Genomic DNA, 55,254 nt, shown 5'->3' on the forward strand with positions numbered 1-55,254 from the left:
CGAACCAGACGGTGGTGTACGGCTGGCACCGGGTGAGCGACATCATCGGTGCGTGTGCGGTCGCCCTGTTCTGGCTCGGTCTCGTCCGGGCGGTCGGGCCGGCCGTCGACCGGGGCACGCGGGGGGACCGTGACGGGCATCGCGGCCCGCGCCGGGTCGTCACGGTCGTGCTGCTGCTCGCGGTCGCCGCGACGGTCCTCGTCGGGGTGGTCGCCCTGCTCGTGGGGACGACCGGTGGCGACCACGGGGCGATGCTCCTCGCCGGGCGCATGGCCTCGTCGGCGGGTGTCCTCGCCGTCATCACCGCGGTGTGGCTGGCGGACGGGATGCACACCGTGCCGCGCACGACCCGTCCGGACGGGCCGGCCGTCCGCGTCTGACGCGACCGGTGCCTCCTGGCCGTCGCCGCCCGCGCCTGGCGGGGATGCCCGCCCGCGCCTGGCGGGAACGCCCGCCCGCGCCTGGCGGGAATGCCGTGACGTGCGCTACGTTGTACCCGTCAGTTCGATGCAAACGCATAGAACGGTACGGAAGCCAGCACACGACGGAGGCGGCGCATCATGCAGTTCGGGATCTTCACGGTCAGTGACGTCACGACCGACCCCACCACGGGAACCACGCCGGACGACACCCAGCGCGTCCGGGACATCCTGACCATCGCGCAGCACGCGGACCAGGCCGGTCTCGACGTCTTCGCGACCGGCGAGCACCACAACCCGCCGTTCGTCGCGTCGAGCCCCACGACGATGCTCGGCTACCTCGCCGGCGTCACGAAGGACATCACCCTCTCGACGTCGACCACGCTCGTGACGACGAACGACCCGGTGCGGATCGCCGAGGAGTACGCGATGCTCCAGGTCATCTCCGACGGCCGCATGGACCTCATGATGGGCCGCGGCAACACCGGCCCCGTCTACCCCTGGTTCGGCAAGGACATCCGGCAGGGCCTCAACCTGGCGGTCGAGAACTACGCGCTCATCCGCCAGCTCTGGGAGAACGAGGTCGTCGACTGGCAGGGGCAGTTCCGCACACCGCTGCAGGGCTTCACCTCGACGCCGCGTCCGCTCGACGGCGTGGCGCCCTTCGTCTGGCACGGGTCGATCCGCACCCCGGAGATCGCCGAGCAGGCCGCCTACTACGGCGACGGTTTCTTCCACAACAACATCTTCTGGCCCATCCAGCACACCGAGCAGATGGTCGGGCTGTACCGCCAGCGCTACGAGCACCACGGTCACGGGCGCGCGGACCAGGCGATCGTCGGCCTCGGCGGGCAGTTCTTCGCCCGGAAGAACTCGCAGGACGCCTGGGACGAGTTCCGTCCCTACTTCGACAACGCCCCGGTGTACGGCCACGGCCCCTCGATGGAGGACTTCACCGCGCAGACGCCGCTCACCGTCGGCTCGCCGCAGCAGGTCATCGATCGGTACGCGACCATGAAGGACCACGTCGGGCACTACCAGCGCCAGCTCTTCCTGATCGACCACGCGGGCCTGCCGCTCAAGACGGTGCTCGAGCAGATCGACATCCTGGCCGAGGACATCGTCCCGGAGCTCCGCCGCATCAACGAGGCCGACCGCCCCGAGCACGTGCCGGCGAACCCGCCGACGCACCTCGAGCGGGTGGCGGCCGCCCAGGCGGCCGGAACCGCCGGTGCCGATCACGTCGCAGCGCTCGACGAGTGGACCGGCGCCTCGGTCTGATCGGTCCGGGGACGACCTGACGGCCGGGAGGCCCGGTGTCAGCTGGCACCGGGCCTCCCGTCCGTCGTGTGCTCGCGCGGACGGCGCCACGGCCCTGCCGCGGCTCAGCGGGTGGTGTCCGCCGCCCGCTCCGGCCGCGCCGTCCGCCGAGCCGAGCCGCGCGGCGGGGCCGGACGCGCGGGCACGAGCTTGAGGCCCACGACGCAGCCGACGATGCCCGCGATGAAGACCACGCGCAGGACGGTGACCGGTTCGGCGCCGGTCGCCATGCCCCACAGGACGGTGAGGGCCGCGCCGGTGCCGGTCCACACCGCGTATGCGGTGCTGATCGGGATGTGCCGGAGCACGTACCCGAAGGCACCCAGGCTCAGGACGATCGTGACCGCGAAGACGAGCGTCGGGCCGAGCCGGGTGAACCCGTCGCTCTCGCCGAGGGCGGTGGCCCAGACGGTCTCGAACGCGGCGCTGACGAACAGGACGACCCAGGCCATCAGCTCACGACCTTGAGTCCGACGACGCACGCGACCAGGCCGAGGACGAGCGCGATCCGGGCGACGGACGCGGCCTCCTGCCGACGGGCGATCGCGACGAGGACGGTCAGCGACGCCCCGATGCCGACCCAGACGGCGTAGGCGGTGCCGACCGGGATCTCCTTCATGGCGAACGCGAGCCCGACCATGCTCAGGGCCATGCCGGCGACGAAGACGATCGTCGGCACCACCCGCTTGAACCCGTTCGACGCGCCGAGCGCGGTGGCCCAGACGGCCTCGAGCACGCCCGACAGCACCAGGACGACCCACGCCATGTGCTCCTCCGATCCGAAGTCGTACGAGTGTGCGACTTCACGACCCCCAGTTCTAGCACGAAGTCGTACGACTGTGCGAACATTGCCGGATGGCGCGCAGCATCGACCTCGGGGAACGCCGTCGGACCGTCTCCGAGGCCGCCCACCGGGTCCTGGCCCGTGACGGCCTGGGCGCACTGTCCGTCCGGAACGTCGCCGCCGAGGCCGGACTGCCGCCGAGCACCGTCCGGTACGCGTTCCCGACCCAGGCGAGCGTCCGCGAGCACGCCATCGCGTTGGTCTTCGACCGCACGCGCGAGCGCATCGCCGCCATCCCTGACGACCTGCCGGTCCGGGACCGCGTGCGCGCCGTGCTCGTCGAACTGCTGCCGCTCGACGCCGAGCGGGTGGTCGAACTCGACGTCTACCTGGCGCTCGGGAACGCCGCGCTCACCGACCGGGAGCTCCGGCCGACGCTCGACCGCGTCGTCGCCGAGATGCGGGAGTGGTGCGAGCGCGTCCTCACGATGCTCGGCGTGCCCGAGGAGGACCGCGAGTACGAGGCGCAGCGGCTGCACGCCCTCATCGACGGCCTCGCGATGCACGTCGCCCGGCTCGAGCCCGGCGCGGCGGGGGACCGGGCGATCACCGTCCTCGACCGGCACGTGGACGGACTCACGACGACACGCTGACCGCACTGCCGCACTGCCGCACTGCCGCACTGCCGCGCCGCCGCGCCGCCGCGCCGGGGTCGGCCGCTGTGGATGAGAGGTCGCCGCCGTCGGGCAGGGCACGGGCCTGCCGGTCGGGGTCCTCGGCGCCCGGTACGCCTATCCTGTCCGGGTGACGAGCACCCGCGCCCGCCCCGTCACGACGCGCTCCCGCAGCCTCACCGGTCCCGGTCTGGTGCTCGCCGCCGTCGTGGCGCTCCTCGCCGTCCGCATCGTCTCCCCGGCGGTCGGCACCGCGGGGCTGCCGGACGTGCTGCAGGACTTCCTGACGCTCGCGATCAGCGTCGTCGTCGAGTCCCTGCCGTTCGTCGTGCTCGGCATCGTCCTGTCGATCGTCGTCGAGGTGTGGGTCCCGCACGGCGTCCTCGAGCGGATCCTGCCGACCCGGCCGATCCCGCGCCGAGCCGTGATCTCCCTGATCGGCATGCTCTTCCCGGTGTGTGAGTGCGGCAACGTCCCGCTCGCGCGCGGCCTCATGCTCCGCGGGTTCACCCCGGCCGAGGCGGTCACGTTCCTCGTCGCGGCGCCCATCCTCAACCCGCTCGTCATCATCAGCACCGCGCAGGCGTTCGGGTGGTCCGGGTGGATCCTCCCCGCCCGGATCGTCGGCGGCTTCGTCGTCGCGAACCTCGTCGGCTGGATCGTCGCCGCACACCGCCGACCCGCCGACCTGCTCCTCCCCGCGTTCGAGGCCCGGTGCCGCGCGGCCGTCGGTGCCCCACCGGTGCGCGACAAGTGGCGGGAGAGCGCGTCGCACTTCGGTGGCGAGACCGCGACGATGATGCCGGCCCTGTTCGTCGGTGCGGGCCTGGCGGCGGCGATCCAGGTCGCGGTGCCGCGGAGCACCCTCGTCGCGGTGGGGGCGAACCCGGTGCTGTCGGTGCTGGCGATGATCCTCCTCGCGATGACGGTGTCGCTGTGCTCCAACGTGGACGCCTTCTTCGCGCTGTCCTTCGCGTCGACGTTCCTGCCGGGGTCGATCACCGCGTTCCTCATCATCGGGCCGATCATCGACGTCAAGATGATCGCCCTTCTCCGCACGACGTTCCGGGCACGCTTCCTGGTGCTGCTCGCCGTCGTCTGTGTCCTGTTCGCCGCGACCGTCGGGTTGGTGATGAATGTCCTCGTCTGAGCGCACCGTGCTGCGCCGCACCCTGCTCGGTCTCGGGTCGGTGCTGGCCGTGGCCGTCGGCACCCTGTGGCTCGGCATCGCCGACCACCTCGACCTGTACATCAACCCCCGCTACGCCACCTTCACCCTCGTGCTCGCCGCCGTCGCCGTGCCCGCGTCGATCGCGGGGCTCGTCGTGGTCGCCCGCCACGGCGCCCACGCGCACGACGGTGACCCGGAACCGCGGCCGGCCGAGGGCGGGCGCCTGCTGCACGTGGTGCTCGGGTCCGTCACGGCGCTCGTCACGATCGGCACCGTCGTGGCGATGCTCGTCCTGCCGCCGACCACCCTCTCCGCCCGGACCGCCCAGCAGCGGAGCGTCGGGTCGGCCTCGCTGTCCGACGCGACGGGTGCCGGTGCGCCGGTGACGCTCCTGGGCAGCGAGTCCGTCGACACGTCCGAGTACGGCGTGAAGGACTGGGCGGCGCTCATCCGGCAGACGACCGACACGACCGCGCTCGTCGGCCGCAAGCTCACCCTGACCGGGTTCGTCGTCCCGGGGTCCGACGGGTCGTTCACGCTCACACGCTTCGTGGTCAGCTGCTGCGCCGTCGACGCCCAGCCGGTCGGCATCGGCGTGACGACCGACGACGCCTCCCCGCAGGAGGGCGAGTGGGTCCGGGTCGAGGGTGCCCTCGCCGCGAACCCGGACACCGCCTCGGACGCCCGCCTCGTCATCCGCGCGGCCCGGGTCAGCCCGGTCGAGCAGCCCTCGGACCCGTATGAGTACTGAGTCCCGTCCGCGTCGCCCGGTCGCGCACCGCTTCCGTCGCCGCTTCGTCGCCACGGTCCTGGTGCTCGCCGTCGTCGCCGCGCTCGCCGCCGTGGTGGGGACGCAGCAGGGGCCCCGGCTGCGGTCGGTGTCCTACGACGCCGGCGACCTCGTCACCCGACCGGCGCAGCGGGTCATCCTCACCGCGAACCAGGCCGTGCAGCAGGTGCCCGCGTCCGCCGTGCGCGTCCGCCCCGCGGCACCGTTCTCGGTCACGTCGAGCGGCAACACCGTCGCCGTCGAGTTCGCCGGACCGCTCGCCTACGACCGCGAGTACACGCTCACCGTCCGCGGGGTGCGGGCACCCGGACAGGCTGCGACGTCGGAACTGGGCACGACGATCCGCACCGGGACCACGGACGTCCTGGCCGTGGTGCCGGGGACGGACGGCGGTCCGGACAGCATCGTCCGCCGGGGCCTCGGCGCCGCGGGCTCGCGGACCGTGTACCGCGCGCAGGGCATCACGGAGTACGCCGTCCTGGCCCGCTCCCTCGTCGTGCTCCGGGACGACCGGGACGGCGGGTCCGCCATCGACATCGTGCCGCTCGCGGGCGGGGTGCAGGACGACGCCGTGCCCGTCGAGCGCCTGTCGATGCCGAGTTCCCGCGGCTCCGCGAAGGCCCTGCACGCGGCCGACGACGGCTCCTCGTTCGGGTTCGTGTACGCCGACACGTCCTCCGGGCGCTCCGAGGACGTCGGCCTGTACGTCGTCGACCTCACCGGCACGCACCAGCCCGAACCCGTCGCCGCCGACGGCACCCCGACGGCCTGGGCGACCCCGATCTCCGTGGCACAGTGGGCGTACGTGCCCCGGACCGCGAGCGCCCTCGTCCGGACCGGCGCCGACGACCTCGTGCTCGTCGACATGAGCGGTCGGAACGACGCCGTCCGGCTGGGGTCGGCGACCTACCTGCACGGCTTCGTCGGCTCCGGCACGACCGCCGTGGTCGAGACCGGCAACGGGATCGTCCAGCTCGACCTGACCGACGGCGAGCGGACGGACCTGCCGGCACCGGCGGCCAGCACCGACTCGGCGTACCTCGGGCGGATCGCCCCGATCGCGGAGGACGTCTACCTGCGGGTGGTGGGCTCGGTCCGCGAGGACGGGACCCTGGCCGCGCGCATCCTGCGGGTGGACGGGGCACGGGCCTCCCGGCTCGCGGTGACCGTGCCCGACGACGCGAGCATCACCGCGGTCTGCCCGTCGCCGAACGGACAGTTCGTCGCCGTCGCGACGCAGTCGTCCGACGGTGCGCTCGTCAGCGTGGTCGATGCCACCTCGGGCGCGCTCGAGGCCTCGCTGGCCGGGACCGCGATCGACTGGTGCAGCGCGCTGCCGACGGGCGACGAGGTCGGCTGAGGCACCGGCACCGGCACCGGTGCCGGCACCGGCACCGGCACCGGCACCGGCACCGGTCGACCGGTCAGTGCCGCAGCGTCTGCCGCGGGTACTCGCCGAACCGGTTCAGGTACTCGCCGGAGAACCGCCCCATGTGGCTGAACCCCCACCGCGAGGCGATCTCCGCGACCGAGGCCGACCCCGGCTCCGCTGCCAGCAGGTCCGCCCGGACGTGCCGCAGGCGGACCTCACGCAGGTAGTTCATCGGGGTGCGGTCGAGCGTCCGCTGGAACGACTCCTGCAGTGCCCGGACGCTCAGGTCGGCGGCGCGGGCGATGTCCGACACGCTGAGGGGCTCGCCGGCGTGCTCGTGCAGGAACTCCACCGCGGCGCGGAGTCGGGCGTTGCGGCGCTCGCCGTACCCGTCCGGCTGCGTCTCGCCCTGGAACCGGTACAGCCCGAACAGGGACCGAGCGACGTCGCGCTGCGCCTCGTGCCACGCGAGCGACGAGGGGCCGTCGACCCGGAGCGAGCGGACGGCGGCGGCGACGGAGCCGCGCCAGACCTCGATGGCCGCGGCCGTCGGTGGCGTCCGGCGGTCGAACGCGAGGGTGCCGTCGACCAGGAACTGCTCGGCGGCCACGTCGAGCACGAGGTCCCGGCGCAGGTGGACGAGGCGCTGGTCCCAGTCCTCGTACTCCATCTCGAAGCGCTGCTCGACCGGGAAGAGGGTCGGGACGCCCGGCTGCATGCGGACCTCGTCCCGGCCGACGTCCACCCGGGCGCGACCGGCGTCGATCCACTGCACGACGACCTCGCCCTCGACGGCGACGTCGCCGCGGAGGTGGCCGTGCATCTGGGAGCGACGGATGCTCATCCGGTCGTCACCGACGCCGACGTACTTGTACCAGTAGTCACGGTCGATCGGCGAGGAGTACCAGGCGCGCCCGGCGTACATGCCGGCGAGGTCCTGGATCGCGCCACCCGTGTCGGTCCCCGACACCGCGACGATGGCGGCGGCGGGTGCCGGGGTCTCCGGAGTCGTCATGCTCTCACCTTCTCCCGGAGCGGCGTCCGGATGCGAGTCGCCCGGCGCGGTGTGCCCCGGTGGACGGCGTTCCGTGGACCTTCGGGGGCGGGTACGGAGGTTCCGGTCAGGATCGCGACGAGGTCGGAGTCGGACGGGAGGCCCGTCACCAGCAGGTGGCGGGCCTCCCGTCCGGTGCGTCCCGGCCGGCGACCGCCCGACGGGAGGGGAGGCGTCGTCAGGCGAGCGTGGCGGCGTCGATGACGAAGCGGTAGCGGACGTCCGAGTTCAGGACGCGCTCGTAGGCCTCGTTCACCTGGTCGGCGCTGATGAGCTCGGTCTCCGGCAGGATGCCGTGCTCGGCGCAGAAGTCGAGCATCTCCTGGGTCTCGCGGATGCCGCCGATGGACGAGCCCGCCCAGCTGCGGCGGCCCGGGAGCAGCGCGAACGCCGGGACCTCGAGGGGCTCGGACGGCGCCCCGACGTTGACCATCGTGCCGTCGACCCTGAGCAGGCTCAGGTGTGCGGCCATGTCGATCTTCGCCGAGACGGTGTTGATGATGAGGTCGAACGAGCCGCGCAGCTCCTCGAACGTCTCCGGGGCCTTCGTCGCGTAGTGGGCCTTCGCGCCGAACTTCAGCGAGTCCTCCTTCTTGGAGGTCGTCTGCGACAGGACGGTGACCTCGGCACCCAGGGCGGCGGCGATCTTGACGCCCATGTGGCCGAGTCCGCCGAGGCCGACGATCGCGACCTGCATGCCGGGTCCGGCGTTCCAGTGGTGCAGCGGCGAGTACAGCGTGATGCCGGCGCAGAGCAGCGGCGCGACCCGCTCGATGTCGAGCGACTCGGGGACGCGGAGGACGAAGTCCTGGTCGACGACGACGGCCTGCGAGTAGCCGCCCTGCGTGATGGTGCCGTCGGCGCGGTCGACCGAGGCGTAGGTGCCGGTGTTGCCCTGCAGGCAGTACTGCTCCTGGCCGGCGAGGCACTGCTCGCACTCGCGGCAGGAGTTCACCATGCAGCCGACGCCGACGAGGTCGCCGACGCGGTACTTCGTGACGTCGGAGCCGACCTCGGAGACGTGGCCGACGATCTCGTGACCGACGACCTGCGGGTACTCGATGCCGCCCCACTCGCCGCGGACGGTGTGGATGTCGGAGTGGCAGATGCCGGCGTAGTCGATGTCGATCATGACGTCGCCGGGCAGGAGGTCGCGGCGCTCGATGGTGGTCTTGACGAGCGGTTCGGTCGCGGACGGTGCCGCGTACGCGTTGACGGTGCGCAAGGGTCTCCTCGTGGGGTGGGGATGACGGGCCGGGTGCGGCCCACCGTCGATCCTGCCCCCGTCGCCCGACCTGAGACAGGTACGGACGGAGCACCCCTCGCGGTCCGGGCGGTCAGCGGGCCGTGCTGCTGGAGGCCCGGACGACCAACCGCACCGGCTGCACGTGGTGCCGCGGGGGCCCGTCGTCGCCGGCGATGCGTGCCAGGAGCTCCTCGGCCCCGACCCGGCCCATGGCGTCCGGATCGGAGGCGATGACCGTGATGCCGAGGACGTCCGCGAGGTCGAAGTCGTCGAAGCCGACCAGGGCGGGCCGGTCCGTACGGTCGACGAGTGCGCGGAGTGCCCCGGTCGTGATCCGGTTGTTCGTGGTGACGATCGCGGTCGGCGGCTCCGGGGCGTCGACCAGGTCGCGCACGGCACGCGAGGCCTCGTCGAGGTCGTGCGAGTCACTGCGCACCCACCGTTGCCAGTCCGGCACGCCGGCCGCGCGCATGGCGTCGCCGAAGGCGTGCACGCGCTCGCGGTGGGTCGACAGCCGGCTGAGGTCGCCGACCAGGCCGATGCGGCGGTGTCCGCGTTCGAGCAGGTGCTCGACCGCGGTCCGGATGCCCCCGGCGTTGTCGAGGACGACCGAGTCGGCGTCGACGTCCGCCGGTGCGCGGTCGAGGAACACCACGGGCGTGCCGAGGGCCCGCTCGCGGGCGATCAGGGAGTGGTCGTCGTCGGCGGACACGACGAGCAGGCCGCTGACACGGCGTTCGACGAGCTGCGCCACGAGGGTGCGCTCCCGGTCGGCGTCCTCGTCGTTCGAGGTGGACAGCAGGCTCAGCCCCGGTGCGCGGAGTGCGCGCTCGGCGCCCCGCGCGATGCGTGAGTAGAAGGGGTTCGCGACGTCGCCGGTGACGAGCCCGATCGTGGCGGACCGTCCGCCGGCGCGGAACTCGCGCGCGAGCGTGTTCGGGCGGAACCCGAGCTCGGCGGCGACGGTCAGGACCCGTGCCGCGGTGTCGGCGGCGACGTACCGCTCGCCGTTCACCACGCGCGAGACCGTCTTCATGCTGACACCGGAGCGCTCGGCGACGGCGCGCAGCGTGGGTCGCTCGGTGCTCACGAGGTCATCGTACGGTCGTCCGGATCGACGGTGATCCCTTGACACGACTCACACCAGACCGTTAGAAACATCGGGTGTGACAACGCTGTCATGGTCGACGCGGCGTCACTCCTCCCCAATCTCGGAAGGTGACGATGTCGTCATTCGGTTCCCGGCGCAGCCGGACCATGCACCAGATCAGCGGTCGGCGCGGCGGGTTCGGGACCCGTGCCACGGCCGTCGTGCTCGGGGCGGCGCTCGCCGCATCGGGTGCGCTCCTCGGGGCCGTGCCGGCGCAGGCCGCGTCCGGACCCTTCACCACCTCCTTCGAGGCGGGGGACACGGCGCCCCTCGCGAACACCCCGCTGACGCCGTCGACGACCGTCACCGGGTCGACGCTGCCGCCCGGGAGCCTCCTCGGTCACGTCACGGGCGTCACCGCCGACGCCGAGAACCCGCCGAACGAGGTCGCCGCCAGCCTGGCGGACGGGAACGCCGGCTCGAAGTGGCTCGCCTTCCGGAACACCGGCGTCGTCACCTACCGGCTCGACCAGCCCGAGACGCTGCGGGCGTACTCGCTCACGAGCGCCAACGACGCCCCCGGCCGTGACCCGTCGGCGTGGACGCTCGAGGGCTCCACCGACGGCACCACGTGGACCACGGTGGACACGCAGACCGCGCAGACCTTCAGCGGCCGTGGGAAGACGAACACGTACACCGCGGCGACGCCCGGCTCGTACGACCGGTACCGCCTCCGCATCACGAAGAACAGCGGCGACGGGATCACCCAGCTCGCCGACTGGAGCATCTCCGACGGCTCGACCACCCCGCCCCCGCCCAGCCCGATGGTCACCCGGGTCGGCAACGGACCGGTGTCCGGACTGAACATCCGCTCGACCGTCGGGTTCAGCGGGACCAAGGCGCTCCGCTACGCCGGCGCCCACGTCGCCGCCGGTCCGGCGAGCGCGACGAACGTCCTCTACGACGACGTCGCGATGCCGATCACCGCGGACAGCGAGCTCAGCTACAAGCTCTTCCCCGAGCTGAACGGGGACACCGCCTACCCGGCGACCTACGCCGCGGTCGACCTGCAGCTCACCGACGGCTCGCTCGTGTCCGCGGACCCGCAGGTCACCGATGAGAACGGCAACCGCGTCTCGGCGGAGGCCCTCGGTGCCGGCAAGGTCTTCTTCGTCGACCAGTGGAACTCCATCCGGATCCCGCTCGGCGCACTCGCCGGCAAGAGCGTCGACAAGGTGCTGTTCACGTACGACGACGACGCCGCGGGCACCAGCGCGTCGACGAAGTTCCAGGGCTGGGTGGACGACATCCGCATCGACCCGGCGGCCGAGCGCATCGACGGCTCGAGCCTGACGGACTACGTCGACACCCGCCGCGGCACGAACTCCTCCGGCGGCTTCTCGCGGGGCAACAACATCCCCGCCGCGGCCGTCCCGAACGGCTTCAACTTCTGGACGCCGATGACGGACGCGTCGAGCCAGTCGTGGGAGTACTCGTGGCAGTCCGACAACGACGCCGACAACCTGCCGCGCCTCCAGGGCATCGGCATCTCCCACGAGCCGAGCCCGTGGATGGGTGACCGCAACCAGCTCGCGATCATGCCGTCGACCTCGGGCACGACGCCGAACGCCTCCCTCGATTCCCGTGGACTCGCGTTCGACCACGCCGACGAGGTCGCCCGACCGGACCTGTACTCCGTGAAGACCACGTCCGGGACGGTGGCCGAGGTCACCCCGAGCGACCACGGCGCCGTGCTCCGGTTCGCCTTCCCGGCGAGCAGCGGCAGCGTCGTCCTCGACAACGTCGGCTCGGACGAGCGCACCTCGATCACGATGGGCGACGAGGGCACCGTGACCGGGTGGACCGAGGGCGGCTCCGGCCTGTCCGTCGGCGCCACGCGGATGTTCTTCGCCGGTCGGTTCGACACGGACCCGTCCGGCACCGGCACCGCCGCGGGCGACCGCAGCAGCGCCCGCTACGCCTCGTTCTCCGGGCTGACCGGCGACCACGTCGTCGAGCTCCGCCTCGCCACCTCGTTCATCTCCCTCGACCAGGCGCGGCACAACGCCGACCTCGAGCTCTCCGGCAAGTCGTTCGAGCAGGTCCAGCAGGCCGCCGCCGCCCAGTGGAACGAGCGGCTCGGTGTCGTCACCGTGCCGCAGTCCGCCGCGAGCGACACGCAGCTCCAGGCGCTCTACGGCTCGCTCTACCGGATGAACCTCTACCCGAACTCGCAGCACGAGAACACCGGCACCGCCGGGGCACCCGTCTGGGAGCACGCCAGCCCGAACGTCGCCCCGAAGGGTGCGGCGACCGCCACCACGACGAACGCCGTCGTGAAGGCCGGCAAGGTCTACGTCAACAACGGCTTCTGGGACACCTACCGCACGGTCTGGCCGCTCTACTCGATGCTCTACCCGGACGTCGCGCAGGAGCTCGTCGACGGGTTCGTCGAGCAGTACCGCGACGGCGGATGGACGCCGCGCTGGTCCTCGCCGGGCTACGCCGACCTGATGACCGGCACGAGCTCCGACGTCGCCTTCGCGACCGCGTACCTCGACGGTGCGGTGGACACGAAGACCGCGCTCGAGGCCTTCGACGCCGGGTACAAGAACGCCACGACCGTCTCGACCGACGTCTCCGGCGCCGGACGCAAGGCGCTCGACCAGTCCGCCTTCCTCGGCTACGTGCCGGACTCGCTCCACGAGAGCGTCTCGTGGGGGCTCGAGGGCACGATCAACGACCACGGTCTCGCGGAGATGGCCGAGGCGTTGGCGAAGGACCCGGCCACACCCGCCGACCGCGTCGAGGAGTTGGAGACCGCCGCGGCGTACCTGCACGACCGGGCGGAGGACTACGTCAACCTGTTCGACGCGGACGCCGGGTTCTTCCAGGGCCGCAACGCCGACGGGTCGTTCGAGGTCCCGGCGGACGAGTTCGACCCGGCCGAGTGGGGCGGCGCCTTCACCGAGACGGACGGCTGGAACTTCGCCTTCCACGCCCCGTTCGACGTGCAGGGCCTCGCCGGCCTGTACGGCGGTGACGAGCAGCTCATCGCGAAGCTCAAGGAGTTCTACGCCACCCCCGAGACGGCCGAGAACGTCGGCTCCTACGGCGGGCAGATCCACGAGATGCTCGAAGCGCGGTCGGTCCGCATGGGCCAGCTCGGCATGAGCAACCAGGTCTCGCACCACATCCCCTACATCGCGGCAGCTGCCGGCGACCCCTCGCTCACGCAGCAGGTCGTCCGCGAGAGCATGCGACGCCTGTTCGTCGGCAGCGACATCGGGCAGGGCTACACCGGTGACGAGGACAACGGCGAGATGTCGTCGTGGTTCGTGTTCTCGGCGCTCGGCCTCTACCCGCTCGCCCAGGGCTCCGGTCAGTACACGATCGGTTCGCCGCTCTTCTCGCAGGCGACCGTGCACCTGCCCGGAGGCGACCTGCGCGTCAACGCGGCGGGCAACAGCGCGCAGAACGTCTACGTGCAGTCGGCCTCGTTCGACGGGAAGCCCCTGGACCGTGCGGTCATCGCGCAGTCCGCCATCGCGAAGGGCGGCACGCTCGACTTCCGCATGGGGTCGACCGCGTCGAACTGGGGTGCCGGCAAGACCCAGGGTGCCGAGGGGCTCGACGCCCCGGCCGTCGCGCCGAAGCCGCTCGTCGACGCCACGACCTCCGGCTTCGGGGTCACGACGAGCGACGACGAAACCGCCGTCGGCGCACTGACCGACGACGAGTCCCTCACCGCGACGACCTTCTCGAGCGCCACCCCGGCGATCACGTGGAAGTCGTCGCAGGGCCCGGTGACCGTCGACCAGTACACGCTCACCACCGCGGCGAGCGGCGGCCAGCCCACCTCGTGGAAGCTCGAGGGCTCCAGCGACGGCAGCACGTGGGTGCCGCTGTCGACCGTCGCGAAGAGCACCTTCGACGCGCCGCTCCAGACCCGTCCGACCACGATCGAGCACCCTGCCGCGCTGACCTGGTACCGCCTGTCGGTCACCGGGACGAGCACGGGGAAGGCGCCGTCGATCGGGGAGTTCGAACTCCTCGCCGACAGCAGCAAGACCACCAGTGCGTTCGCCGTCGAACCGACGCCCGGGCTCACCGCGGAGGTCGGGCAGTCGTTCACGGGTGACCTCGCCGCGATCACCGGACCGGGCACCGAGGCGTCCGACTACACGGTGACGGTCGACTGGCAGGACGGGTCGGACCCCCAGCAGGTGACGCCGACGAAGTCGGCGCTCGGTGCCTGGGAGGTGCCCGGCGAGCACACCTTCACGACCGTCGGCGAGCACACCGTGCACGTCGTCGTCCGCTCCGGTACGGAGATGGCGAGCACCGACGTCCCGGTGACGGTGTCGCGCACCGCACCGAGCCTCCAGGGCGCGTTCGACAACGTCTGCCTCGGTGACCCGGGACAGGCCGCGAACTGCGACTTCGGCGGCCGCGGGTTCTCCCGCTCGGCGCTCGCCGCCGACGGGTTCGTCCAGGGCACGACGAACACCGTGCCGGGGACCGACCTGACGTTCGACCTGCCCGCCGTGGAGCCCGGCGAGCCGGACAACGCGACCGGGAACGGCCAGACCATCCCCGTCCCGACGGGCACGGACATCACCGAGCTCGCCGTCATCGGCACCGCCAACGAGCGGGCGCAGCAGACCGTCGGCACGATCCGGTACTCGGACGGGACCACCGCCGACCTGCCGATCGAGTTCGGCGACTGGGCGGCCTCGCTCGCGACGCCGCGGTTCGGGAACACGGTCGTCGCGTCGAGCGACCACCGCACCGTCGGGGTGAACGGCAGCGACCGGATCGCGGCAGGGGTCTTCGCGACCCCCGTCACCACCGTGCCCGCCGGCAAGCAGGCCGTGTCGATCACCCTGCCGACCCAGACCGGCTCGCCGTCGAGCGCAGGACGGATCCACGTCTTCGCGATCGCGACGAACGGCACCCGGGTGCCGACGACGGCGCTCACGGCCACGGCCGGTGCGCGCCTGAGCGGCACCGCCGGCGAGGAGGTCTCGGGCACGCTCGCGACCGCCACCGGCGGCACGATCGGGACCGGCACCACGACCGCCACCGTGAACTGGGGCGACGGGTCCCCGCTCGAGGAGGCGACCGTCACGGTCACCGACGGCACCGCGACCGTCACCGGTGCGCACACCTACGCGACGGCGGGCAGCCGGGAGGCCGTGGTCACGGTCGACGACGGCACCGGCAGCGCGAGCGTGCGGACCCCGGTCGAGATCGCGGCGGCTCCGGTGTGGACGCCGACGCTCACCACCTCGGCCGGGTCGGGGGTCCGTCCGCGGGCCACCGTGCACGTCACGGGTGCCGGCTTCGCCGCCGGTGAGACCGTCACGGTGACCGTCGACGGGGAGGCCACCGGCACCACCGCGGTCGTCGCAGCCGACGGGTCGGTCACCTTCGACGTCACGGCTCCGGGTCGTCCCGGCAGCCACAGCGTCTCGGCGATCGGTGACCGGTCGGCGACCCTGGCGACCGTGGCCTTCCAGGTGGTCGTCCCCGGCAACGGCGGGGGCAACGGCGGCGGGAACGGCGGCGGGAACGGCGGCGGCTCCGGGAACGGGGGCGGCAACGGCGGCGGCTCCGGCAACGGCGGCGGCTCCGGCAACGGCGGTCCGGGGCACGGCGGCGGCCACGGTTCGTGGGCGCCGGAGTTCCGGCTCCTCGCCGAGGCCGGCACCGAGGGCACCGTCGTCGGCTACTCCGGCAGCGGCTTCGCACCGAACGAGCGCGTCACCCTCACCCTGCACAGCAAGCCCCTCGCGCTCGGCACGGTGACCGCGAACGCCGACGGGGTGCTCGACGGCACCTTCACGGTCCCGTCGGCAGCACGGCCCGGTGCCCACGAGGTGCAGGCGCGCGGTGCGAGGTCGGCGGTCACGGTGAGCGCTGCGTTCCGGGTCCTCGCCCGGCCCGCAGCGGACGCCGGACGCGCACCGGCCGAGCCCGGGCGCTGGGTTGGCTTGGCCTCCACCGGGTCGGACATCGACCCGGCCCGCTGGGGCCTCGTCGCCGGAGCGCTCGTGCTGCTCGGCGCCGGGATCACCGCGACCGTCGCGGTCGTGCGGCGTCGTCGGAGCCGGCTCGGGTAGCGGCGGATGACGGACGGGAGGCCCGGTGCCAGCTGGTACCGGGCCTCCCGTCCGTGTGTGCGCGTCGTGCGCGTCGTGGCCATCGCTCGCTGTCGCGCTCGGGGCCAGCTCCTGACCCGTGGTCCCTCCGCTCGTCCTGCGGCTGCTCGCTCGCCCGGACATGAGCGCGGGCGCGGGCGAGCGCGGGCGTGGGCCGGGCGCGGGCGCGTCCGACCGCCGAGGTCAGCCCTGGGCGCGCGCCATCCGCTCGCCGGCGATGCGCGCGAAGCGCAGCGGGTCGCGGAGTGCATCGTCGGGCTCGCCCGTGGTCTGCGTGGCGATGACCGTGAGCGAGGCCGCGATCGAGAACCCGTCCAGGCGGGCAGCGACGTCACCCGCGACGAGCGCGACCGGCGTCCCGGCAGCGGCCGCGATCGCCGTGACCACCGTCGGGGTCTTGCCGGCCGCCGTCTGCCCGTCGAAACGCCCCTCGCCGGTCACCACGAGGTCGGAGGCGGCCACGGCGTCCGCGAGGCCGAGCGCCTCCGCGACCGCTTCCGCACCGCTGCCGAGGTGCGCACCCCACGCGAGGAGGCCGAAGCCCGTCCCGCCGGCGGCCCCGGCGCCCGGTGTCGCCGGGTCGACGTCGGGGAAGTGCGCTGCCCAGCGGGCGAGACGTGTCTCGTGCACGGCGACGCGGTCGGGGGTCACGCCCTTCTGCGGGCCGAACACGGCGGCTGCGCCTGCAGGACCGAGCAACGGTGACGTCACGTCGCTGAGCACGGTGACGCCGAGCGGGGGGAGCGGACGCAGCGACGTGCGGTCGACCGCGGTCACGTGGTCGAGCAGGGTGCCGCCGGTGGTGCTCGAGGCGTCGGCGTCGGCGCTGTCGTCCAGCGCGATCCCGAGTCCGAGCGCCCGGAGCGCCCCGACCCCGCCGTCCGTCGAGGCGCTGCCGCCGATGCCGAGCAGGAGGCCGGTCGCCCCGGCGTCGAGCGCGGCCCCCACCGCCTGCCCGAAGCCGGTCGTGTGCGCGGAGTCGGGCTCCGGCTCGTCGAGCAGACCGACCCCGCTCGTCGCCGCGAGTTCGACGACCGCGCGGCCGTCCGGCAGCTGGAGCCAGGCCGCGTCGACGAGGCGACCGTCCGGTCCGGTCACCCGCACCGGCACGCGCTCACTGCCGGGGACGGCGGCGGCGAACGCGTCGAGCGTGCCCTCCCCGCCGTCGGCCATCGGGAGGACGACGAGCTCGTCGTCGGGCCGTTCGGTCCGCCAGCCCTCCGCGACGGCCGCGGCGATGTCGGCCGCGGACGCGGTGCCCTTGAAGGAGTCCGGTGCGATGACGACGCGCATGGGGTCACGCTACCGGCGCCCAGCCTGCTCGCCGGGTTGGATGAGGGGATGACCGCCGTACGCCCTCGCCGCTCGCGCGCCGTCGTCGGGCTCGCCTGGCTCGCAGGGGTCCTCTGGGGTGTCGCGATCGCGCTCACGACCACGGTGATCGTGTTGTTCGCGCGCCTCCCCGGAGCGCTGGGGGTCGACACGCAACGGGACGAACGCATGCTCCTGATCGCCTGCTCCGCGTTCCTGAGCGTCGCGATCCCCGCCGCGGGTGCGACCGTCGCGCTCGTCCTGGTCCGACGTGTCCGGTCGGGACGCGCAGCCTCCACCGCCCCGGGGACGCGACGGTAGGCCCACGCGGTTCCCGTCCGCACCGCGCACATCACCCTCCGCCTACCGTTGCCGTCATGACCGACGACCGACGCCGTGAACTCGGCTCCACCGACGCACCCGTGGAGGACGAGCTCGCCGAGTCCTTCGACGCGACCATCGAGGAGGGCGCCGAGCGGCTCCAGCGGACGACCCGTGCCGTCCTCGTCACCGGTTTCTTCGGCGGCCTCGAGGTCGGCCTCGGCGTGATGGCGTACCTGGCGGTCCTCACCGAGACCGACAGTCACCTGCTCGCCGGACTCGCGTTCGGCATCGGCTTCATCGCCCTGCACCTGGCGCACAGCGAGCTCTTCACCGAGAACTTCCTCATGCCGGTCGCGGCCGTGGTTGCCCGCGAGGGGACCGTGCTGCAGCTCGTGAAGCTCTGGGGCGGCACGCTCCTGGCGAACCTGGCGGGCGGCTGGCTCTTCATGTGGCTCGTCGTGCACGCGTTCCCGCAGTGGCACGTCACCCTGGCGGAGTCGGCCCGGCACTTCATCGACGCGCCGTTCGGTCTGCAGAGCATCGTGCTCGCCGTCCTCGGTGGCAGCACCATCACGCTGATGACCCGCATGCAGCAGGGCACCGACTCGGACCCGGCGAAGCTCGTGGCCGCCGTCGCGGGCGGCTTCCTGCTCGCCGGCCTGCAGCTCTTCCACTCGATCCTGGATTCGCTGCTCGTGTTCGGCGCGATCCAGTCCGGCGAGGACATCACGTACGGGCAGTGGCTCGGGTGGTTCGGCTACACGCTGCTGTTCAACGTCCTCGGCGGGCTGGTGCTCGTGACGGCACTGCGGCTGCTCCGCACGAAGGAGCTCATGCAGGACCGGCGCCACGGCTCGCAAGACGACCCGGAGCGCGCCGACCACGAGCAGGGCTGACGCGCGGCCGCGATCCGATGGAGCCGTCACCGCTCCATGAGAAAACCCGACGCCAGAGGCGCCGGGTGGTGTGATGTCAGCATATCACACACGGAGGGCGCGAGGCAACCCGATCACCATCCTTCCGGACGGCGAAGGCGACCAACGATGGCCGGAAGTTGCGTTGCGAGCAGATCTGCCTGGCGCAGGGATGACCACCAGTGGCCTCCCACGCCGTCGTCGGTATCACCGCGGAGCTTCCCCGCCGTGTAGCCCGGCGTCGGGTTCACCAGACCAACGGGGAGTCGCGACCTCGCGAAGTCGACCGGGAACGCCAAATCGCTGTCGTTGCTGATGACCACCACCGCGTCGACCCGATGTTCGAGGACGTCGATGAGCATGTGCGATGCGACGTTGACGTCAGAGCCCTTTTCCTCGCGGCGTGCCACGGAGACCATGAAGGTAGCGGCCGGGACGTCCACACCGCCCGCGTCCCGTACCTGGACGGGCCAGGCCGACGTGCTGAGGACCGGGCGGTTCCGGTGATCCGCTACTGCCAGAGGGGCTGTCGTCACCCGCGATACGTAGTTGCCCATGGCGATCACATCCGCACTCGCGTGCTCGCGGAGTGCGCGGAGGTAGGTGTCTTGATCATGCTGGCCGGTCTGGCCCTTGCTGCCGCTGACCCGCGCCGTGCAGTGCACGACACGCTCGATGCTCGCTTCCGTCCAGTTCGATCGGGCAACGAGCCGTTCACCGAGCGCGCGGACATCGAGCCAGCGCCATCCTGGCGTGGACCGGCCGCAGAGCGCTCGCGCTCCGTAGTAGAGGTTGAAGCCGTCGACGTAGATCCCCACCCGCATCCCGGCACGGTACCCGCGCGGCGAACCGCCCTGGAGATGACTGTGGAGAAAGGCCCGTGACGGTCAGAGCGCGAACCGCGGATGCGGCGTCCCGCCGGTCGCCAGGTCCGCGAGCATCTCCCCGAGCACCGGCGCGAACTTGAACCCGTGCCCGGAGAACCCGGTCGCGACGGTCAGCGGTCCGCGGCGGTCCATCACGAAGTCGTCGCTCGGGGAGTTGTCGTACAGGCAGCTGATCAGCGCTGGAGCCGTGGCGTCGACGCCCGGCACGAACCGGGCCACGTACGCCTGCAGCCGCTCGACTTCGGCGGCGACCGGTGTCCGATCGCGAGCGTCGGGGTCGACGACCGGGCCGATGCCGTGGAACCCGACCTTCACGCCCTCGCCCGGCGTCAGCAGGCCGTACACGTCCCCGCCGTCGAGCGGGTAGTGCACGAACGACGGCCACGCGTCGTCCGGCAGGTGGCTGGGGAAGTGCGCCGGCTGCTCCTGCGTGACCCTGATGGCCGGGAGGCTCGCCCCGCGTCCGGCGAACACCTCGCCGACCAGCGTGGGCGCCCAGGAACCGACCGCCGCCACGACGCTCGGCGTCGTCACCGCGATTCCGTCGTCGAGGTGGACGGTCACGGTGTCGCCGTGGTCGTCGAGCCCCGTCACCCGTACCCCGAAGCGGAGGGCCGCTCCGTCGGACGCGGCCAGGTCGAGCAGCGCCTCGATCGTCTCGGCCGATCGGATCCGGCCGGCGGTGCCGTGCGCGAGCACATGACCCTCGAACGCCAGTCGCGGCCAGCGGGCCGCGGCCTCGTCGAGGTCGAGTCGCTCGAACGGCACGCCGGCACGCTCGAGTGCGTGCGCGATCGCGTCGATGACCTCGGGCCGACCGTGGTCGACGGCCCCGGTGCGGTCGAGCAGGGTCCGACCGGACGCGGCCTCGAGCGCTGCCCAGGCGTCCCAGGCGCGCTGCGTGAGGGTGACGTAGTCCGGCTCGGTGTAGCCCATCCGGAAGATCCGCGTCGCTCCGTGTGAGGAGCCGTGCTCGTGCCCGCGGTCGTGTTGTTCCACGAGCAAGACCTGCTCCCCGCGAGCAGCCAGGGACCGGGCCGCTGCGGCGCCGACGACACCTCCGCCGATGACGACGTGGTCGAACCGCGACGTCGGCGGAGTGGGATGTCGTCCGGCCGGGGCGTGGGGCATGCCTTCACAGTAGGGCGTCCGTCCGGGCGGAGGTGGTCCGCCCGACGCGGCGCTCGTCCGACGCGACGCCGTCCATCCCGGCTTCCTCAGCCGATCACCGGACGGGTCTTCCTACGAACTCGTGGGGGTGTGACCGCCACTCGCTCGTCCTGCTCCCGAGCCTCCGCTCAGCGCTCGATGCGCGTGGTCGAGTCGCGCACGCGACCGCGCTGCGGGTAACCGCTTGCTGTTCTCCAGGGTCGCCAGACCGTGGACCGTCGCCCAGGCCACCTCGGCTTCGGTGTCGTCCGGGCCGGGGAACGCCGCGCGAACCCCGGCGAAGGCGCGCTTGAGCGCGTCCGGGCCGCGTCCGGAACCGAACTCGAGGCCCGACGGCATCGAGAACATCGCCTCGTAGACGCGCGGTTGATCAGCGGCGAAGTCGAGGTAGGCCTGCATCCGCGCCAGTGGCTCCGCAGGCACGGCCTCCAATGCGGTCGCGATCGCTTCGAACCCGGCGAGCGCGACGGCGTCGATGAGCGCCTGGCGGCCGCCGGCGAACGCGGAGTAGATCACCGGCTGGGTCACCCCGATCTCGGACGCGAGCCGACGCATGGTGACGGCTTCCCACCCCTCGGCTTCCGCGACCTTGCGAGCCGCCCGGAGGATCTGGTCGCGCCGGAGATCAAGGTCAGGAGCAGGTCGTGGAGACATAGGTCCAGAGTAGCAGAACGCAGTTACATAACAACGGTAGACAACGCTCCCATCGACTGTTAGCGTCGAGGCATAACGTCGTTAGACAACAACGGAAGGTCCTCCCGTGGTCATCACCGCCCTCGTCGTCGCCGTCCTCGGCTGTCTCTTCATCCTCTTCATCGGCGGCCGGTTCCTCGTGGCTCCGGCGATCGCCACCGCCGGGTTCGGCGTCGCCGAGGACCGGCGGCGAGCGTTCACGAGCATCAAGGGCGTCCGCGACATCACCTCCGGCATCGTGCCGCTGGTGGTCCTGCTCGTCGCCGGCCCGCACGTGTTCGGCTGGGCGCTCCTCGCCGCGGCGATCACGCCGATCGGTGACGCCGTCATCGTCTTCACGAACGGCGGAACCCTCCGCCAGGCCCTCGGCGTGCACGCGGCGACGGCACTCGTGCTCGTCATCGCAGGCCTCGTCCTCGCACTCGGCTAGATCGGACGCCACTCCTCGCGGCTCGGCCGCCCCGCCACCCGCCCCATCCCCCACCCTGCTCCACCACCACGAAAGGCAACACGCATGCGCACCACGAACGAGCACGACGACACCGACGGCACCGCCACCGAGGACGTCGTGCGGGCCTTCTACGAGCCCTTCCGCACAGGAGACACCACCGTCTACGACGAGGTCCTGGCGGAGGACTGGACGGACCTGCCCCTCGCACCCGGCCAGCAGCAGGGCCCCGCCGGCATGGCCGCTCAGATCGCGCTCTTCCGCCACGCGATGCCCGACTACGCCGTCGAGCACCAGGACGTCATCGTCCAGGGCGACAAAGTCGCCGTCCGCAACACCGTCTCCGGCACCCACCAGGGCGCCTTCATGGGCCACGAACCCACCGGCAAGCGCATCGAGATGCGCACCATGGACATGCATCAGGTCCGCGAGGGGAGGATCATCACCACCTGGCACCTCGAGGACTTCGCCGGCCTCATGAGCCAGCTCAACGCCCCTGCAGACGCCCCGACCCCGGCACCCTGGGGCTGAGCCTGCTGGATCGGTGAGCGCTGGTCCTGAATGCTGCTCTCGGTGTCGCCGTTCCCGGTGCCGATCCCCGGCCGGACACCTCGAGGTCAGTCCGGGGGAGCCAGGATGCCCATCGCCCCTACGCTCGGATCGTGGCTGACGAACGAGAGCTCGTGCTGGCCGAGCATGCTGACGCACCCTGGCTGCCCCAGGGCGGGCGAGCACAAGTGGTGCGCGGCGGACGACCGCGATCCCCGATGTGCCTGGTGCGGCTGCTGTTGCGCCGCGTCGACCGGGTGTTCTGCGTTCCTCGTGACGGCACCGGGAAGCTCGATCTCCCCACTCGGCCCGTCGTGCTCGACGACCCGGATGGCGCGGCGACGGTGGCCGACCTGGTCCTCGAAGTGACTGGCGCGACGCACGAGGCACGCTTCCTCGGTGCCGTCCGCAACATCGTGGACGCAGCAGACGACGACTACCCCTGGCCGTCGCCGCTCGCACACTTCGGTGTGTGGATCGCGGACGCAGAACCGTGTGTCCCCGGTCACTGGCTCAGCGTCGAGGAACTGGGAAGCCCGCTCCGCGACCGGCACTGGTTCCCACTCGTGCAGGGACACGGGGCGGAGTCCCGGTAGGGATCGCCCCGCGGCGAGCGACATTGTCCCAGTCGTCGACCGGCTCACGACGGGTACTGCTCGATGGCGTGCGAAGCGTCACTCGAGACATGCGCGCTGGAACCGGAGTTCCCCTGCGGCCTCAGTGCGTCTCGATGTCCCTGTCCGTGTTCTGAACGTGGTTCCGCTCCTGGCGGCGGGCGTAGTAGGCGGAGCCGATCTGGACGGCGGCGAGGATCGTCCACGTGACCGCCATGAAGGTGTGCTGCCCTGACGGCTCAGCGATGGCGAGGACGATCCAGACACCGGCCAGGACAGCGAACATCCACACGAGCCACGGGAGGGGCCTCCCGACGAGTCGTTCGAGTAGGCTGCGCTGCTTCGTCTCGGTCATGGGCGTGTCACTGTACCGGGAGTTCCAGGGCGATCGGCGTCCGCCCGCGCACTGTCGATCACTGGAGGGCGCCGACGGTGAAGATCGTCTCGTTGCCAGCCGTGCAGCCCCTGACGCCTTCCGCGGGAATGAACAGACTCGTCTTCGAGCCCGGCGGGTACACCCGGAAGCCGTCTCCAGTGACCGGCTTGCACGTCCCCGGGTCGAATGCATCCGCCTGGACGTAGTGGAACCGAGCAACTGCGGCCCTGCCGGGCTTGAGTGTCACGGTGTCGTGGGCGGTGCTGCGGTCGAACTCGGCTGGCTGACCGATCTGAGTGCCGTCGCTGTCGCCGACGAGCGACACACCGGGCCAGCCCTGCAGGGTGCAGTCGGTGGTGCCGGTGTTGGTCAACTGGAGCTCCTCTTCGACGTTGGACGCGCCGGCTTCCCGTCCGGCGAAGTCGCCTTCGAGGTCGTCGGCGGTGCATCGGGCTCCGTCCTCGTCGGGAGCACGGCCGTCGGCGCCAGTGCCGGTGTGGGCACCCGTGTCGTCCGTCGCGGAAGCGGCCGGCGAGGTGGTCGGCGGTGTTCCCGCACTCGTCGGAGCGGCGGTCGCGGTGACGGTGCGGGTGGTGGTCGGCGTCGGCGTGCCGGTGGCGCTGCAGCCTCCGAGCACCACACCGAGCACGACGACAGCCGGGATGGCCATCCGTCGGGCCTGCGTGTTCATGCCGCCACTCAACACGGACCGCAGGACCCCGCACCCATACTCGTTCCGCCGTGGAACCATCCCCCAGGTCGCAGGCACGGAGGGCGGGCGCATGGTCCGGGGGAGCGTCGCCGTCTGACTGCGCGGAGGCGTCCCTCCAGCTCGGCGCTCGTCTCGTGTCCGCATCGGTGGAGCATCATCAGCGCCAGTACCGGCCGCTGCGGTGGGCGGCGCCGCTGCTCTACCTGCCGATGACCGCCCTCGCCATCTGGCTCGCGGTCACCGGCCAGCCGCTGTTCTGGGTCGGCGCGGTCTTCTTCCTCGCGGTGTTCGTCGTCACCGCCGTCACCACTCCGCGCGTGCTCCGGAACACCGAGACGATTCTCACCGAGCTCGACCGACGGCAGAGCGAGCAGCAGACCGTGCAGTGACGGTCGTCCGTCGAGGCCGCGGGCCCGGCAGCGCGGGCGCACTGAGCCGGTCCAGCGAACCGGCTCCGGTCACTTCCGGTCCGCACGTACGAACAAGTAGTCGGGGCGAGGAACGTCCAGAGTCTGGACGAAGAAGCCGAGTCCGCCGCTGCTCGGGTAGCCCTGGCGCACGAACTTGCCGGCGTGGTAGAGCCGGATCCCGGGCGAGCTCCCCTCTGCCGTCTTCCAGTGTCCGGTGAAGCTCGTCGAGTACTCGTCGTCCGCGCAACCCGGCGGGCTCGCCGCGACGTCCCCGGTCCGGCACGCGAGATCGATGGGGATGTTGCGCGCGGTGAACGTCCGGTCTGCCGACAAGACGAACTCTGCTGCGCGGCCGTCCTCTCCCTGGAGCCGCCAGGTACCGGTGTAGTCCTGGGGCCCGGGCTGGCCCGGGACGGCACAACCGCTCATCACGACCGACAGCATCGCGATCAGCGTCGCGATGCCCACCCGGCGTTCCGTCGCCACTTCACATCCCCCGTTCCCAGCGCGGCCTCGAGGGCTCGGCCTCGAGATCACAGGCCCTGGGAGTCGACAGGGTGCGATCGCGCTCGGGGAAGCCAGGGATCATGGAGCGAGTCTCAGCTGAGTCGGGAGGACGTGGATGACCAACGAGCAGTGCAGTGGACGAAACGGAGCGAGTGACGGGAATCGAACCCGCGCTACCAGCTTGGGAAGCTGGAGTTCTACCATTGAACTACACTCGCGCATCCCGCCGAACGGGACCGCACCAGCCTAGCGGATGATCCGCTGGATGCCAGCCGAGCGCTCCCGCGAGCCGCGGGGCGGACGTGTTCCGCGCCTCCCGGCCGCCCCTGTCTCTCCGCTGTGAGCCGCCGTCCTCCACGGACACTCCCGGACGCCGTGTGTACCGTCTAGGGGGACCAAGCGAGTGTCAGCACGACCGAACCGAGGAGGAACCGGATGGTCAGGCATCCCCTCATCGACGACGTGGTCGGACCGGCCATCGTGGTGGATTCGAGCGCGCCGGTCGTGTGGCTGACCGAGTCCTTCGACTCGCTGCTGCGCCGTGCGTCCGCCTCCGGTCGCACGGTCGTCCTGCGGACCGGCCCGGAGGCTGCGCTCACCCCCGCCCTCCGGCACGCGCTCGGCACCCACGGTGGCGCATGGGCGGTCCGCGGGTCGGACGGCGAGCTGCGCGACGGTCGCACCGGGGTGCCCGCCGCCGGCATCGAGGACTTCGTCGAGCACGGACCGGAACTGCTCGGCGACCCGTCGCCGGAGCACCGGGAGGCCCTCGGCTCGGTCCGGCAGATCAGCATCGACCTCACGCTCCGCCACCACGACGAGCGGTCGGTGGACGTCGGTTCCGCGATCGAGGCACTCTGCGCCGCCGTCGACACCTGCCCGACACGGTGGGGGACCTCCGAGCCGCTCACCTCTGCCTGGGACCGCTGGGTCGTCACGCAGTACGCGAAGCACGAGTCGCCGGGCATCAGCACCTCCTACGCCGTCGGCGATGGCATCTCCGCCACGATGACGGCCCACCTGACCGACGGGGTCGTCGTCGAGACGATGTCCGCCGTGCTCACGGTGCCCGAGGGCGGAACGGACCCCGGGCTCGCCGGTCGTCTGCTGGACGCCGTGCACCGGGTCGCGAGCGACGTCGAGCCGGTGTTCGGCGTGGTCATGCAGCGCCGCGGGGACGCCGACCACCTGGTCCGCGCGGTCTCGTACGGCGAGCCGGAGCCGCTCGCGGTGATCGTCGGCCCCGAGGCCACCCGATTCCTCGACCGCCGCGGCGAATGGCCGCCGGTCCGCACCACGACCGAGACCTTCGCCGGCGAGGTCGGCGAGGGGCTCGTCGTCCGCTTCGAGGACGGCTGGATCGCACTCGAGTCGTTCCTCGACCGCATCGACGAGGACCGCTTCCTGCAGCTCGTCGGCGGGGCCCCGCTCGACCCGGCCCACGACGACGGCGCCCTCGGGGCGCACGCCATGCAGCACGGCGGGCAGGGGTCGCAGGGTGCCACGTGAGGTGACCCTGCTCTGTCGTGGCCCGGTCGAGGTCCGCGACGTGGCCGAAGCCCTGCTCCTGCACGACGACTCCTGGGGCGTCCGTGCCCTCGACGACGGCCCGATGACGCAGGTCTGCCGCGACGCGACGCACCCGGTCATCACGGTGCTCGGAGTCCGTCGGGTCGACTTCCTGGACGAGGTCACCCGACTCCTGCCGGACGCCCCGGCGATGTTCGTCCCGCTGTGGTGGGTCGACACCGTCACGCCGCTGGGCGCGGACGGCGAGGCAGGGGTCACCGCGGCCCTCGAGGCATCGCTCGACCTCGATGCGGTGTGCATCGTGCACGGGGACTGACCGGTCCGGCGCTCCTGGTCAGGGGCAGTGGCCGCGGAGCCGCTCGACGGCGTCGCGGAGCGCGGGGACGTCGGTGCGGGCGGTGTTCAGCAGGACGGAGGCGGGGGCGTCGGACGGTCGGCGCGTCAGCTGCTCTCCGAGTGCCGCCAGCCGCGCCCAGGGGATCGTCGGTTCGGTCGCGGTCATCGCTGGCGGCAACTCCCGGACCGAGGACGCGATGTCGACGAGGCGCATCCGGACGGCGTCCGCGACGACCGCCTCGGGCAACGTCGGGTCGTCGGCGTACTCCTGGATCCGCGCGCACGCGGTGACGACGTCGTCCAGCGACCGCTCGACCGCCCTGGTCACAGCGGGACCGTCCGGTCGAGGACGTCGGAGGGCAGGGCATCGGCGGCGAGGACCTCGACCCGCACCCCGAGCAGCTGCTCCGCTTCGTCCTGCATCCGCATGAGGGCGAAGATCCCGGCGGCAGGGGCCAGCTCCACGACGAGGACGACGTCTGCTGCCCACTCATCCGGGTGGGCTCGCTCCGTGCCGTCGAGCAGCTGCCGCACGCCGACCGCGCCGTGCTGCTGCAGCACTCCGGACAGCTCGTCCCGGTGCCGTGCGACCAGTCGTCGGAGCGGTGCCGGTTCGGCCACGGGCTGCAGGTCGATCGCCGTCCGGAACCCGGCGGCGAGCAGGAGCCGCTGCAGGGCTGCGAGTGAGGGCTCCCGGCGGCCGTTCTCGTACGTGCTGATGACGCTCTGGGTGACACCGGCGCGGGCGGCGAGTTGGACCTGGGTGAGGTCGGCGCGCTGCCGTGCCTCGCGGATGATCGCGGCGGCGGAGAGCGTCATCGGCGACGCACGAGGATGGCGTGGCGGCATGCCGCCACGATACACAGTATTCCGTATTTCGTACGCCTACAGAGGGACTCGATCAGTTCGAGCGCGACACGTCCGCACGGTGGAAGTTCAACGCCGAACGGGACGGCGTCGGCCCGCGCTGTCCCTGGTACCGCGACTGGTACTCAGCGGACCCGTACGGCTTCTCGGCCGGGCTCGACAGCTGGAAGAAGCAGAGCTGCCCGATCTTCATCCCGGGCCACAGCTTGATGGGCAGGGTCGCGACGTTCGACAACTCCAGGGTCACGTGTCCGGAGAAGCCCGGGTCGATGAAGCCCGCCGTCGAGTGGGTCAGGAGGCCCAGTCGGCCGAGCGAGCTCTTGCCCTCGAGTCGTGCGGCGATGTCGTCCGGCAGCGAGACCACCTCGAACGTCGACCCGAGCACGAACTCACCCGGGTGCAGGACGAACGCCTCGTCCGGGTCGGTCTCGACCAGGCGGGTGAGCTCGGGCTGGTCCTCGGCGGGGTCGATGTGCGGGTACTTGTGGTTGTCGAACAGCCGGAAGTACTTGTCGAGCCGCACGTCGATGCTCGACGGCTGCACGAGCGAGGCGTCGTACGGGTCGAGGCCGATCCGGCCCTGGTCGAGCTGAGCGGCGATGTCGCGGTCGGAGAGCAGCACGCTGGAAGCCTAGTCGTCGGCCCGTGCCCCGTCAGGACTCGAAGGCGTCGAGGACCCAGTCGTCGGTGGGCAGGGTGCGGTCGTGCCAGCGCATCCGGATCGAGCCGTCGTCGACCGCGTGGAAGTCGGGGTGGCCCTCACGGAGCTGGCAGCGGTGCCCGTGCAGCGTCCGCGGGCAGCGGTCCTGGTCCGGTACGGCCCCGCTGCGGCCGACGACTGCCCCGACCAGGCGGACGGCGACGCGGCGCAGGCGAGCACGGCCGGTGCGACGGAGGCTCGCGCGCCGGAGGAGGGGACGCGCGGCGGACGGGGGACGACGTGATGTGCGCACAGGATGCTCCAGCTGTTCGCCATGGATCTGATGGATCGAGCGGCCGGGGTCTGGGGCTACCGGAACGCTAACCGAGCGCACCTCGGAGTGGGAGGAGTCCGCGCGACTAGGCTGAAGGTGTCCGCTTCAGCACCCAGCCCCCGCGCTGCGGCCACTTCTCGCAGGAGCGCTGATACCCATGACCACCACCACCACCTTCACGGGCTCCCTCGCCCGGGGCCGACGATGACTTCCTTCACCGACGCGGCCCGTCGCCTCCAGGGTGGCGACGACGACGCCCTGGCGGGTGCGTTCGTCGACGTCCTCCCGGTGGCCGGCGCCGCGCTCTCCACGCTCGGTCGGCCCTTCGGCAGCGCCGTGATCGCCGCCTCGGATCCGCGAGCCGCGGAGTCGGACGAACAGCAGGTGCTCCTCGGCGAGGGTCCGGGGTGGTCAGCGCTGCGCAGTGGGGCTCCCGTCCTCGCCTACGACCTGAGCGAGACGACCGACGACGAATGGCCGTCCACCCGTGCGGCCCTGCGGGCGACGGGATGGGCCGGGCTGCTCTCGTTCCCGCTCGCCGTCGGCACCTTCGACATCGGCGCCGTGACGCTGTACCGACTCGAGACCCAGCCGCTCGCACCCGCTGAGCTCTCCGAGGCGAAGCTGCTCGCCGGGCTGGCCGCGCTCCGTGTCCTGTACACGACGACGCGTGACCTCGAAGGCGGCATCGCCACCTCTGCCGTCTCCGTCACACATTCTTCCGGGCGTCACGTGCACCAGGCGACCGGCATGGTGGTCGCCCAGCTGGGCCTCACTCCGGAGAACGCGCTGCTGGTCCTCCGTGCACGCGCCTTCGCGGACGGGCAGCCCCTCCGCGCCATCGCCGAAGCCGTCATCGAGCGGCGCATCGACTTCCGAGACCCACGCACAAACGACCCCGCACGGAAAGAAGACCGCTGATGACGCAGAGCAGAGAGCAACGCCTCGTCGACACGTTCGTCACCCTCGCCGACACCCTCGTCGACGACTACGACGTCATCGAACTGCTCCAGATGCTGGTGGGGAAGGCAGCGGACCTGTTCGACGTCACCGCGGCCGGCATCATGCTCGCGACCCGGACCGACGAACTCGAGTTGGTCGCGTCGACCAGCGAGCGGAGTAACCTCGTCGGCGTCATGCAGCTCGACGCCGGCGAAGGTCCCTGCGTCGAGGCCTACCGCACCGGCCGGGTCGTCACCGTGGGCAGCACCGCCGAGTTGCGCCGACGGTGGCCAGCGTTCGCAGCGGCGTCGGAGCGGTTCGGGTACGCGTCGGTGCACGCCATCCCGCTCCGTCTGCGGGACGAAACGCTCGGCTCGATGAACCTCTACCGCGAGCGGCCGGGTGCGCTGGGCGACGAGGACATCGTCGCCGCCCAGGCGCTGACGGACGTCGCGACCATCAGCATCCTGCAGCAGCGCGGACTCGAGCGGGCCACCATCGCGCGCGACCAGCTCCAGCGGGCGCTCGACAGCCGGGTGGTCATCGAGCAGGCCAAGGGGTTCCTCGCGCAGACGCACGAGGTCGACATGGACCAGGCGTTCGGGATGCTCCGGTCCTACGCGCGGTCCCACCAGGTGCCGCTCGCGGAGACCGCGCGGCAGGTCGTCGAGCGGACCGTCTCGATCTGAGGATGACCGGGGCCGACCGTCAGGCGAGCTCGCGCAGGTCTGCCCCGTGCTGGATGACGTCCGCGGCGACGTCGCGCAGACCGCGGCCGGTGCGCACGGCGCCGTCCCGGAGGACCCGGAAGGCCTCGTCGATCTGGACGTCCCGCCGGTACGCCAACGCGCCCTTGGCCTGTTCGAGCAGCACCCGGGCCTCCAGGGCGTCCGCGATCTGCTCGTCGAGCGTCCGTTGCGTCCCCTGCGCGCGGTGGCGTGCCAGAGCCGCGGAGGCCGCGTCGGCGAGCAACTGGATCATCACGACGTCCTGGTCGTCGTGTCCCCGGTCGTGGTCCGCGAAGACGCACAGGCACCCGATGGTCGCGGTCCGCAGCCGGATGGGCTCGGCGAAGGTGCCGATCAGTCCGCGGTCGCTCATGGTCTGGACGAAGGTCGGCCATTCCGCGGCCTTCGTGGAGACGTCCGGGACGTCGATCGTCCCGCCGGTCCGGTAGCAGTCCAGACAGGACCCCTCGTTCGTGCCGAGCTGGGCTTCCTCGGCGTCGATGCCCCGCTCGCTCGTCGAGGCGATCACGTTCAGGACGCCGGACCGGTCGGCCAGGACGATCCCCGCCTCGGCGGACCCGGTCCACCGCACGCATGCGTCCACCGCCCGGGTCATGGCGTCGAGGACGTCGAGCGACGGGTCCAGCACGGCGGCGACCGCGCCGAGCACGTGGTCGAACCGGTCCTGGTCGTCGAACTCTGTCGTCGTCGTCACCCGCCCGAGCGTACGGGGGTGGCCCGGGACGCCGCGCAGCATCCTGCCCTCGCGCGTCCAGACCCGCGCGCCTACGATGGAGGGTCCGCGGACCGCGGACGGAACCGACCCGAGACAGGTATGGCCGTCACGTCACCCCAGCCCCACCCCGACGCCGCAGGTCGTCCGGACACCGCCTCCCGACCGGGAGGCCCGGCACCGGAGACCGCGCCCGTCACCACCCGCACGTCCACCGTCGCGACCGTCCTCGTGATCGCGCTGCCGCTCGTCGTGGCGTGTGCGCTCCTCGGGATGACGATCACCGGGGCGTTCACCGCGAACCAGCAGCTCGTCTCCGCGGGTGACGTCGTGCAGTTCGGTCTCGTCGCCGCCCGTGGTGTGCACGACGGGGTCGCCGCGCTGACCGTCGGTCTGCTCATCGTCGCCGCGTTCGCGCTGCCCGCGCAGAAGGCCGACCACGGGGCGATGTCCTCCGTGCAGCACCGGGCCGCTCGGTGGGCGGCGGTCTCCGGGTCGGTCTGGTTCCTCGCCGCGGTCGCCGGGATCGTCCTGACCGGGGCGAACACCCTCGGCGTCCCGCTGACGAGCCCCGTCTTCGCCCGCAACTTCCTGCTCTTCGCGTTCCAGGTCGAGATCGGGCAGTCGCTCGTCGTCTCCGCCGCGGCCGTGCTCATCGCCACGCTCGTCGCCGCGTTCGCCACCCGGGCCACGACCCTCGCCGTCGCCACGGTCGCCGCGCTGTTCGCCCTGCTGCCGCTCGCGCTCTCCGGCCACGCCGCCGGCTCGCTCGAGCACGCGAACGCCGTCAACTCGCTCGCCGTCCACCTGCTCGGCGTGTGCGTCTGGGCCGGTGGACTCGTCGCCGTCGTGCTCCTGCGTGTCCGGACGAAGGGCGCCACCGGACGGGTCGTCGCGCGGTACTCCACGCTCGCCGGGTGGGCCTTCGCGGCTGTGGCGTTCTCCGGCATCGTCAACGCGCAGCTCCGGCTGACCGGGCCGCTCGACCTCGTCACGACGCCCTACGGCTGGCTCATCACGACGAAGGCGGCGATCCTCGTGCTCCTCGGGATCGCCGGGGTCGTGCAGCGCCGCAAGCTCGTGCCCGGGCTGCTCCGCGCCCCGACCGACCGCCGGCTGTTCGTCCGCTTCGCCCTGGCCGAGATCGTGTTCATGGCCGTCGCGATCGGCGTCTCGGTCGCCGTCGCCCGCAGCCAGCCGCCGATCCCGCAGACGCCGGAGACCGGGGCCGACACCCGCTCCGGGCTCATCGGGTACCCGTACCCGCCCGAGCAGACGATGCAGACCTACCTGTCGCACTGGCACATCGACTGGATGTGGCTCGCGCTCGCCCTGGTCGGCGCCGGCTGGTACCTGTGGAGCGTCCGCAAGCTCAAGCAGCGCGGTGACTCCTGGCCGGTCGGCCGCACCATCGCCTGGCTCGTCGGCTGCGCCGTGTTCATCTGGACGACCTCCGGGGGACCGGCCGTCTACGGCATGATCCACTTCTCGTCGCACATGGTGCAGCACATGCTGCTCATGATGTTCGTCCCGCTGCCGCTCGTGCTCGGCGGTCCGGTGCTCCTCGCGCTGCGGACCCTGCCGGTGCGCAACGACGGCTCCCGCGGTGCCCGTGAATGGCTCATGCTCTTCGTGCACTCGCGGTGGATGCAGTTCCTCGCGAAGCCCGCGGTCGCCGGGGTGGTCTTCGCCGGGTCCCTCGTCGTGTTCTACTTCACGCCGGCGTTCGAGTACGCGATGCAGTCCCACGAGTGGCACATCGTGATGATCGTGCACTTCGTCCTGAGCGGGTACCTGTTCTTCTGGGTGTTCGTCGGCATCGACCCGGGCCCCCAGCGCCCGCAGTACCCGATCCTCATCATCGCCCTGCTCGCGACCCTGGCCTTCCACGCGTTCTTCGGCGTCGCGGTGATGACGTCGCAGTCGGTGTACGCGATCGACTGGTTCCACGCCCTCGGACAGACGAACGACGCGGCACTGCTCGACGACCAGCACACCGGCGGCGGCATCGCGTGGGGCGCCTCCGAGCTGCCGATGGTGTTCGTCGTGCTCATCGTCGTACGCAACTGGGTGCGGTCGGACGAGCGCACCGCCAAGCGGAAGGACCGCCAGGCGGAGCGGGACGGCGACGCCGAGCTCGACGCGTACAACGAGCGGCTGTCGGCGATGCAGCGGCGCGACTGAGCATGTCCACCGGCTCGGGGGCCGACAGCGGCGCCGTCCGTGACGCGTACGGACGGCGCGCAGCCGAGTACACCGAGCAGCTCGGGTCCATGGGGTCGGTGCACCCCGCCGACGTCCACCTCGTCACCTCGTGGGCGACCGGACTCGGTGGCCCGGTCCTCGACGCCGGGTGCGGCCCTGGCCACTGGACCGGCCACCTCGCCGACCGCGGAGTCGACGTCCTCGGCCTGGACCAGGTGCCGGCGTTCGTCGAGCACGCGCGGCGGACCCATCCGTCCGCTCGGTTCCACCTGGGCAGCGTCGACGACGTGCCGGCCGAGGACGGGCACTTCGCCGGGGTGCTCGCCTGGTACTCGCTCGTCCACCACGACCCGGTGAGCATCGCTCGGCCGCTGTCGGAGGCCGCGCGGGTCCTCCGACCGGGCGGCGGGCTGCTCGTCGGGTTCTTCACCGGCGACCGCGTGGAGCCGTTCGACCACGCGGTGACGACCGCGTACCGCTGGCCGCCCGACGCACTGGCCGACGCGGTCCGCGCCGCGGGCTTCACGGTGCTCGAGGTCCACACCCGGACAGTGGCGACGACGCCAGGTCCCCGCCCGCACGGCGCGCTGCTCGCGGTGCGCTGACCGACGCGACCGGACGCCGGACCGGGACGGGCCTCCGGGAGGGTGCAGGAACGCGTCGGCGCGACCGGGAACGAGGAAGGGCCCCGTCGCTGACGCGACGGGGCCCTTCTGCTGGAACCGGGGAGGCTCAGCCCTTCTCGGCGAGCGCGGAGAGCGTCTCGTCGTCCTTGTAGGCCTCGACGGCGTTGTCCTTGGTGACGAGGACCGGGGTCAGCTCGACGGTGGGGACGATCTTCACGCCGTTGTCGTTGTTCTTGTCCTTGACGGTCTCCGGCTTCTTGCCGGCGGCGAGGTCGGACACCAGGTCGACAGCGGCCTGGGCCTCGTCGGTGGTGTTCTTGTAGATCGTCGAGTACTGCGTGCCCTGCATGATCAGCGGGATCGAGGCGGTCTCGGAGTCCTGGCCGGTCACGACCGGGTTCTCCTTGCCGGCGGCCTTCGTGGCCTGCAGGATCGCACGGGCGAGGGTGTCGTTCGGCGACAGGACGCCGTCGAGCTCGGTGTCACCCGTGTAGTACTGGGTCAGCAGGTCGGTCATGCGCGACTGGGCGTTCTGCGCGAGCCAGCCCTGCGTGTTGACCTTGGTGAACTTGGTCTGACCCGAGACGACCTTCAGCGTGCCGTCGTCGATCTTCGGCTGGAGGACGTCCATCGCACCGTTGAAGAACACGGTCGCGTTGGCGTCGTCCGGCGAACCGGCGAAGAGCTCGACGTTGTACGGCTTGTCGCCCTTCTTCTCCTCGAGGCCCTGGAGCAGGGCCTGCGCCTGGAGCTGACCCACCTTGAAGTTGTTGAACGCGACGTAGTAGTCGACGTTCTCCGTGTTCAGGATGTTGCGGTCCCAGGCGATGACGACGGCGCCGGCGTTCTTCGCGGCCTTCACCTGCGAGCCGAGCTGCGAACCGTCGGCGGCACCGATGATGACGGCCTTGTCGCCCTTGGTGACCATGCTGGAGATCTGGCCCTGCTGGTCGGGGACGGTGTTGGAGGCAGCCGCGTACTGGATGTCGGCCTTGAAGCCGGCTTCCTCGATCGACTTCTTGAACGCGGCGCCCGCGAGCACCCAGTTCTGCGAGGTCTTGGCGGGGAGCGCGACGCCGATGGTGTCGCCCTTCTTGATGCTCGCACCCGAGGAGTCGCCGGAGGCGCCCGAGTCCGAGTTGCCACGTGCCGAGCAGCCGCTGAGTGCGAGCCCGGCGATGAGCGCCAGGCTGACGCCGGCGACGATCTTCTTACGCATGTGATTGCTTTCTCTTCGTTGAGGAGGTGGGGCCGGAGCCCCGCTGTGGAGGATGGGTCGTACCGGGTGTCCCGGCGGCCGGTCGCCCGGCCGCCGGACCCGAGCTAGGGGAGGTTGACCTTGTCTGGCTGGTCAGCGATCGAACGTGGCTGCTCGGCACCGACCGTGTTGGCTTCCGTGTCCTTGCGCTGGAACTGGCGCATCATGCCGCCGATGAGCGATGGACGGCCCTGCGACTTCGAGTAGACGTCGAAGGCGACGGCGATGAGCAGCACCAGACCACGGATGATCTGCACGCGGTTCGACTCGATGCCCATGAGCTGCAGACCGTTGGAGAGCAGCGCCATCACGAGACCACCGATGATCGACCCGGAGATCGTACCCACACCACCGGCGACCGCAGCACCACCGACGAACACGGCGGCGATGGCGTCGAGCTCCCAGCCCGTGCCGTCAGCGGGGCCGGAGGCGCCGGCGTACCCGACGAACACCATGCCGGCGACCGCGGCGAGGACCGACATGTTCATCATGACGAAGAAGTTGACCTTCTTCGCGGAGACACCGGAGAGCACGGCCGCGTTCGAGTTGCCACCGACCGCGTAGACCTGGCGACCGAAGATGGTGTTCTTCGTGACGAAGCCGTAGACGATGGTCAGGACGCCGAGGATGATCGCGACGATCGGGACCGAGGTGCCCGGACGACCGGTGGCGAACAGGTACGTGGCGACGAGCGTGACGACGACCAGCACACCGGTGCGGACGAACGCGACCCAGAGCGGCGGGAGGTCGGCCTGCATCTTCCGGCGACGCTGGCGGTCGCGGAACTCGAGGACCACGAGGACGACGACGGTCACCAGACCCAGGAGCAGCGTCCCGTTGGAGTACCCGAAGTCCGGGCCGAAGTCCGGGATGAAGCCCGAACCGATCTGGCTGTAGTCGTTCGGGACGGGCAGCGACGTCGAGTTGCCGATGATCTGGTTGGCACCACGGAAGATCAGCTGACCCGCGAGGGTGACGATGAACGCCGGGACACGGACGAACGCGACCCAGAAGCCCTGCCATGCACCGACGAGCCCGCCGATGACGAGGCCGAGGATGATCGCGAGCCAGGCCGGGAAGTGCCAGACCGACATCGACTGCGCCACGATGATGCCGGTGAACGCCGCGACCGAACCGACCGACAGGTCGATGTGGCCCGCGATGATCACCATGACCATCCCCAGCGCGAGGATGAGGATGTAGGAGTACTGCAGGAACAGGTTGATGACGTTCGTCGGCTGGAGGATCAGCCCGTTCGTGGTGAACGAGAAGAAGATCAGGATCGCGATGAGCGCGATCACCATGCCGTACTGGCCGATGGAGTTGCCCTTGCCGAAGAGCAGCTTCAGGTTGTTCATGAGACGGTGGCGCCCTTCCGCGCGGACGTCATGCTGCGCATGAGCGTTTCTGGATCGGCCTGGTCGGCCGGGAGGTCAGCGGTGATCTGGCCCTCGAAGATGGTGTAGATCCGGTCGGAGAGACCGAGGAGTTCGGGGAGCTCGGACGAGATGAGGATGATGCCCTTCCCCTCGGCTGCGAGCTGCTGGATGATCCCGTAGATCTCGAACTTCGCGCCGACGTCGATGCCGCGGGTGGGCTCGTCGAGGATGAGCAGGTCGGGGTCGGTGAACATCCACTTCGACAGGACGACCTTCTGCTGGTTCCCGCCGGAGAGCTTGCCGACGTTGTCCTCGACGCTCGGCACCTTGGTGCGGAGCATCTTCCGGTACTTCTCGGCGACCGAGTACTCCTCGAGGGAGTCGACGACGCCGGCCTTGGAGATCTTCCGCAGATCGGCGGCGACCGTCGAGCGCTTCACGGTGTCGAGCAGGTTGAGGCCGAGGGCCTTGCGGTCCTCCGACACGTAGCCGAGGCCGTTGTCGATGGCCTGCTGGACGTTCGTGACCTTGATCTCGCGGCCGTCCTTGATGATCTGCCCGTCGAGCCAGGTGCCGTACGAGCGACCGAACAGGCTCATCGCCAGCTCGGTGCGGCCGGCACCCATCAGGCCGGCGAAGCCGACGATCTCGCCCTTGCGGACGTGGAAGTTCGAGCCCTTGCAGACCAGACGCGACGAGTCGAGCGGGTGCTGCACCGTCCAGTTCCGGACCTCGAAGAACGTCTCGCCGATCTTCGGGGTGCGGTCCGGGAAGCGCGACTCGAGCGACCGACCGACCATGCCGCGGATGATGCGGTCCTCGTTGACGCCGTCCGCCTTGACGTTGAGCGTCTCGATGGTCTTGCCGTCGCGGATGATCGTGATCTCGTCGGCGATCTGCTCGATCTCGTTGAGCTTGTGACTGATGATGATGCTCGAGATGCCCTTGGCCTTCAGCCCGACGATGAGGTCGAGGAGGTGCTGGGAGTCGTTCTCGTTCAGCGCGGCGGTCGGCTCGTCGAGGATGAGGAGCTTGACGTCCTTGTGCAGGGCCTTGGCGATCTCCACCAGCTGCTGCTTGCCGACACCGATGTTCTTGATCTGCGTGTCCGGGTCGTCGGCCAGGCCGACGCGGGCGAGCAGGTCCTGCGCGCGGAGCTGCGCGGCGGTCCAGTCGATGCGACCGAAGCGGCTCGGCTCGTTGCCGAGGAACAGGTTCTCCGTGATGGAGAGCTCCGGGATCAGCGCCAGCTCCTGGTGGATGATGACGATGCCGGCCTGCTCGGACTGCTTGATGTTCGAGAAGCGGACTTCCTCGCCCTCGTAGACGATCTCGCCCTCGTACGTGCCGTACGGGTACACACCCGACAGCACCTTCATCAGCGTGGACTTGCCAGCGCCGTTCTCGCCGCAGATCGCGTGGATCTCGCCGGCTCGGACGCTCAGCGAGACGTCGGAGAGCGCCTTCACACCAGGGAACTCCTTGGTGATGGAACGCATCTCGAGGATCGTCTCGGGAGCGGTGATCGAACGGGTCTCGAGCCCGCTCTCGATCGGGTCGTGACCCTGTGGGGTTGACGCCACGGTGCATCTCCTTCTGCCGCTGCGATGCGGCAGTCCTTCGGTGGAACAGCTGCGGCATCCGAAGGGCACGAGGGTGCGTGCGGACTTCGTTGTCGCGTCCGGTGTCCCCCGTGTGACGGGCCATGTGAACGGTCACATCGAGGAACGGAGGTAATCCTACGCACAGGCTCGCCCGGGCTGTCAATTCGGACGGGTCGCGATTCGGTAACGCTGCGGGCGCTTCCGCGCGCAGTGGCTCGGACGCCCCTCGGGCTGGGGACAGACCGACCGGTTCAGCGGTGGCGCGGCGCTCCGGTCGATCCACGGACGACGAGTTGCGGGACGATGTCGATCGGGCGCAGCAGGTCGTCCCCGCTCGGCAGCAGGATGTCCACGCTCCGGCGCCCGAGCTCGGCGAAGTCCACCTGCACGGTGGTCAGCGGCGGCCAGAAGTGCTTCGCCTCCGGGATGTCGTCGTACCCGACCACGGACAGGTCGCCGGGGACGTCGAGCCCGTAGGAGCGGGCGGCGTGCATGACGCCGAGCGCCATCGCGTCGTTCGAGCAGAACACCGCCGTGCAGTCCCGGTAGCGGAGCAGTTCCCGCCCGGCGTGGTAGCCGAAGTCCGCCGTCCAGTCGCCGAGGACCGGGGGCTGCACCGGCTTGTCCCGGTCGGACATCTCGCGCAGGAACCCCTGCATCCGGGCGTCCGCCTCGATCCAGTCCTGCGGGCCGGCGATGTGCCGCACGTACTCGTGGCCGAGGTCGAGCAGGTGCGCGGTCGCCAGCCGGGCGCCCTCCATCTGGTCGACCCAGAGGGCGGTCGGGTCCTCGCCGACGCTCGAGCGCATCGTCACGTACGGGGTGCGCACGCCGAGCTCCTCGATGAGGTCGAACACCCGCTGTTGCGGAGCGATGACGACGATGCCCTCGACGTCCTGGTCGAGCAGGTGACCGAGCCCGTCGCGCACCGCCGCGTCGGTCGGTTCCGCGATGTTGGCGGTCGTGACGGAGTACCCGCGCAGCACCGCGGCGTCCTCTATGGCCTGCAGGGTCACGGTCGGCCCGTAGTGGGCGCGCTGCGCGGTGAGGACGCCGATCGTCCGCGTCCTGCTGGTCACGAGGGCGCGGGCGGCACGGTTCGGCCGGTACTGCAGCTCCTCCATGGCGGCGCGGACCCGGTCACGGGTCTCGGCACGGATCGCGTCCGAGTTGTTCAGCACCCGCGACACGGTCTGGTGCGAGACGCCCGCGACCCGCGCGACGTCGCGGATGCTGGGGGACCGCGGCTGCTCTGCCCGCGTGGTCGCCATTGCTGCTCTCTCCCGCTCGGGCCCGCAGCACGCCCATGTGCACGTTCACATCCCGAGCCAGATCATTATGCACGGCGCGCGGATGCACACCGGCTGAAGGCAGGGGAGACCCCGGACGGGAGGCGCGGCGCACCGCCGTCACTGAGCCGACGGCGACGCCGTCGAGACCGGTGCGTCAGCTGCCGGGGAAGGGCCTCCCGGCAGCGGACCGGGCGCGTCGCGCCCGCCGACGCGCTACCGACCGGCGAGTGCGTCGAGCGGCAGCTCGGCGAGCTGCCACCCGAGCCACGGGCTGAACGCGAAGGGCGCGGCGGTGACGGCCTGGCGGAGCTTCTCCTCCGACAGCCACACCCACTCGGACACCTCGTCGTCCGCGGGCTGCGGATCGGCGTCGGCCACGGCACGGAACACCGGGCAGACCTCGTTCTCCACGATGCCGGAGGCGTCGACCGCGCGGTAGCGGAAGTCCGGCAGGACCAGCTCGACGCTGTGCACGGAGAGCCCGAGCTCGCGGTCGGCCCGCCGGGCGATCGCGTCCTCGAACGACTCGTCCGGGCCGGGGTGCCCGCAGAACGAGTTCGTCCACACGCCGGGCCACGTCTTCTTGGCGAGGGCGCGACGGGTCACGAGGACGTCCCCGGCCGCGTTCTGCACGTGGCAGCTGAACGCGAGGTGGAGGGGCGTGTGGTCTGTGTGCACCGTGAACTTGTCGGCGGTACCGATCGGGGTACGGTCTTCGTCGAGCAGGACAACGGTTTCCGGGAAAAGGCTCATCTGCCTCGATAGATTAGGCCAATGACCGAGGAAGCGGCCACCGTGGCGCACATCGACCTCGCGCTGGTGGATGCGTGCCTGGAGCACTTCTTCACGGCGTCGAGCGCCCGGGCCGCGGCCTTCGGCCGGCCGTCCGAGGAACTCTGGCGCGTCCTCCGCAAGGCGAGCATGGGCGGGAAGCGCTTCCGGCCGCGCATGGTGCTCACCTCGTACACCGCCCTCGGGGGTGACGACGAGCACGCGGGCGCACACGTCGCCGCCGCGTACGAGCTGCTGCACACCGCGCTCGTCGTGCACGACGACGTCATCGACCGCGACTGGTCCCGCCGCGGCCGTCCGAACGTGGCCGGGTCCTTCCGCGACACCGCGACGACCGGCGGGCTGCCGCTGCCGACCGCCGAGCACCGTGGGACGAGCGCGGCCGTCATCGCGGGCGACCTCGCGCTCGCCGCCGCCCCGCGCTTCATCGAGGCCAGCGGCGTCACCGGGGAGCGCCGGTCCCGACTGCTCGACCTGTTCGACGACGCCGTCTTCGCCAGTGCCGCCGGCGAGATGGCCGACGTCGACCTCGCGCTCGGCGTCATGCCGACCGTGGCCGAGGTGCTCCAGATGGAACGCGCCAAGACGAGCGTGTACAGCTTCGAGGCGCCGCTGCAGTCCGGCGCCGTGCTCGCCGGGGCGCCCGAGGCCGTGGTGGCCTCGCTCGGCGCCTTCGGCCGCGAGATCGGCATCGCCTACCAGATCGTCGACGACCTGCTCGGGGTCTTCGGCAACGAGGGCGCGACCGGCAAGACCGCGATCGGTGACCTCCGCGAGGGCAAGCGCACCATGCTCATCGCCTACGCGGCGACGACCGACTGCTGGCCGGACCTCGCGCCCTACCTCGGCGACCCGGACCTCACCGAGGAGCGGGCCGCCGGTCTCCGCGCCCTCCTCGTCGAGTGCGGTGCGCGGGACGCGGCCCTCGACCACATCCGCGAGCACACCGCCCTGGCCCGCGCCGAGCTGGCCGCGCTGCCCGACGAACTCGGCGCCCGGCTCGAGGGACTCGTCACCGAACTCGTGGAGCGCGTCCGGTGACGTCGAGCACCACCCCCGACCGCCTGCCGCTCTACGACGCCACCGCCGAGGCCGCCTCGAGCGTGGTCATCAGCCGGTACTCCACGTCGTTCGGCCTCGCCAGCCGACTGCTGACGAAGGACACCCGCGAGCACATCCGGAACGTCTACGCGCTGGTCCGCGTCGCCGACGAGGTCGTGGACGGCCCCGCGACCGAGGCGGGACTCGACCCCGAGCTCGCCCGCACGGTCCTCGACGAGCTCGAGACCGACACCGAGCGTGCGATGGCCCTCGGCTTCTCGGTGAACCCCGTCGTGCACGCCTTCGCTCGGAGCGCCCGGACGACCGGCTTCGGCCCCGAGCTCACGCGCCCGTTCTTCGCGTCGATGCGGATGGACCTCGACCAGACCGAGCACGACCAGGCGTCCTTCGACACCTACGTCTACGGATCGGCCGAGGTCGTCGGCCTGATGTGCCTCCGCGCCTTCGTGTACCGCGCCGGACGACCGACCTTCGACGACGCCGTGCTCGTCGACGGGGCCCGGGCCCTCGGGGCGGCGTTCCAGAAGGTCAACTTCCTCCGCGACCTGCACGCGGACTTCGAGGTGCTCGGCCGCTCGTACTTCCCCGGGGTCGACGTCCGCAGCTTCGACGAGGCCACGAAGGACCGGCTCGTCGCCGACGTCCAGGCCGACCTCGACCGCGCCGCCCGCACCGTGCCGCTGCTGCCGAAGGACGCCCGCCCCGCGGTCGCCCTCGCGCACGCCCTGTTCCAGGAGCTCAACGACCGCATCGCCGCGACCCCGGCAGCGCGGCTCATCACCTCCCGCGTCCGCGTCCCGAACCCCGTCAAGGCCCGCCTCGCCGCGCGGGTCCTCGCCCGACGGGGCACGCTGTCCGCCCGGAGCGCGCCACCCGTCACCGCACCACCCGCCACGCCACAGACTGGAGGCTCGTCTTGAGCCCGACCCCTGCCTCCCGTCCGACGACCGGACCGACTCCCGGACGGACCGTGCCCGTCCGACGTGCCGTCGTCATCGGCGGTGGGATCAGCGGCCTGGCGGCCGCCGCCCTGCTCGCCCGGGACGGCTTCGCCGTCACCGTCCTCGAGCAGCGCACCCAGCTCGGCGGCCGTGCCGGCTCATGGGAGCAGGACGGGTTCCGGTTCGACACCGGCCCGAGCTGGTACCTCATGCCCGAGGTGTTCGACCACTTCTTCCGGCTGCTCGACACGAGCGCCGACGAGCAGCTCGACCTCCAGGTGCTGGACCCCGGGTACCGCGTGTACACCGAGGGCCGCGACGAGCCGATCGACCTACGGGCCTCGCGCGAGGAGAACATCGCGCTGTTCGAGTCGATCGAACCCGGTGCCGGCGCGAGGATGGCGAAGTACCTCGACTCGGCTGCGGACACCTACGACATGGCCGTCCGCCGGTTCCTGTACGGGACGTTCCAGGACCTCACGAAGCTCGCGGCTCCCGACGTCCTGAAGCGGGTGGGCAAGCTCGCCCGCCTGCTCGTCCAGCCGCTGTCCTCGTTCGCGTCCACGGCCGTCAAGGACCACCGGCTGTGGCAGATCCTCGGCTACCCGGCGGTGTTCCTCGGCACGAGCCCGTACTCGGCGCCGAGCATGTACCACCTCATGAGCCACCTCGACCTCGCCGACGGGGTGCTCTACCCCAAGGGAGGCATCAGCGCGCTCATCTCCGCCGTCGAGCGGGTGGCGCGCGCCGAGGGTGCGACGATCACCACCGGCGCTGCCGTGTCCCGCATCGTCGTCGACGGTGACCAGGTGACCGGTGTCGCGTGGCGTGACCAGGACGGCGTGGAGCACGTCGAGCACGCCGACCTCGTCGTCAGCGCGGCGGACCTCCGGCACACCGAGATGGAGCTGCTCGAGCAGGAGCACCGCACGTACGACGCCTCGCACTGGCAGAAGCGCGACCCCGGTCCCTCGGCCGTCCTCGTCTACCTCGGCGTCGAGGGCGAGGTCCCCGGACTGCTGCACCACACGCTCGTGTTCACCGAGGACTGGAAGGCCAACTTCGGAGCGATCTTCGGGAAGGACCGGCACGTGCCGGACCCCGCGTCGATCTACGTCTGTGCACCCTCGCTCACCGACGACTCGGTCGCGCCGGAGGGGCAGAGCAACCTGTTTGTCCTGGTGCCGCTGCCCGCCGACGTCACCATCGGCAAGGGCGGCATCGACGGAGCCGGCGACGCCCAGGTCGAGGCCATCGCCGACCGCGCGATCGACGTCATCGCCGAGCGCTCCGGTGTCCCGGACCTGCGCGACCGGATCCGGGTGCGCCGGACGATCGGCCCGCAGGACTTCGCGGACGACCTGAACGCCTGGAACGGCTCGATGCTCGGTCCCGCACACACCCTGACGCAGAGCGCGTTCTTCCGCGAGAAGAACGCCTCGACGAAGGTCGGCGGGCTCTACTACGTCGGCGCCTCGACGATCCCGGGCATCGGCCTCCCGATGTGCCTCATCAGCGCCGAGGTCCTGCTCAAGCGGATCCACGGGGACACGTCGACCGAGCCGTTGCCGACCCCGCTCCCGCGGTCGGCTGACGCACCGCCGCTCCGGACGACGGGCTGATGCCGGGGCTGTACCTGGCCGGCCTGCTCGTCTCGATCGCCGGGGTCGCGGTGCTCGACGCCCGCCACCGGCTGTTCTTCTGGCGTGCGCCGCTCCGGGCCGCCGTGGTCATGCTCATCGGGCTCGCGTTCTTCATGGTCTGGGACGTCGTCGGCGTGCACCTCGGGATCTTCTTCATCGGCACGACGCCGGTGCTGACGGGTGTGCTCCTCGCCCCGGACGTGCCGCTCGAGGAGTTCTTCTTCCTGGTCCTGCTGTGCTGGACGACGATGGACCTGTTCGGAGCCGTGCGCCCGGTCGCCGAGCGCCTCCGTCGGCGACGGGCTGCACAGGGCACCGGCACGGTCCCCGACGTCCAGGGCGGAGGCCCGGTGTGACCGGGTCGGGGACGTACGCCCTGCTCGCGGTCCCGTTCCTCGGGGTGGCGGTGCTGACCGCGATCGCCGCCGGCGTCGTGTCGGCGCGCCGGAGCCGCGGCACGGTCGGTGCCGGGCGCAGCCGGCGGTCCACCGTCCTCGGCGGCGTCGTCACCGGCGTCGTCCTGGTCGTCATGACGTGTGTGTTCAACAACGTCATCGTCGGGCTCGGCGTCGTCGCGTACGACCGGGCGCTCGTCCTCGGCGCCCGCGTCGGGCTCTTCCCCGTGGAGGACCTCGCCTACGCGATCGGGGCGGTCCTGCTGCTGCCGAGCTGCTGGGTCCTGCTCGACCGACCGGTACGGTCGGAACGCCCGTCCCAGCCGTCCCGTTCCCCCGAGGAGGCCCCATGACCGTGCCCCGCGCCTCCAGACCGTCCACCCTCCGAGCCCTGTTCGTCTCGTCGCGACCGATCAGCTGGGTGAACACCGCCTACCCGTTCGGCGCCGCGTACCTGCTCGGCAGCGGGGTCGGCGTCGAGGGTGGCGGCGGCTTCTCGCTGCTCGCGTTCGTCGTCGGGGTCGTGTACTTCCTCGTGCCGTACAACCTGGCGATGTACGGCATCAACGACGTGTTCGACTACGAGTCCGACCTGCGCAACCCGCGCAAGGGCGGGGTCGAGGGAGCGCTGCTCGACCGGAGTGTGCACCGCGCGACCCTGTGGGCCGTCGTGGTCACGAACGTGCCGTTCCTCGTCGCGCTCGTCCTGCTCGGCGCGGCCAGCGGGAACGGACCGTGGTCGTGGCTCGTGCTCGCGGTCAGCGTGTTCGCGGTCATCGCGTACTCCGCGCCGGGACTGCGCTTCAAGGAGCGGCCGTTCCTCGACTCGATCACCTCGTCCACGCACTTCGTGTCCCCGGCGGTCTACGGACTCGCGCTCGCCGGACCCGAGTGGACCGGACACCTCGTCGCGGTGTGCATCGCGTTCTTCCTGTGGGGGATCGCCTCGCACGCGTTCGGTGCCGTGCAGGACGTGCTCGCCGACCGCGCCGGGGGGATCGGCTCCGTGGCGACCGTCATCGGCGCGCGCGCGACCGTCCGCCTCGCGTTCGCGATGTACCTGGTGGCCGGGGTGGCGCTGCTGTTCTCGGCGTTCCCCGGGCCGATCGCGGCGGTCGTCGTCGTGCCGTACGCGCTCAACGTGCTGCGGTGGTGGAACGTCACCGACGCCGAGGCCGAGTCGGCGAACGCGGGGTGGAAGCGGTTCCTGTGGCTCAACTATCTCGCGGGGGCCGTCGTGACCCTGGCCCTGATCGGGTACGCCTTCACGCACTGACCCCGCGGGTCAGGCCGCGCCGGACACCCGCCGAGCCTGCTCCACAGCCGCGCGGACGCCTCGGGACCACGACGGGCCGTGGCCGGGCAGCACGTGCCGGGCCTCGGTGTCGACGAGCAGGTCGAGCGACGCCACGGCGGTGTCGACGTCCGCCGTCGCCGCCGGGGCGACGATCCGTGGACCGATGCCGCCCGTGTAGGGGTCGAGCGTGACGAGGGCGTCCCCGACGATGACCGCGTCCCGGTCCGCGAAGTGCAGCGCGACGTGTCCGTCCGTGTGACCGGGCGTCTCGATGATCCAGGGGTTCCCCGGGGTCTCGGCGCGGGACTCCATGAGCTCGACCTCGTCGATGCCGTCGACCGTCGCAGCACCCGCCAGCAGCATCCGTCCGAGGGGCCGCAGTCCGCCCGGGTGCGTCAGCACGAAGCCAAACCGGTTCACCGCCGGCCGGTACGAGTACGGGTGCGCGGCGAGGTCCCGGTCGCCCGGGTGGACGTACACGGGGGTGCCCCAGTCGCGGTGCATCCGGGCGGCCGTGCCGACGTGGTCGAAGTGCCCGTGCGTGAGCAGCAGGGCCTCCACCTGGTCGGGGGCGTACCCGAGGTCGTGCACGGCGAGCTGCAGGTGCGGCCAGACCGCGGGCAGCCCGGCGTCGACGACGAGCAGTCGGTCCCCGGTCTCGACCAGGTAGGTGTTGGTGTGTGCGAGCTCGAGGCGGTGGATGCCCTCTGCGACGTCCCGGAACAGCATGACGGGGACGGTAGGCCCACGCCGCTGGACGCGTTGCCGGGAGCAGCGCCGGGGGATGGGCGGCAGCGACCGGTGCGCTGCCCGGACCTCCACCGGAGCGCGTCCCGCGAGTGCGCTCGGTCCGGAGCGTGTACTCAGGATGCATGCCCAACGACTCCCTCCCCGAGCTCGAGCTCGCGAACGTGCGCACCCGGGAGCGGATCACCGAGACGGTGGACCGCATCCGGCAGAAGGCGGACGTGCCCGCGCGCACGCGCCTGGCCGTCGCGAAGACCAAGCAGCGCTGGCGCCACGACCCGACGCCCCTCGTCGCGGTCGCGTTGACCGCAGCGGCCGGTGTCGCGGCGATCGTCGTGGGCGTCCGGATCGGGAACACCCCCGCCGGTCGCCTCGCCGCGCTCCGCGAGCCCGCCCCCGTGCCGGTGTTCAAGCCGGTGAAGGTCCGCAAGGACGGCAAGTCGAAGGGCGTCCCCGTCTTCGCACGGAAGGACCCGACGGGCAACCCGGTGTACCAGGAGCGCGAAGCCGCCAAGAAGCGTCAGAAGAAGGACGCGAAGCGGGCGGGGAAGTCGATCAAGCGGATGAAGAAGGCGGCGAAGGGCTGACCATGGCGAAGGAAGCACAGAAGCCGGCGGCGAACGACCCCCGCAAGCCGGATTCACCCACTGACCTCAAGAAGCCGACGGTCACGTACACGCTGAAGAAGACCCTCCGCGAGTTCACCGCCGACCAGTGCACCGACCTCGCGGCGGGCCTCACGTACTACTCCGTCCTCGCGCTCTTCCCGGGTCTGCTGGCGGTCGTGTCCATCCTCGGTCTGTTCGGAGACCCGTCGAAGACCATCGACACCCTGCTGCAGATCATCGGCAACGTCGGGTCGAAGGACGTCGCTGACCTCCTCCGCGACCCGGTCGAGGGTCTCGTCCGCTCGCCTGCCGCTCCCGTCACGTTCATCGTCGGTATCCTCGGTGCGCTCTGGTCGGCCTCCGGCTACGTCGGCGCGTTCGGCCGCGCGATGAACCGCATCTACAACGTGCGTGAGGGTCGCCCGATCTGGAAGCTCCGTCCGACCATGCTCGGCGTCACCGTGACCACGGTCGTCCTGCTCGTCATCGGGCTGCTCACCCTCGTGTCCGCCCCGCTCGCCCGCAGCTTCGGGGACGTCATCGGCCTCGGCGACGTGGCGGTGACCGTACTGTCGATCGTGCAGTGGCCGATCCTGCTCGTCATCGCGATCGTCATCGTCGCGGTGCTCTACTACTGGTCGCCGAACGTCAAGCAGCCGAAGTTCACCTGGGTCGGCGGCGGGTCGATCCTCGCGCTGCTGATCTGGATCATCGCGAGCGTCGGCTTCGGGTTCTACGTCGGGAACTTCTCGAACTACAACGCCACGTACGGCTCGCTCGGTGGTGTGATCGTCTTCCTCCTCTGGATCTGGATCACGAACAACGCACTGCTCTTCGGTGCCGAGTTCGACGCCGAGATCGAGCGTGGCCGCGAGCTGCAGGCCGGCATCAAGGCGGAGGAGGACATCCAGCTCCCCGAGCGCGACACCCGCCAGACCGACAAGCAGGACGAGAAGCGCGCCGAGGACATCATGCAGGGCATCCGCATCCGGCAGAGCGCCGGCGAGACCAAGGACGAGTGAGCACGGCGCGCGAGCGCGTCCTGTCCGGGAGGCTCGGTGACGGTTCCGTAGGCTTGCCTGCGTGACCGACACCGAGCCTCCCGTCTCCGTCCCCACCGCCGCGAACGACCGTCCTGTCGCGCTCGTCACCGGAGCGACCCGCGGGATCGGCCGTGCGATCGCGGCCGACCTGGGCCGGACGCACCACGTGCTCGTCGGCGGACGCGACGCCGACGCGGTCGCCGCCGTCGTCGCGGAGCTGCCGAGCGCGGAGCCCTTCGTCGGGGACCTGGGCGCCGGGGACCTGCCGGCCGTGCCGAGCTGGATCGACGTCCTCGTGCACTCCGCCGGCGTCGAGCAGGGCACCCGCATCGCGGACACCCCGCGGGACACCTGGGAGGCCGTCTTCGCCACGAACGTCTTCGCGGTCGCGGAACTGACCCGCGTGGCGATGCCCGGCCTCCGTGCCGCCCGCGGTCTCGTCGTGACGATCAACAGCGGCGCCGGCTTCACGGCCGGTCCGGGCGGTGGGGTCTACGCGGCGTCGAAGTTCGCGCTCCGGGCCTTCACGGACGCCCTGCGGGAAGAGGAGCGCGCGAACGGCGTGCGGGTGTCGAGCGTGCACCCGGGCCGCACCGACTCGGACATGCAGCGGGCCCTCACCGAGAAGCTCGGCGAGGAGTACGACACCGACTACTACCTCGCGCCGGAGGACGTCGCCGACGCGGTCCGCACCGTGGTCGACCTGCCGGAGCGTGGCACGGTCGAGATGCTGTCGATCCGGCCGTCGCGACGGCGCTGAAGGCGCTGCCACGAGCCTCGGCCACGCGAGCGTCCCGCGGCGCCGCGTGGCCGAGCCCGGCTCGACCGGTCCGCCGGTCCGCCGGTCCGCCGGTCCGCCGGTCCGCCGGTCCGCCGGTCGAGCCTCAGCCGAGTTCGATCCGCGACGTCAGCCCGAGTCCCCCGAGGAACCGCTCGTCGTGACTCACCACGACGAGCGCACCGCGGAACGACCGGAGGGCCGCGACGAGCTGGTCGACGCTCGACAGGTCGAGGTCGTTCGTCGGCTCGTCGAGCACGAGCAGGTGCGGCGGCGGATCCGCGAGGACGAGACCGGCCAGTGCGACCCGGAAGCGCTCCCCGCCGGACAACGATCCCGCCGGCCGGTCGACGGTGTCCCCGCGGACGAGTAGCCGCGCGAGCCGGTTCCGCAGCTCTGGCACCGGGACGGCCGGCGCTGCGCGTCGCACGTTCTCGAGGACCGTCGCGTCGTCGTCGAGGGTGTCCTTCTGCTGCGGGAGGTACCCGACCCGGTCGGTGTGGGCGACCGCGCCGGTGTCGGGGAGCGGGTGTTCCCGTGCCGTCGGGAGCCCGACGAGCTGTTCCAACAGGGTCGTCTTGCCGACGCCGTTGTCGCCGACGAGGGCGAGGCGCTCGGGTCCCCGCACGACCGCGTCCCGACCGCGCACGGTGATCGTCGCGATCTGCCGCGACGCGGCCACGCCGGGGTCGGGCAACTCGACGTGCAGTGTCTCGTCCTGTCGGACGCGGCGGCCGGCCTCCCGTACCGTCGCGGACGCCACCGCCTCGGCCGACGCGTGTCCGGACCGGAGCCGCCCGGCGGTCGCCTCGGCCTGCTTCCGCCGCTCGTTCGCCAGGATCTTCGGCATGGACGTGGCGGAAGCAGCCCCTGCCTTCGCACGTCGCGCGATGGAGGTCTCGGCCTCGATCCGCTGCCGCTTCTCGGCACGGTACCGCTGCTCGGCGACCCGGACCTCCCGTTCGACGGCGGCCTGCTGCACGGCGAGGTGCTCCTCGTACGCCGAGAACGTGCCGCCGAACACGGTCAGAGCGCCGTCGCGGAGCTCGATGACCTCGTCGACGTGCTCCAGGAGTTCCCGGTCGTGGCTCACGACGACGAGTGTGCCGCGCCAGTCGTCGATCAGCGCGAGCAGGGCCGCCCGCGCTCGGCGGTCGAGGTTGTTCGTCGGCTCGTCGAGGAACGCGATCGGACGCGCGCGGAGACGGATCCCCGCGACCGCGACGAGCACCGCCTGACCGCCCGACAGCGTCCCGACGGGGCGGTCGAGGTCGGCAGCGCCGAGGGTCGCTCGCGGACCGAGGTCGAGGGCGGCCAAGGCCGCTCCGGCCCGGTCCTCGACGTCCCAGTCGTCGCCGACCACCTCGAAGTCGTCCGGCGTCGCGTTCCCGGCGAGGACGGCGCGGAGCGCCGTGACCTGCGCACCGACCCCGAGCAGGTCCGCGACGGTTCCTGGAGGGCCGGGACGGGCCTCCAGACCGGACCGCACGGCGGTGCCTGCTCCGGACGGGAGGTGCGGTGCGGCTCCGGCGAGCCGCTGCGGCAGGTGGTCCACGGCCCCCGTCGTCTCGACGGAACCGGCGGTGGGGACGAGCTGGCCGGTGACGAGGCGGACGAGGGTCGACTTGCCGGCCCCGTTCCGGCCGACCAGACCGGTGCGGCCGCGACCGAACGCGGCGGTGATGCGGTCGAGCGCGACGGTGCCGTCGGGCCACGCGAAGGAGACGTCGTGCAGGACGACGGACGGACTGATGGGCATGCGGATGCCTCCGGAGGTCGTGCGGGCGCACGACACCGTCAGCCGCTCGGGCGGCGGTCCCACTGGTGGGCGGGCGAGGTCACGGTGTCAGCGCAGGGACAGCTGCTGCTGCGGCGCAGTGCCGTTGATCTCGCGCAATGTCGCACCGTCTCCGTCGGGGATCCCCGTGGCCGTCACCCGTGCCGTCGGCCGGTCGTCCCGCACCGCGACCCCGGAGCGATGACGGGGTACGACTCACCGTACGGCCGTGCAGTCGGCGCGCGCAAGATGTCCGGCATGGCTGACGACGAGAAGCAGACGCGGGACGACTTCCACGACGCGGTGAACATGACCGCGTCCCAGCTCGAGAAGTGGCTGGACACCGACGAGTCGAAGTCCGTCGGGCAGAAGAAGGACGGCGCGACCGAGTCTACCGGGCACGAGTCCGGCCGGCACATCGTGGCGATCCTGCAGAAGAAGCAGGGTGACCTCACCGACGAGGACTACGCACACATGCGCAAGGTCGTCGGGTACGTCGCCCGGCACTCGGAGCAGCGGCCCTCGGGCGACGTCACCGACACCAAGTGGCGCTACTCGCTCATGAACTGGGGCAACGACCCGCTGAAGTAGGCGACGGCTCAAGTAGCGTGGCGGTCATGCCGGACAACCTGCTCCCGACCCCCTCGACGAACCCCGAGACCCTGCTGCCCGCCGAGCCCGAGGTGGACGCGCTCCTCCGGTCGAACGCGCCCGTCTCCTCGGTGGTGGTGTCGCACCCGTCGTCGAGCCTGGCGTGGGCGCTGCTCGCCGACGAGGCGTGGGAGCGCGGCGCAACGCTGGAGTCCTACGCGTACGCCCGGGTCGGCTACCACCGCGGCCTCGACGCCCTGCGGAAGGCCGGCTGGCGTGGTGCCGGGCCGGTGCCGTGGTCGCACGAGCCGAACCGCGGCGTCCTGCGGTCCCTGTTCGCCCTGCGCCGCGCGGCCGAGGCGATCGACGAACCCGGCGAGCCCGAGCGCCTGACGCAGTTCCTCGACGGCGCGGACCCCGCGGCCGCCGAGGCCATCGCGCGCGGCTGAGCCGCGGCGCGCGCCGCTGCGCGCCCCGTAGCGCGGGCGGCGCGGGCGGCGCGCAGCGGCTGCGCCCAACAGGAACCCGTCCGAACCGGGGGATCCCCTGGTTCGGACGGGTTCCTGTTGGGCCGGTGCAGCCGCCGCCGTGCAGCTGCCGCCGCGGCCCTACGCCAGCAGCACGCTCCAGCTGCGGGCGCTCGGCCAGAGCTGGTGCTCCGGCAGGACGTCGAGGCCGCACGCCCGGCTCCCGAGGCCGTGCTGCGCGTCGTCGAGGTACAGGTACAGCGCATCCGGCGTCGGCAACTCGTGCGGGTGCCCGGCACGCCCGACCTGCTGCGCGGTCCACGGCGTCAGGGTGAACCCGGCGCGGTGCCCCGACGCCGGGTCCGGCACGGTCGACACCGTGAACGGACCGACCGTCAGCGTCCGCAGTTCCGGACGGTGCCCGGTCTCCTGCGGCATCGAGTAGCGCGTCGTCATCGCGGACACGGGCGCCTCGAAACGTCCGACGCGCGCGGCGTGCGAGGAGTCCGCGTACGACTCGTCCGGGCCGGTACCGAACCACGAGACCGTCCCGTCCAGCAGCGCGGCGGGCAGGTCGATGCGGACCCCGACCCGCGGCCAGGTCACGTCCCACCCGCCGAACGGCACCGCGTCGGTCCGCAGGAGCAGCCCGGCGTCGGTCAGCGTCCAGCGGTGCGTGACCTCGACGCCGGCCCCGCTGTTCGCCGCCGCGATGCGGACGCGCTGCACGAGGCCGTCGTCGGTCCGCTCGACCGCGACGAGCCGGTGCGTCAGGCGGTCGAGCCCACGGGCCTCCCACCGGGACGCAGAGGAGGGCGCATCCGGATCGCCGACCCCGCCGGTGAGCACCGGGTCCGCCGTCTCGTAGCCGCCCTGGGACGCGCCACGGTCGTTGTCCGTCGGCGCGCGCCACAGTTCGAAGCGCGGGCCGGCGACCGCGTGCCCCTTGAGGGAGGCGAGGTCGCCACGGGCGGTGAAGGTCGCCTCCCCGAGACGGTCGCCGTCCCAGCGTGGTCGGGAGGCGCGGATCACCCGGGCAGGCCCGCTCGCCACGAGCGTCTGGGTGCCTGCCACGACGTGGCCGGTGTCGGCCCACGCCGTCGGTCCGGCGAGTTCCGCCACGACCTCGAACCACAGCTCGTCGCCGGGGGCGAGCGCCGCCGCGGCGAGCACCTCCGCCGGGACCGGCACCGTGGCGGACCCCCGCGCGGCGACGACACCGGGGGCGAGCCTCCCGGACGCCTCGACGACGCCGTTCCGCGACAGCGTCCAGACGAACCGCAGGCCCGCGGTGGAGGCGGAGTGGTACCGGTTCTCGATGAGCACGGTGCCGCCGCCCGCGGCCGTCCCACCGCCGAACGGGGAGACGGAGAGGCGCACCGGCGCGACCACGGCCGCGAACTCGGCGAGGCCCGGCGTCGGGGTGTCGTCCGGCAGCACGAGGCCGTCCATCACGAAGTTGCCGTCGTGCACGACCTCGTGGTGGTCGCCGCCGTAGGCGTAGTAGGGGGTGCCGTCGGCGGTGTGCGCGAGGAGGCCGTGGTCACGCCACTCCCACACGAAGCCGCCGTGCAGACGCGGGTACCGGTCGACCAGGGCCTCGTACTCGGCGATCTGGCCGGGGCCGTTGCCCATCGCGTGCACGTACTCGCAGTGCAGGAACGGCTTCGAGCGCTGCCGGGCGGCCTCGGCGGGACCGCACCCGAGCAGGGGCGTGGCCGCACCGCCGCCGATCGACTCGGTCTCCTGCAGCGTCGGGTACATCCGCGAGTAGACGTCGGTGTACTCGCCCGTGTAGTCGCCCTCGTAGTGCACGGGGCGTTCGGTGTCGCGGGCGTGCACCCACTGCGCCATCGCGGCGAGGTTGCGCCCCGTACCGGACTCGTTGCCGAGCGACCACATCACGATCGACGCGTGGTTCTTGTCCCGCTCGACGGTCCGCGCGATGCGGTCGAGGTAGGCGTCCTCCCACGCGGGGTCGTCCGACGGGTTGCCCTGCCAGCCGAGGGCCTCGAACCCGTGCGTCTCGAGGTCGCACTCCAGGACCACCCAGAACCCGAGCTCGTCGGCGAGGTCGAGCACGCGCGGGTGCGGCGGGTAGTGCGACGTCCGGATCGCGTTGACGTTGCTGCGCTTCATGAGCGCCATGTCCGCGCGGGCGTGCGCCTCGTCGAAGACCCGCCCCCGCTCGGGGTGCGTCTCGTGCCGGTTCACGCCGTGGAAGACGACCCGCTCGCCGTTCACCAGGAAGCGGTCGCCGACGATCTGCACGGTGCGGAAGCCGAGCCGGAGCGCGACCGTCTCACCCGCGGTCGACATCGTGGCGTCGTACAGGCGGGGGACCTCGGCGCTCCACGGCTCGACGCCCTCGACGGTCACCGGTGCGACGTCCTCGGCGGAGGCCCAGGTGACGTCCACGTCGAGCTCGGGCACCCGGAAACGCACCGGGAACGTGGACTCGATGCTCGGCACCGTGATCGTGCCGGTGCCCGTCGCGGGACGGCCGGACGCCGCGGTCCCGGCGCTCGCCCCGTCGCCGACGACGGCGGACCAGGCGGCGCGCACGAACACGTCGTCGATCGGTGCGACCGGACGGGCGAGCAGGGTGACGTCCCGGAAGATCCCGGGGAGCCACCACTGGTCCTGGTCCTCCAGGTACGAGGCCGCCGACCACTGGTGCACGCGCACCCGGAGTTCGTTGTCCCCGGGCACGAGCAGCTCGGTGACGTCGAACTCGGTCGCGAGCCGGGACCCGGTCGACCACCCGACCTCCTGCCCGTTCAGCCACACCCGGAAGTGCGACTCGACACCGTCGAAGCGGAGCAGCACCCGCGCGGCACCGTCGAAGGAGCCCGGCACGGTGAAGGTCCGGCGGTGGTCACCGGTCGGGTTCTCGTCCGGCGGGTGCGGGGCGTCGATCGGGAAGGGGTACTGGACGTTCGTGTAGCTCGGCGCCCCGTGGCCGTGCAGGACCCAGTGCGAGGGCACCGGGAGCGTGCCCCAGCCGTCCGGGTCCTCGAAGGCGGGGGCGTCGGCGACGGGCGACCAGCGGAAGTCCCACTCCCCGGCGAGCGACAGGGACGGAGCGTCCGTGTGCAGCCAGGCGCGCGGCGCCAGTCGTGTCGCCGAGCCCGGCGTCGTCGCGTGCAGGTCGTCGAGTGCGGCGTCGGTCAACGTCGACCAGTCCTTCCGTGGTGCCCCGCGCTCGGGGCGCTCGGGACGGGTGTGGCGATCAGCGGGGCCGGGACGGCGACCGTGCCGTCGTCCCGGCGCGTCGTCGATCGGGTGCAGCGTCAAGCCAACCACAGGACCCGACGTCCACCTGGGATCGGGGTCAGGTGCCGTCGCGGAGCGTGGGACCCCCACGAGAGGAGCAACGATGAGCGAACGCGGGAACACCACCCACAACCCGGAGCTCGACGACCAGCTGGCGCACGAGGCGCAGAGCATCGTCCAGGGACACGGCAGCAACGCCCACGTCGAGGAGTTCCGCCAGTCCGAGCCGGTACCGGACGACACCGACGACGCCGAGACCGTCCAGGCCTCGGGCTACGACGGCGACCTCGAGGGCGCGCTCGTCGACGACTCGACGGACGTCGACACCGCCGACGACCCGGACGGGGTCGCCGCCGAACAGCCG

The 55,254-nt window shown here is 71.7% G+C and carries 55 protein-coding genes, 1 tRNA gene and 2 pseudogenes (1 of these 58 only partly in view); 32 read left to right on the plus strand and 26 right to left on the minus strand.

What is annotated here, in order from left to right; genetic code table 11:
• Both DEJ32_RS08820 and DEJ32_RS08825 read left to right on the plus strand, forming a co-directional pair.
• A pseudogene (locus DEJ32_RS08820) lies at positions 1-380 on the plus strand (hypothetical protein); the annotation flags it as partial.
• A 180-nt stretch (positions 381-560) separates the two neighbouring features.
• Positions 561-1,700, plus strand: a complete 1,140-nt coding sequence (locus DEJ32_RS08825; protein ID WP_110823167.1) for a CE1758 family FMN-dependent luciferase-like monooxygenase — start codon at positions 561-563, stop codon at positions 1,698-1,700.
• Positions 1,701-1,804: 104 nt separating this feature from the next.
• Here the strand turns inward: DEJ32_RS08825 and DEJ32_RS08830 are convergent, their stop codons facing one another.
• Both DEJ32_RS08830 and DEJ32_RS08835 read right to left on the minus strand, forming a co-directional pair.
• Positions 1,805-2,191: a multidrug efflux SMR transporter gene (locus DEJ32_RS08830; RefSeq protein ID WP_110890626.1), complete on the minus strand. Its 387-nt coding sequence runs from the start codon at positions 2,189-2,191 to the stop codon at positions 1,805-1,807.
• On the minus strand, positions 2,191-2,505 hold the full coding sequence (locus DEJ32_RS08835; RefSeq protein WP_110823171.1) for a multidrug efflux SMR transporter: 315 nt from the start codon (positions 2,503-2,505) through the stop codon (positions 2,191-2,193). Before DEJ32_RS08835 ends, DEJ32_RS08830 begins: the two co-directional genes overlap by 1 nt.
• An 89-nt stretch (positions 2,506-2,594) precedes the next feature.
• Between DEJ32_RS08835 and DEJ32_RS08840 the strand changes: the two genes are divergently transcribed.
• The 4 genes from DEJ32_RS08840 (at position 2,595) to DEJ32_RS16210 (ending at position 6,518) form a co-directional block, all read left to right on the plus strand.
• Positions 2,595-3,176, plus strand: a complete 582-nt coding sequence (locus DEJ32_RS08840; RefSeq protein WP_110823173.1) for a TetR/AcrR family transcriptional regulator — start codon at positions 2,595-2,597, stop codon at positions 3,174-3,176.
• A 151-nt stretch (positions 3,177-3,327) separates the two neighbouring features.
• On the plus strand, positions 3,328-4,347 hold the full coding sequence (locus DEJ32_RS08845; protein WP_181419441.1) for a permease: 1,020 nt from the start codon (positions 3,328-3,330) through the stop codon (positions 4,345-4,347).
• The gene (locus tag DEJ32_RS08850; RefSeq protein WP_110900998.1) at positions 4,334-5,119 is read left to right on the plus strand and encodes a TIGR03943 family putative permease subunit; all 786 of its coding nucleotides are present in this window, start codon (positions 4,334-4,336) and stop codon (positions 5,117-5,119) included. Before DEJ32_RS08845 ends, DEJ32_RS08850 begins: the two co-directional genes overlap by 14 nt.
• Entirely contained in the window at positions 5,109-6,518 is a 1,410-nt protein-coding gene (locus DEJ32_RS16210) for a hypothetical protein (protein WP_181420634.1), read from the plus strand. The genes DEJ32_RS08850 and DEJ32_RS16210 overlap by 11 nt, the downstream gene beginning before the upstream one ends.
• A gap of 64 nt (positions 6,519-6,582) precedes the next feature.
• On the opposite strand, the gene DEJ32_RS08855 is transcribed toward DEJ32_RS16210, so the two are convergent.
• The 3 genes from DEJ32_RS08855 to DEJ32_RS08865 all read right to left on the minus strand — a co-directional run bounded on the left by DEJ32_RS08855 (position 6,583) and on the right by DEJ32_RS08865 (position 9,920).
• Positions 6,583-7,545 carry a helix-turn-helix transcriptional regulator gene (locus DEJ32_RS08855; protein ID WP_110823179.1) on the minus strand — a complete coding sequence of 321 codons (963 nt, stop codon included), beginning with the start codon at positions 7,543-7,545 and terminating at the stop codon, positions 6,583-6,585.
• A 217-nt stretch (positions 7,546-7,762) separates the two neighbouring features.
• Positions 7,763-8,809 (minus strand): NAD(P)-dependent alcohol dehydrogenase, encoded by a 1,047-nt coding sequence (locus DEJ32_RS08860; RefSeq protein ID WP_110900999.1) that lies wholly within the window; start codon positions 8,807-8,809, stop codon positions 7,763-7,765.
• Positions 8,810-8,921: 112 nt separating this feature from the next.
• Complete coding sequence (locus DEJ32_RS08865; protein WP_220032727.1) at positions 8,922-9,920, minus strand: LacI family DNA-binding transcriptional regulator; 999 nt, start codon at positions 9,918-9,920, stop codon at positions 8,922-8,924.
• Between the two features lie 167 nt (positions 9,921-10,087).
• Between DEJ32_RS08865 and DEJ32_RS08870 the strand changes: the two genes are divergently transcribed.
• Positions 10,088-16,045: a GH92 family glycosyl hydrolase gene (locus tag DEJ32_RS08870; RefSeq protein WP_220033008.1), complete on the plus strand. Its 5,958-nt coding sequence runs from the start codon at positions 10,088-10,090 to the stop codon at positions 16,043-16,045.
• Positions 16,046-16,267: 222 nt separating this feature from the next.
• Here DEJ32_RS08870 and DEJ32_RS08875 read toward each other — a convergent pair whose 3' ends face one another.
• Positions 16,268-17,377 carry a glycerate kinase gene (locus DEJ32_RS08875; protein ID WP_110901000.1) on the minus strand — a complete coding sequence of 370 codons (1,110 nt, stop codon included), beginning with the start codon at positions 17,375-17,377 and terminating at the stop codon, positions 16,268-16,270.
• A gap of 48 nt (positions 17,378-17,425) precedes the next feature.
• Here DEJ32_RS08875 and DEJ32_RS08880 point away from each other — a divergent pair, with 48 nt between their 5' ends.
• Together DEJ32_RS08880 and DEJ32_RS08885 are read left to right on the plus strand one after the other, a co-directional pair.
• A complete protein-coding gene (locus tag DEJ32_RS08880; protein ID WP_110901001.1) occupies positions 17,426-17,716 on the plus strand; it encodes a hypothetical protein in 291 nt (96 codons plus the stop codon).
• A 56-nt stretch (positions 17,717-17,772) separates the two neighbouring features.
• A complete protein-coding gene (locus DEJ32_RS08885) occupies positions 17,773-18,615 on the plus strand; it encodes a formate/nitrite transporter family protein (RefSeq protein ID WP_110823187.1) in 843 nt (280 codons plus the stop codon).
• A 113-nt stretch (positions 18,616-18,728) separates the two neighbouring features.
• Here the strand turns inward: DEJ32_RS08885 and DEJ32_RS08890 are convergent, their stop codons facing one another.
• Both DEJ32_RS08890 and DEJ32_RS08895 read right to left on the minus strand, forming a co-directional pair.
• Positions 18,729-19,457 (minus strand): NYN domain-containing protein, encoded by a 729-nt coding sequence (locus tag DEJ32_RS08890; RefSeq protein WP_110901002.1) that lies wholly within the window; start codon positions 19,455-19,457, stop codon positions 18,729-18,731.
• Positions 19,458-19,520: 63 nt separating this feature from the next.
• Complete coding sequence (locus DEJ32_RS08895) at positions 19,521-20,651, minus strand: FAD-dependent oxidoreductase (RefSeq protein ID WP_110901003.1); 1,131 nt, start codon at positions 20,649-20,651, stop codon at positions 19,521-19,523.
• A 76-nt stretch (positions 20,652-20,727) separates the two neighbouring features.
• Between DEJ32_RS08895 and DEJ32_RS16660 the strand changes: the two are divergent.
• Positions 20,728-20,784 (plus strand): annotated as a pseudogene (locus DEJ32_RS16660) (hypothetical protein); the annotation flags it as partial.
• On the opposite strand, the gene DEJ32_RS08905 reads toward DEJ32_RS16660, so the two are convergent.
• Positions 20,763-21,344 carry a TetR/AcrR family transcriptional regulator gene (locus DEJ32_RS08905; protein ID WP_110901004.1) on the minus strand — a complete coding sequence of 194 codons (582 nt, stop codon included), beginning with the start codon at positions 21,342-21,344 and terminating at the stop codon, positions 20,763-20,765. The pseudogene DEJ32_RS16660 and the gene DEJ32_RS08905 sit on opposite strands and share 22 nt — an antisense overlap.
• Positions 21,345-21,450: 106 nt before the next feature.
• On the opposite strand from DEJ32_RS08905, the gene DEJ32_RS08910 reads away from it, so the two are divergent.
• From DEJ32_RS08910 to DEJ32_RS08920, 3 genes are all read left to right on the plus strand, one after another.
• Positions 21,451-21,813: a DUF4267 domain-containing protein gene (locus tag DEJ32_RS08910; protein ID WP_110901005.1), complete on the plus strand. Its 363-nt coding sequence runs from the start codon at positions 21,451-21,453 to the stop codon at positions 21,811-21,813.
• An 84-nt stretch (positions 21,814-21,897) separates the two neighbouring features.
• Positions 21,898-22,362: an ester cyclase gene (locus tag DEJ32_RS08915; RefSeq protein WP_110901006.1), complete on the plus strand. Its 465-nt coding sequence runs from the start codon at positions 21,898-21,900 to the stop codon at positions 22,360-22,362.
• 131 nt (positions 22,363-22,493) lie between these two features.
• Positions 22,494-22,976 (plus strand): NUDIX hydrolase, encoded by a 483-nt coding sequence (locus DEJ32_RS08920; RefSeq protein WP_258368957.1) that lies wholly within the window; start codon positions 22,494-22,496, stop codon positions 22,974-22,976.
• 121 nt (positions 22,977-23,097) lie between these two features.
• Here the strand turns inward: DEJ32_RS08920 and DEJ32_RS08925 are convergent, their stop codons facing one another.
• Complete coding sequence (locus DEJ32_RS08925; protein ID WP_110901008.1) at positions 23,098-23,349, minus strand: hypothetical protein; 252 nt, start codon at positions 23,347-23,349, stop codon at positions 23,098-23,100.
• Positions 23,350-23,407: 58 nt separating this feature from the next.
• The gene (locus DEJ32_RS08930; RefSeq protein WP_181420624.1) at positions 23,408-24,061 is read right to left on the minus strand and encodes a DUF4232 domain-containing protein; all 654 of its coding nucleotides are present in this window, start codon (positions 24,059-24,061) and stop codon (positions 23,408-23,410) included.
• 167 nt (positions 24,062-24,228) lie between these two features.
• Between DEJ32_RS08930 and DEJ32_RS08935 the strand changes: the two genes are divergently transcribed.
• Positions 24,229-24,471, plus strand: a complete 243-nt coding sequence (locus DEJ32_RS08935) for a hypothetical protein (protein WP_110901010.1) — start codon at positions 24,229-24,231, stop codon at positions 24,469-24,471.
• 69 nt (positions 24,472-24,540) lie between these two features.
• Here the strand turns inward: DEJ32_RS08935 and DEJ32_RS08940 are convergent, their stop codons facing one another.
• Both DEJ32_RS08940 and DEJ32_RS08945 read right to left on the minus strand, forming a co-directional pair.
• Entirely contained in the window at positions 24,541-24,960 is a 420-nt protein-coding gene (locus DEJ32_RS08940; RefSeq protein ID WP_110901011.1) for a hypothetical protein, read from the minus strand.
• Between the two features lie 186 nt (positions 24,961-25,146).
• A tRNA-Gly gene (locus DEJ32_RS08945) sits at positions 25,147-25,217 on the minus strand.
• Positions 25,218-25,434: 217 nt separating this feature from the next.
• On the opposite strand from DEJ32_RS08945, the gene DEJ32_RS08950 reads away from it, so the two are divergent.
• Both DEJ32_RS08950 and DEJ32_RS08955 read left to right on the plus strand, forming a co-directional pair.
• On the plus strand, positions 25,435-26,508 hold the full coding sequence (locus tag DEJ32_RS08950) for a DUF6177 family protein (RefSeq protein ID WP_110901012.1): 1,074 nt from the start codon (positions 25,435-25,437) through the stop codon (positions 26,506-26,508).
• On the plus strand, positions 26,498-26,845 hold the full coding sequence (locus DEJ32_RS08955) for a hypothetical protein (protein WP_146234116.1): 348 nt from the start codon (positions 26,498-26,500) through the stop codon (positions 26,843-26,845). The genes DEJ32_RS08950 and DEJ32_RS08955 overlap by 11 nt, the downstream gene beginning before the upstream one ends.
• 18 nt (positions 26,846-26,863) lie before the next feature.
• Here the strand turns inward: DEJ32_RS08955 and DEJ32_RS08960 are convergent, their stop codons facing one another.
• From DEJ32_RS08960 to DEJ32_RS08975, 4 genes are read right to left on the minus strand one after another with little or no spacing between them, the layout of a single operon-like run.
• Complete coding sequence (locus DEJ32_RS08960; protein ID WP_110901014.1) at positions 26,864-27,193, minus strand: DUF86 domain-containing protein; 330 nt, start codon at positions 27,191-27,193, stop codon at positions 26,864-26,866.
• Positions 27,190-27,714 carry a helix-turn-helix transcriptional regulator gene (locus DEJ32_RS08965; protein ID WP_110890647.1) on the minus strand — a complete coding sequence of 175 codons (525 nt, stop codon included), beginning with the start codon at positions 27,712-27,714 and terminating at the stop codon, positions 27,190-27,192. Before DEJ32_RS08965 ends, DEJ32_RS08960 begins: the two co-directional genes overlap by 4 nt.
• A gap of 52 nt (positions 27,715-27,766) precedes the next feature.
• Positions 27,767-28,354, minus strand: coding sequence for a dCTP deaminase (gene dcd, locus DEJ32_RS08970; protein WP_110823258.1), 588 nt, complete (start codon positions 28,352-28,354; stop codon positions 27,767-27,769).
• Between the two features lie 31 nt (positions 28,355-28,385).
• Entirely contained in the window at positions 28,386-28,685 is a 300-nt protein-coding gene (locus tag DEJ32_RS08975) for a hypothetical protein (protein WP_110901015.1), read from the minus strand.
• 225 nt (positions 28,686-28,910) lie between these two features.
• Between DEJ32_RS08975 and DEJ32_RS08980 the strand changes: the two genes are divergently transcribed.
• The gene (locus tag DEJ32_RS08980) at positions 28,911-29,627 is read left to right on the plus strand and encodes a GAF and ANTAR domain-containing protein (protein ID WP_181420625.1); all 717 of its coding nucleotides are present in this window, start codon (positions 28,911-28,913) and stop codon (positions 29,625-29,627) included.
• Entirely contained in the window at positions 29,627-30,337 is a 711-nt protein-coding gene (locus tag DEJ32_RS08985) for a GAF and ANTAR domain-containing protein (RefSeq protein WP_110901017.1), read from the plus strand. Before DEJ32_RS08980 ends, DEJ32_RS08985 begins: the two co-directional genes overlap by 1 nt.
• A gap of 19 nt (positions 30,338-30,356) precedes the next feature.
• On the opposite strand, the gene DEJ32_RS08990 is transcribed toward DEJ32_RS08985, so the two are convergent.
• Positions 30,357-31,091, minus strand: coding sequence for a GAF and ANTAR domain-containing protein (locus tag DEJ32_RS08990; protein ID WP_181420626.1), 735 nt, complete (start codon positions 31,089-31,091; stop codon positions 30,357-30,359).
• Between the two features lie 120 nt (positions 31,092-31,211).
• Here DEJ32_RS08990 and DEJ32_RS08995 point away from each other — a divergent pair, with 120 nt between their 5' ends.
• Positions 31,212-33,293, plus strand: coding sequence for a cytochrome c oxidase assembly protein (locus tag DEJ32_RS08995; RefSeq protein WP_110823269.1), 2,082 nt, complete (start codon positions 31,212-31,214; stop codon positions 33,291-33,293).
• A 2-nt stretch (positions 33,294-33,295) separates the two neighbouring features.
• Positions 33,296-33,919, plus strand: coding sequence for a class I SAM-dependent methyltransferase (locus tag DEJ32_RS09000; protein WP_110901019.1), 624 nt, complete (start codon positions 33,296-33,298; stop codon positions 33,917-33,919).
• A gap of 127 nt (positions 33,920-34,046) precedes the next feature.
• Here the strand turns inward: DEJ32_RS09000 and DEJ32_RS09005 are convergent, their stop codons facing one another.
• The 5 genes from DEJ32_RS09005 to idi form a co-directional block, all read right to left on the minus strand.
• Positions 34,047-35,159, minus strand: coding sequence for a sugar-binding protein (locus DEJ32_RS09005; protein ID WP_110901020.1), 1,113 nt, complete (start codon positions 35,157-35,159; stop codon positions 34,047-34,049).
• 104 nt (positions 35,160-35,263) lie between these two features.
• The gene (gene mmsB / locus DEJ32_RS09010) at positions 35,264-36,556 is read right to left on the minus strand and encodes a multiple monosaccharide ABC transporter permease (protein ID WP_110901021.1); all 1,293 of its coding nucleotides are present in this window, start codon (positions 36,554-36,556) and stop codon (positions 35,264-35,266) included.
• A complete protein-coding gene (mmsA, locus tag DEJ32_RS09015) occupies positions 36,553-38,076 on the minus strand; it encodes a multiple monosaccharide ABC transporter ATP-binding protein (protein ID WP_110901081.1) in 1,524 nt (507 codons plus the stop codon). The genes mmsB and mmsA overlap by 4 nt, the downstream gene beginning before the upstream one ends.
• A gap of 356 nt (positions 38,077-38,432) precedes the next feature.
• On the minus strand, positions 38,433-39,452 hold the full coding sequence (locus DEJ32_RS09020; protein WP_110823277.1) for a LacI family DNA-binding transcriptional regulator: 1,020 nt from the start codon (positions 39,450-39,452) through the stop codon (positions 38,433-38,435).
• A gap of 234 nt (positions 39,453-39,686) precedes the next feature.
• Positions 39,687-40,226, minus strand: a complete 540-nt coding sequence (gene idi / locus DEJ32_RS09025; RefSeq protein WP_110823279.1) for an isopentenyl-diphosphate Delta-isomerase — start codon at positions 40,224-40,226, stop codon at positions 39,687-39,689.
• A gap of 21 nt (positions 40,227-40,247) precedes the next feature.
• Here idi and DEJ32_RS09030 point away from each other — a divergent pair, with 21 nt between their 5' ends.
• The 6 genes from DEJ32_RS09030 to DEJ32_RS09055 are packed head-to-tail and all read left to right on the plus strand — an operon-like array spanning position 40,248 to position 45,582.
• Positions 40,248-41,306 (plus strand): polyprenyl synthetase family protein, encoded by a 1,059-nt coding sequence (locus DEJ32_RS09030; protein WP_110823282.1) that lies wholly within the window; start codon positions 40,248-40,250, stop codon positions 41,304-41,306.
• Positions 41,303-42,247 carry a phytoene/squalene synthase family protein gene (locus DEJ32_RS09035; protein ID WP_110901022.1) on the plus strand — a complete coding sequence of 315 codons (945 nt, stop codon included), beginning with the start codon at positions 41,303-41,305 and terminating at the stop codon, positions 42,245-42,247. The genes DEJ32_RS09030 and DEJ32_RS09035 overlap by 4 nt, the downstream gene beginning before the upstream one ends.
• 50 nt (positions 42,248-42,297) lie before the next feature.
• A complete protein-coding gene (gene crtI / locus DEJ32_RS09040; protein WP_110901023.1) occupies positions 42,298-43,890 on the plus strand; it encodes a phytoene desaturase family protein in 1,593 nt (530 codons plus the stop codon).
• On the plus strand, positions 43,890-44,267 hold the full coding sequence (locus DEJ32_RS09045) for a lycopene cyclase domain-containing protein (protein ID WP_110901024.1): 378 nt from the start codon (positions 43,890-43,892) through the stop codon (positions 44,265-44,267). The genes crtI and DEJ32_RS09045 overlap by 1 nt, the downstream gene beginning before the upstream one ends.
• Positions 44,264-44,659, plus strand: a complete 396-nt coding sequence (locus DEJ32_RS09050; RefSeq protein ID WP_110890657.1) for a lycopene cyclase domain-containing protein — start codon at positions 44,264-44,266, stop codon at positions 44,657-44,659. Before DEJ32_RS09045 ends, DEJ32_RS09050 begins: the two co-directional genes overlap by 4 nt.
• Positions 44,656-45,582 carry a prenyltransferase gene (locus DEJ32_RS09055; protein WP_110901025.1) on the plus strand — a complete coding sequence of 309 codons (927 nt, stop codon included), beginning with the start codon at positions 44,656-44,658 and terminating at the stop codon, positions 45,580-45,582. The genes DEJ32_RS09050 and DEJ32_RS09055 overlap by 4 nt, the downstream gene beginning before the upstream one ends.
• 9 nt (positions 45,583-45,591) lie before the next feature.
• Here the strand turns inward: DEJ32_RS09055 and DEJ32_RS09060 are convergent, their stop codons facing one another.
• Entirely contained in the window at positions 45,592-46,332 is a 741-nt protein-coding gene (locus DEJ32_RS09060; protein WP_181420628.1) for an MBL fold metallo-hydrolase, read from the minus strand.
• A 143-nt stretch (positions 46,333-46,475) separates the two neighbouring features.
• Between DEJ32_RS09060 and DEJ32_RS16215 the strand changes: the two genes are divergently transcribed.
• The 3 genes from DEJ32_RS16215 to DEJ32_RS09075 all read left to right on the plus strand — a co-directional run bounded on the left by DEJ32_RS16215 (position 46,476) and on the right by DEJ32_RS09075 (position 48,761).
• Positions 46,476-46,937 (plus strand): hypothetical protein, encoded by a 462-nt coding sequence (locus DEJ32_RS16215; protein WP_110901026.1) that lies wholly within the window; start codon positions 46,476-46,478, stop codon positions 46,935-46,937.
• A gap of 2 nt (positions 46,938-46,939) precedes the next feature.
• Positions 46,940-47,980 carry a YihY/virulence factor BrkB family protein gene (locus DEJ32_RS09070; protein ID WP_110823296.1) on the plus strand — a complete coding sequence of 347 codons (1,041 nt, stop codon included), beginning with the start codon at positions 46,940-46,942 and terminating at the stop codon, positions 47,978-47,980.
• A 61-nt stretch (positions 47,981-48,041) separates the two neighbouring features.
• Positions 48,042-48,761, plus strand: a complete 720-nt coding sequence (locus DEJ32_RS09075; protein WP_110823297.1) for an SDR family oxidoreductase — start codon at positions 48,042-48,044, stop codon at positions 48,759-48,761.
• A gap of 124 nt (positions 48,762-48,885) precedes the next feature.
• Here the strand turns inward: DEJ32_RS09075 and DEJ32_RS09080 are convergent, their stop codons facing one another.
• Positions 48,886-50,538: an ABC-F family ATP-binding cassette domain-containing protein gene (locus tag DEJ32_RS09080; RefSeq protein WP_110901083.1), complete on the minus strand. Its 1,653-nt coding sequence runs from the start codon at positions 50,536-50,538 to the stop codon at positions 48,886-48,888.
• Between the two features lie 276 nt (positions 50,539-50,814).
• On the opposite strand from DEJ32_RS09080, the gene DEJ32_RS09085 reads away from it, so the two are divergent.
• Both DEJ32_RS09085 and DEJ32_RS09090 read left to right on the plus strand, forming a co-directional pair.
• Entirely contained in the window at positions 50,815-51,147 is a 333-nt protein-coding gene (locus DEJ32_RS09085) for a DUF3140 domain-containing protein (RefSeq protein ID WP_110823940.1), read from the plus strand.
• A 26-nt stretch (positions 51,148-51,173) separates the two neighbouring features.
• Positions 51,174-51,596 carry a DUF3151 domain-containing protein gene (locus DEJ32_RS09090; protein ID WP_110823941.1) on the plus strand — a complete coding sequence of 141 codons (423 nt, stop codon included), beginning with the start codon at positions 51,174-51,176 and terminating at the stop codon, positions 51,594-51,596.
• Between the two features lie 159 nt (positions 51,597-51,755).
• On the opposite strand, the gene DEJ32_RS09095 is transcribed toward DEJ32_RS09090, so the two are convergent.
• On the minus strand, positions 51,756-54,788 hold the full coding sequence (locus DEJ32_RS09095; protein ID WP_110901027.1) for a glycoside hydrolase family 2 TIM barrel-domain containing protein: 3,033 nt from the start codon (positions 54,786-54,788) through the stop codon (positions 51,756-51,758).
• A gap of 205 nt (positions 54,789-54,993) precedes the next feature.
• Between DEJ32_RS09095 and DEJ32_RS09100 the strand changes: the two genes are divergently transcribed.
• Positions 54,994-55,254 carry the 5' portion of a hypothetical protein gene (locus DEJ32_RS09100; RefSeq protein ID WP_110823303.1) on the plus strand. The gene runs 153 nt beyond the window's last position, so only the first 261 of its 414 coding nucleotides appear in the window; it begins with the start codon at positions 54,994-54,996; its stop codon lies off the right edge, out of view.

Source organism: Curtobacterium sp. MCPF17_046, from assembly GCF_003224295.1.
Lineage (GTDB): Bacteria > Actinomycetota > Actinomycetes > Actinomycetales > Microbacteriaceae > Curtobacterium.

What these genes read in the sequence shown, in the direction of transcription:
- DEJ32_RS08825 (WP_110823167.1), top strand. Translation starts at nt 561, where the DNA reads ATGCAGTTCGGGATCTTCACGGTCAGTGACGTCACGACCGACCCCACC.
- DEJ32_RS08830 (WP_110890626.1), bottom strand. Translation starts at nt 2,191, where the DNA reads ATGGCCTGGGTCGTCCTGTTCGTCAGCGCCGCGTTCGAGACCGTCTGG.
- DEJ32_RS08835 (WP_110823171.1), bottom strand. Translation starts at nt 2,505, where the DNA reads ATGGCGTGGGTCGTCCTGGTGCTGTCGGGCGTGCTCGAGGCCGTCTGG.
- DEJ32_RS08840 (WP_110823173.1), top strand. Translation starts at nt 2,595, where the DNA reads ATGGCGCGCAGCATCGACCTCGGGGAACGCCGTCGGACCGTCTCCGAG.
- DEJ32_RS08850 (WP_110900998.1), top strand. Translation starts at nt 4,334, where the DNA reads ATGTCCTCGTCTGAGCGCACCGTGCTGCGCCGCACCCTGCTCGGTCTC.
- DEJ32_RS16210 (WP_181420634.1), top strand. Translation starts at nt 5,109, where the DNA reads ATGAGTACTGAGTCCCGTCCGCGTCGCCCGGTCGCGCACCGCTTCCGT.
- DEJ32_RS08855 (WP_110823179.1), bottom strand. Translation starts at nt 7,545, where the DNA reads ATGACGACTCCGGAGACCCCGGCACCCGCCGCCGCCATCGTCGCGGTG.
- DEJ32_RS08870 (WP_220033008.1), top strand. Translation starts at nt 10,088, where the DNA reads ATGCACCAGATCAGCGGTCGGCGCGGCGGGTTCGGGACCCGTGCCACG.
- DEJ32_RS08875 (WP_110901000.1), bottom strand. Translation starts at nt 17,377, where the DNA reads ATGCGCGTCGTCATCGCACCGGACTCCTTCAAGGGCACCGCGTCCGCG.
- DEJ32_RS08880 (WP_110901001.1), top strand. Translation starts at nt 17,426, where the DNA reads ATGACCGCCGTACGCCCTCGCCGCTCGCGCGCCGTCGTCGGGCTCGCC.
- DEJ32_RS08885 (WP_110823187.1), top strand. Translation starts at nt 17,773, where the DNA reads ATGACCGACGACCGACGCCGTGAACTCGGCTCCACCGACGCACCCGTG.
- DEJ32_RS08890 (WP_110901002.1), bottom strand. Translation starts at nt 19,457, where the DNA reads ATGCGGGTGGGGATCTACGTCGACGGCTTCAACCTCTACTACGGAGCG.
- DEJ32_RS08895 (WP_110901003.1), bottom strand. Translation starts at nt 20,651, where the DNA reads ATGCCCCACGCCCCGGCCGGACGACATCCCACTCCGCCGACGTCGCGG.
- DEJ32_RS08905 (WP_110901004.1), bottom strand. Translation starts at nt 21,344, where the DNA reads ATGTCTCCACGACCTGCTCCTGACCTTGATCTCCGGCGCGACCAGATC.
- DEJ32_RS08915 (WP_110901006.1), top strand. Translation starts at nt 21,898, where the DNA reads ATGCGCACCACGAACGAGCACGACGACACCGACGGCACCGCCACCGAG.
- DEJ32_RS08925 (WP_110901008.1), bottom strand. Translation starts at nt 23,349, where the DNA reads ATGACCGAGACGAAGCAGCGCAGCCTACTCGAACGACTCGTCGGGAGG.
- DEJ32_RS08930 (WP_181420624.1), bottom strand. Translation starts at nt 24,061, where the DNA reads ATGAACACGCAGGCCCGACGGATGGCCATCCCGGCTGTCGTCGTGCTC.
- DEJ32_RS08950 (WP_110901012.1), top strand. Translation starts at nt 25,435, where the DNA reads ATGGTCAGGCATCCCCTCATCGACGACGTGGTCGGACCGGCCATCGTG.
- DEJ32_RS08965 (WP_110890647.1), bottom strand. Translation starts at nt 27,714, where the DNA reads ATGCCGCCACGCCATCCTCGTGCGTCGCCGATGACGCTCTCCGCCGCC.
- DEJ32_RS08980 (WP_181420625.1), top strand. Translation starts at nt 28,911, where the DNA reads ATGACTTCCTTCACCGACGCGGCCCGTCGCCTCCAGGGTGGCGACGAC.
- DEJ32_RS08985 (WP_110901017.1), top strand. Translation starts at nt 29,627, where the DNA reads ATGACGCAGAGCAGAGAGCAACGCCTCGTCGACACGTTCGTCACCCTC.
- DEJ32_RS08995 (WP_110823269.1), top strand. Translation starts at nt 31,212, where the DNA reads ATGGCCGTCACGTCACCCCAGCCCCACCCCGACGCCGCAGGTCGTCCG.
- DEJ32_RS09000 (WP_110901019.1), top strand. Translation starts at nt 33,296, where the DNA reads ATGTCCACCGGCTCGGGGGCCGACAGCGGCGCCGTCCGTGACGCGTAC.
- DEJ32_RS09005 (WP_110901020.1), bottom strand. Translation starts at nt 35,159, where the DNA reads ATGCGTAAGAAGATCGTCGCCGGCGTCAGCCTGGCGCTCATCGCCGGG.
- mmsB (WP_110901021.1), bottom strand. Translation starts at nt 36,556, where the DNA reads ATGAACAACCTGAAGCTGCTCTTCGGCAAGGGCAACTCCATCGGCCAG.
- mmsA (WP_110901081.1), bottom strand. Translation starts at nt 38,076, where the DNA reads ATGCGTTCCATCACCAAGGAGTTCCCTGGTGTGAAGGCGCTCTCCGAC.
- DEJ32_RS09020 (WP_110823277.1), bottom strand. Translation starts at nt 39,452, where the DNA reads ATGGCGACCACGCGGGCAGAGCAGCCGCGGTCCCCCAGCATCCGCGAC.
- idi (WP_110823279.1), bottom strand. Translation starts at nt 40,226, where the DNA reads ATGAGCCTTTTCCCGGAAACCGTTGTCCTGCTCGACGAAGACCGTACC.
- DEJ32_RS09030 (WP_110823282.1), top strand. Translation starts at nt 40,248, where the DNA reads ATGACCGAGGAAGCGGCCACCGTGGCGCACATCGACCTCGCGCTGGTG.
- DEJ32_RS09045 (WP_110901024.1), top strand. Translation starts at nt 43,890, where the DNA reads ATGCCGGGGCTGTACCTGGCCGGCCTGCTCGTCTCGATCGCCGGGGTC.
- DEJ32_RS09055 (WP_110901025.1), top strand. Translation starts at nt 44,656, where the DNA reads ATGACCGTGCCCCGCGCCTCCAGACCGTCCACCCTCCGAGCCCTGTTC.
- DEJ32_RS09060 (WP_181420628.1), bottom strand. Translation starts at nt 46,332, where the DNA reads ATGCTGTTCCGGGACGTCGCAGAGGGCATCCACCGCCTCGAGCTCGCA.
- DEJ32_RS16215 (WP_110901026.1), top strand. Translation starts at nt 46,476, where the DNA reads ATGCCCAACGACTCCCTCCCCGAGCTCGAGCTCGCGAACGTGCGCACC.
- DEJ32_RS09070 (WP_110823296.1), top strand. Translation starts at nt 46,940, where the DNA reads ATGGCGAAGGAAGCACAGAAGCCGGCGGCGAACGACCCCCGCAAGCCG.
- DEJ32_RS09080 (WP_110901083.1), bottom strand. Translation starts at nt 50,538, where the DNA reads ATGCCCATCAGTCCGTCCGTCGTCCTGCACGACGTCTCCTTCGCGTGG.
- DEJ32_RS09085 (WP_110823940.1), top strand. Translation starts at nt 50,815, where the DNA reads ATGGCTGACGACGAGAAGCAGACGCGGGACGACTTCCACGACGCGGTG.
- DEJ32_RS09090 (WP_110823941.1), top strand. Translation starts at nt 51,174, where the DNA reads ATGCCGGACAACCTGCTCCCGACCCCCTCGACGAACCCCGAGACCCTG.